The sequence below is a fragment of the Actinobacillus vicugnae genome, from assembly GCF_901687125.1.
Classification (GTDB): Bacteria; Pseudomonadota; Gammaproteobacteria; order Enterobacterales; family Pasteurellaceae; genus Actinobacillus; species Actinobacillus vicugnae.
Genome location: NZ_CABFJY010000049.1, coordinates 57,672 through 99,425 on the forward strand (window position 1 = coordinate 57,672; position 41,754 = coordinate 99,425).

A 41,754-nucleotide genomic window follows, 5' to 3' on the forward strand; every position below is an offset into this window, starting at 1 on the left:
GTGAAGACTGTAATTGATCTTCAGTTGCAGCTTGACCAGAAACAATATTGTTTGGATCAAAAGTTTTATTCGTTAAGCCACCAATAGTACCGTTTGTGCCATCAATTGTTACTGCTTTATCACCAGTACCAACTTTAACCGTATTATTTAAGCCAAATGTAACGTTGTTATCATTTGCAGTTTTGCTGATAACGATATTACCATCTGTGTTATTTAAACTCACTGTTGCATTAGGTTTTACAGTTGAACCATTCGCATGATTTGCCTGTAAGCTCCAACCCGCATTTGCAGTTGCATTAACTTTATTTAACTGATTAACGTTTACCGCATCAGTACCAGCTACACCTTCAGAAACGTTAGTAATAGTATTACCGCCGTTGTTTAAGCCATTGTTAGTTAAGCTAACTTCTGTTTTACCTGGTGCAGCTTTAATGGTTACACCACCATTATTAACCGTAGTGTTGCCTGTGGTTACAGAACCTTTATCGCTAAGATCTAACGTATTGTTTAAATTAACTTTAACTTTACCGTTATCAACCGTGGTATTGATATTTTTATTACCACCAATAACTTCGATCTTATCGCCTAATTGTTTAGTAACATTATTACCATCTTCAGCTTTTAAACCAAAGCCACCATTAACTCTAGTTTCTAAGTTCGTTACATTTTGGTTTGTTGCATATAATTGACTACCGTTAACCGCATCTTTGCTATCAGCTGATAAAGTACCGTTTGCTACGCCTTTAACAACGTTATCGCCCATATTAATGGTTGCGCCTTTATTTACAGTTAAACCATTATTTGCTGTAACATTATCAAAAGTCACATTTTTCTTAGTTGCAATTACAACTGACTTATTATCTGCAATTGATACATTGATATTATCACCAGCCACAAAGTTAGCTACATTGCTTGTTGGAGTAACATTTTTAGCTTTTACACCACCAACTTGTAATTCCCAACCTGCTTGAACCGTAGTATTTAAGCTGTTAATGCTATTTGTGTTGTTCGTTACATTTTGGTTAGTTGCGTATAATTGGCTGCCGTTTACTGCATCTTTGCTATTTGCGTTAACATCACCTGCTGTTACATTAGTGATTTTCTTATCACCAGCGTTAATGCCTTCTTTCGTTACAGAAGGACCACCAGTGATCGTTAAACCATCATTATTAATAGTGGTATCACCCATTTTCACTGAGCCACTATTAGTAAGGTTTAAAGTGTTGTTTAAATTAATCGCAATTTTGCCATCTTTAACAGTGGTATTAATATTGCTATTGCCACCTACAACAGAAACATTTTCACCTAACTTCTTATTAACTACTTTATTATCTTCAGCTTGTAAGCCAAAGCCTTTTGCGATGGTATTTGTATTGTTAGTAATATTTTGCGTGTTATTCGCAATATTATTTGCATTGTTAGTAATATTTTGCGTATTACCTTCAATTTTTTTAGTGTTATTAGCGATATTTTGTGTGTTATTGCTTACTGTATCTTTAAATTTCTGAGCAATATCCACTTGAACACTTGTTCCAGTTACAGTGGTATTTACATAACCTTCTGTACCGATAATATCAAAACGTTTTGTTGTTTGATTTACTTTGATACCGTCAGCTTGGTGGTTTACATCAGCACCAACAGTAAATTCTTGCATTGCAGAATCAGCTTTTTTCAATGATTCTTTTACTTTGTCTGCTAATTTAAATGCAACTTCGCCATTTTTCGCTGTAGTAACGATTTCATCTGTAGTACCAGCAAACTTAATCGGATCACTTAATTTATTCGTGCCATTACCCGTATCACCTGCATAGCTCACATTTGCATTTACTTTTAAGTCGTAAACTTTTGCACCATCGTTAGTAGTAGAATTAGTAATAGTCACTGAACCATCATTAGATGTAACTTGTGTACGACCGTTATCTACATATTTTTTAGTCGTAGCATCGTTATCTGCTGTTGGAGTTCCAACATTAGTTACACGGTTACCACCCATATCAATAGTAGCACCAGGTTTCACAGTGAAATTATTTACCGTAGTACCGCCAGTTACAGCTAAATCGCTTGCATTTACCGTTGTAGCATTAACTTTATCTGATTTAACGTTAGTAAATGTCACATCGTCTTTAGTTGCAATCGTTAAGTTTTGGTCTTGTTGAGTTAATTTAACATTTTTACCTGCGATAAATTTAACAGTTTCACCATTAATTACGTTTGCATTCGAAGTACCAGAAACTTCGCCACCATCTACATTACCTGTAGTTACATTCCAACCTTTATTAATTTCAGTTACAACAGCATAAAGTTGGCTACCATTGATTGCATCAGTTGAGTTTGCTAATACACGACCAGCACCTAAGTCTGTAATTGTACGAACTACTGTGCCTGCACGTTCTTGGTCATTATCATAGCCACTACCAATACTTACTGTACCTTTAGCTTGCTTGCCTGCAAATTCATATTTATGACCATTGATAGTCATATTTGCTTGACCACCAATTTCATCAGCATAAGAATCTGAACCTAACGATACAGAATTCTCAACAGTTACACTTGAATTTGCTCCAATAGCAAGAGAATGATTAGCTTTTGCTTTAGCGTCTTCACCAATTGCCATTGAACGATTATGGGTAGCGGTCGAATTTGTACCAATTGTTACAACTCGATCATGTCCTGCTGTTGCATTTGTACCAAATGCTACTGATTGATTTCCTACAGCAGTAGCATTAAAAGCAAATGCAACAGATTCTTCGCCTTTAGCACTTGCATTATTACCAAAAGCAACTGCCTTATCTTTTACCGCTGTTGCATTATTACCAAAAGCAATTGCTTTTTTAGCTTGGCTAGATGGAGTTGTTTCGTTATTAGATGTAGTAAAAGTACCTGTAGTAGCGTTAGAACCGACAGCAAAAGAATCATCTCCACTTGTTTTTGCACCAGATCCCAATGCCATTGAACGATCACCATTTGTTTGTGTACGATTTACCGCATCATAGCTGGTTCTTCTCGCCTCATAACCATTTGTAGCATCGTAGGTTGTTGGAGATACGCTACCAATAGCAATAGATTGATTACCAAATGCGGTTGCTGAAGACCCCATTGCAAAACTTGAGTTCCCTTTTGCATAAGAAACCGAACCAATCGCTACTGAATAATCACCTGTTGCAGCCGATTGGCGCATCATTGCTAATGAGTTAAAGCCACTTGCACGAGATGAAGTACCTAATGCCATAGCACCAACATCAGTAGCCTGAGATAAAGCACCAAGTGCAACAGATAAGCCACCAGTTGATCTAGAATAGTCACCTATTGCAATACCATTTGAACCACCTTTACCTGTTGTTGCAATTGCATCAGTATGGCAACCGATAGCAATACCATGAACATATTTATTACTATCATATAAGCTACCTGATTCAGCAGATTCTTTGCTAGTAGCATTTTCATAAGATAGACTTCCAGGATTATAATAATTATAGGCACGAGTCCCATCGTCTATTGATGAAGGGTATCTTCCACCAATAACCATTGAAGTATTAGCTTTCGCAGTATCACTTTGCACAGTTCCATTTTCTGCACTGCTAATAGCCACAATCGCATTTGCCTCCATTGGCGCAAATGAACCAATTACAATAGTACTAGCGGCGGCAACTTGAAGAGCGGCAGCAACGGCTACCGCTGCTGTTTTATTAGATAGGTCTTTAACGTCCGAGACAGTAGAGGCTGCTTTGCCTTTACTACGGGCGAGTTCAGACACGACAACAAGCGAATTTGTTACCGTGCTCCAAACCACTTTATAAATGTGGTTCATACAATACTCCTAAAATTTAATAGATTTCATTCCATAATTTCCATAATAATGAAAGCTTATTTTCTATACTTTCATTAAATTTTCTTTTTAATCTTCATGATTACAAAAGAAATCTTATGATTTTATCCCCCATAAGAATAGAGGTATTATATATCTGTTGAATAAAAATACAAATTAAATAAGTGAAGGAAATCTGACCAGAAAGTAACATTTACATTAAAGTAAATTTATTAATAAAAACTTACAATCAAGCTAATAGACAAAACTTTAGCAATCGATTGCTAAAGCAATGAAAATCAACAAGCTACAAACATCTCAAAAGATTAAAGTTTATAAAATCGCCATTAAGGAAAGAAACAAACAATTTTAAATAACACTAATACAACTTATTTTTGGACAAGAAATATCAACATGCACATTATTTAATAATGCATTAAAATTTATTCTTAATTTCACGGAACTTTTATAAAAAAATGAAATCCAATGAAAATTTCAAAGAAAAAGCCATTTATTTTTAATCATGAAAAAATAAAAAAACGGATATTACCTGATTAAAAATCATATAGAATTTGCTTAAAAATCAATGCACGCAAACGATAAAATCAAAAAAATCACCAAATAATGCTTAAATGTTATCACTCCAATCTTCTACTTTAGAAATTTAGAAAAAGAAGCTAACAGAAACTGGATAGCGATAAATAATTAGACTCAAGCGGTCAAATTTCCTCGAAATTTTACAATCTTCCCCTGCCTCTTAAAGGAAAGCGTACTCACGTCTAAAATAGCGCATTTGCAAACGCATCCTACACTCAACAGATTAAACAATATCCTCAGCTTGTACACCCTAACTCTCCCTCTTTAGCAAAGAGAGCTTAGGAGAGATTTGATTATGATAGTGATTAGATACAAGCGGGTTAAATGCCTCAAATCACAGAAAAATAAAAACCCTAACCGAAGTTAGGGTTTTGAAAATATCAAACGTATAACACGCTAAACTAGCTTGCGATAGTAAGCTGTCCTGCGTATAGGATAAAGTAACGTAAGCACAATACACCGATTAAATCGAAGATTGAAACTAAAATAATAAACTTAACATTATGTTTCAAACTATGACTACCGAAGATATTTGCCACTAATGGAATCAGGATACCGATAAACAATACTCCAATCCAGAAGATAGCGCCCCAGAAGCCTGATAACGCATTGTGTAACGCTAATTGTTTATCTGCTCCCCCGAAATGTAAGCCCACAAAGAATGCCACTAATAAACCTAATTCTGTCACCATAATTGGTACTTCGAATTTATGAATAAAGTGAACCTCTTTACTTTCCCCTGATAATTTACCTGCTAGCAAAATCACTAAGAACGTTGCTGCAATACCAGATGATGTACCTGATGCTAAGAATAGCGCAGGCAATACTGGATTATTTAACATTGGGTAGCTGATTAACGCTGAAAGCAAGAAGCCTGTATAAGCGCCAAGCACCGCGGCGAAAACGAATAAGATAAATTCAACCGCTTTTAAGCCTTTGCTTTCAACAATATCAATCCAACCTAATACAAATTTAAATGCGGGTAAGTAGCGGTGTACTAATTCGGCAATCCAATCTTTGAACATAATGGCGATCCAGATGACCAATACAGCCATATATAACTGGAACAGCATTACCCCCATCGACATCACTGAAGTGAAGTTATAGTTAAACATTAACTTCCAGAATGTCCACGGTTTGGTCAAGTGGAAAATTAGTAAAGTTAAACCGATTAAGGTTGGGATTGTGCCTAAAATAGCGGCGCTGCGGATCACCCAGTTTTCGCTATTTTTTGCGATTTTATGACCGCTATTGCGGTAAGCAATCGCTAACTGTACTGCACCTGATGAAATACCTAATAAGAAAAGGTAAATCGCAATGGTGCTATCCCACACTAAATTTGGGGTTTGGAATGGAATATAGTCGTTCATTATCTATGCTCCCCCTTGCCAAATGGAATGTGGTATAAGTTCGGCTCTGTACCTAAAGCCACTTTAGTACGATACACAGGATTTTCACGTACTTTTTTGTACACTTCACTGCTGTGATCATTCATATCACCAAAGGTTAATGCTTTAGTTGGGCAAGCTTCTACACAAGCGGGCTGTTTACCTTCCGCAAGATTGGTATCTCGGCAGAAGTTACATTTGTCCGCTGATTTTTTCTCTGGGTGAATAAAACGTACACGGTATGGGCAAACTGCAATACAGTATTGGCAACCAACACATAAGTCTGAATGCACATCAACAATGCCTGTTTCTGGATCAACAAATGAAGCACCTGTTGGACAAACCGCTACACAAGGTGCATTGGTACAGTGTTGGCAAGATTGACGGAAGAATTCATACTCTACATTTGGGAATTCACCATATGGTTCGCTACGGATAATTTCTAAACGAGAAACGCCTTCAGGTACTTTATTTGTTGTACGGCATGCGTCCATACAAGCAGTACAACCGATACAAGCAGTTTCATCGTGCACCATCGCATAGCGAATTTTTTTCTCTTCTTTCTCAGTAGCAAGAGTTACTGAGGTAGCAAGCCCTGTGCTTGCTACGACAGCGATAGCACCTGCCCCTGAGACGAAGTCTCTACGGGTGCAAGTCATTATTTAGTTTCCTTTGCTTTGAGTGAGTCCATTTCAGGGGTTTTAAATTCGCCTGCATGGATTTTTGTATGACAATCTGTACAAAGTTTAATACGTTGTTTCTCAGGAATGTCTTTCATCGGTTCTTTTTCTGGGTGAAGTTCATGACAGTTGGTACATGAAATTTTTGTTGCATGGGTATCATGCGCCCAGAATTTCTCACGTAATTTTTCTGCGGTGTGGCAAGCTACACACACTTGGTTTTGTTCATTTACAGAACGCTCAAGTGAAGGATTGCTTGCTTTGCCGTGCGGGTTAAAACGCATTACGTCTTTCACACCTTTACGGTGATGCTCAGAAATATTACCGTGACAGCTTACACAAGTAATTTGTTCGCCTGTATTTGGGCTTTTCACATCTTTTTGGAAGTGTTTACCCGCATGGTGAAACGGTTTACCTGTTGCGTTTGCTGATTCGTGACATTGCACACAATATTTATTTGGATCACGACGAGCATCTTCTGCAATAGCTGCATCATCTGCTTGTGCTTTAGTCCAAATTGGCTTAGGCTGTTGTGGCATTTCCGCTTGGGAAGCGGTTGCAATTGCAAAAAAACTTGCAAAAACGACCGCTTGGAGGGCGATTGCTCGCCCTGCTTTTGAGATAATGTTTTTCATAATTTCACCTCAAGCTTCTATTATTTCGCTTCTGCTTTTGGTGCTACAACTGCTTTTGGTTCTTCTACCGCGGGTAATAAACCTTTTTTACGAGCTTCCGCATCCCATTGTGGAACAACGGTACGTAAGAATTCATCTTTTGCAGCTTGATCTTTAGGAATATCTAAACCAATTGCTTTTTGTGCTTTTTCTTTTGTCGAGATATCAGGGATTGCGATTGGAGTTGCAACGCCATGTTTCGTTAATACCACGCCTAATTTCGCACGAGCGTCTGCAGCACGGTCGATACCAGTTGCAATAGTACGTAACATCACATCTGGTGCATGGAAGTGGTTACCATGGCCTGCTGCAGAGTAGTCCCAACGCCATTGAGCGTGACGAATTGCAGTTAAGATGTCTTTCATTTCTTCTTGCGTTGCACCAGCGTCCCAAGCTGCTTTCGCTTCAAAGTGAGCTTTCACTAATTGGTCTTCTAAGCGAATCATAGCTTCTTTCACTTCGTGTTTATACTCTTTCACACGTTTTTGTAAGGTTTCTTTACTTTGTTCGTGGCAAGTTTTACAAGTTGCCTCAAAGTTATCAAATGGGTTACCAATTTTGTGTTCAGTATAAACTTTGCCATCTTTATCTTTTACTTTTGGCATATGGCAGTCGATACAAGTTACGCCGTTTTTACCATGTGTACCTTGTGACCAAACCTCAAAGTCTGGGTGTTGAGTTTTCAACATTGGGGCTTTAGATAACGCATGTGTCCAGTCTGCAAATTGGATCTCATCATAGTATTTTTCGATGCTATCCACATCAACGCCTTTATCCCATGGGAAAGTTACGTCAGTTTTGCCTTTGAAGTAGTATTCAACGTGACAGTTTGCACATACTGCTGCACGCTGACCATGTTTATCTAACTCTTCAAATTTCCAACCTACTGTTTCTAATGCACGTAATACATGTGGGCGAGCAATACGTAATGCAGGTTTGCCTTCCTCAAAATCTTTAGATTTTGTGTCGTGACAGTCTGCACAACCAATTGAGTTTACAATTTCCGCACCGTATTTTGCCCATTTAGGATCAAAATAACCACGTTCGCCTTTTTCTTCAATTAAACGTGCAACATCAGGACCTTTACATGTCCAGCAAGCCATTGGTTGAGGACCGTCATTCTCATCTTTTGGGGCACCTGTACGTAAGATTTCACGAACATCCGTGATCGCATAATAATGACCACGTGGCTTGTTATAGTCTTTAGAAAACGCATAACCAGCCCATAACACAACATAACGAGGGTCTGCTTCTAACGCACTACCACGATCGGTTGATTCAGAAGTGGCTTTCCATGAGTTATATTGAAGTGGGTATTTTTCAGCAAATTTATGGTTTGCTGATTCCACCTCTACGCCTAATTTTTCATGTTTTAAAGCTTTATCAGTTAAAGACGGTGATTTTGCTTCTTCCGCCCATGCTGACGATGATAAACACCCCAACATCGCAATGGTTGCCATTGCTAATTTTTTAGTTAAACGTTTCACGTTGTGTCCCCCACATATTTTATTGATAAAAATGAGAATATTTCTTATTAAAAACAATAAGATAAACATTAGTTTATACGTGCGAGAATAAATGAAAGCGAAAGTTTTTTTCTAGGCAAATCTTAACTTTTATTGAAGTAAATCAACAAAAAAACCACAAATACCTCGTAATGGTTACATAAAAATGATTGTACCTCTTTGGTGTGTAAAATTGGGTAGACATCACATTACTCAGATCTCACTTAATTGACTTTCTGATTTTTGTTATTAATATGCTTAATACCCGACTAAAACAATCAGTTTTATTTAAGGAGCTATTTATGAAAATTGCCGTTTACAGCACAAAAAATTACGACCGAAAATATCTCGAATTAGCTAATCAGCAGTATGGTTTTCAACTAGAGTTTTTTGATTTTATGTTAAGCGAACGCACCGCAAAAATGGCAGAAGGTTGCCAAGCGGTTTGTATTTTTGTAAATGATGATGCAAGTAAGACAGTATTGTGTGAGCTGGCAAAAGTTGGTGTAAAAGTAGTGGCGCTACGTTGCGCAGGTTTCAACAATGTTGATTTAACCGCAGCACAAGAATTAGGGTTGCAAGTTGTACGTGTTCCTGCTTATTCACCCGAAGCGGTGGCTGAACACGCCGTAGCGATGATGTTAAGCCTAAACCGCCGTATCCATCGTGCTTATCAACGTACTCGGGATGCAAATTTCTCATTAGAAGGCTTAATTGGTTTTAATATGTATGGTAAGACCGTCGGTATCATTGGTACTGGCAAGATTGGGCTAGCAACAATGCGAATCCTCAAAGGCTTTGGAATGGAACTCTTAGCCTTTGATCCTTTTAAAAATCCTGCAGCTGAAGAAATCGGTGCGAAGTATGTTGAACTAGACGAACTATATGCTAAATCGCATATTATTAGTTTGCACTGCCCTGCTACACCTGAAAATTACTATTTATTAAATAAACAAGCCTTTGCCAAAATGCGTGATGGCGTGATGATCATCAATACTAGTCGTGGTGCATTAATTGATTCATCTGCCGCAATCGAAGCGTTAAAACAGCAACGAATTGGTGCTTTAGGTATGGATGTGTATGAAAATGAGCGTGATTTATTCTTTGAGGATAAATCAAATGACGTAATTTTAGATGATGTTTTCCGCCGTCTATCTTCTTGTCATAACGTGTTATTTACAGGGCATCAAGCCTTTTTAACCGCAGAAGCTTTAACCAATATATCAGAAGTTACCCTAAGCAATATTCAGCAAATCGCTCAGAATGAATATTGTGCCAATAGTGTGTTAGCTTCTTAGCCCCAACAAGCGGTCAATTTTAACTGCTTTTTTGCAAATTTTACGCCAAATTTGGCCGCTTGTTTTATATATCACTTCAAATTTCTATTCTCTTCTTTTATTTCTATTATTTTTAGTGCTTACGGGTTTAAAAATACTTGAATCTATGTTATCAATAATGCTTTTAATTTTATAAATTAAATTAAATAACAATAAGTATCACAATAAATTAGGACACAACAAAATGAACGGTGCAAATTTAGTCATTGAAAGTCTAAAAGCACAAGGTGTAACCACACTATTTGGTTACCCAGGTGGTGCAATTATGCCTACTTATGATGCGCTTTATGACTCAGGTTTAGATCATTTATTAGTACGCAATGAGCAAGGTGCGGCAATGGCTGCAATTGGTTATGCACGAGCAACGGGAAAAGTGGGGGTTTGTATTGCAACTTCAGGCCCTGGTGCAACCAACCTAATTACAGGCTTAGGTGATGCCGCGTTAGACTCTATTCCTGTTGTAGCAATTACTGGTCAAGTGGCAGCACATTTAATTGGTACCGATGCCTTCCAAGAAGCAGATGTTTTAGGGCTTTCGCTCGCTTGTACTAAACACAGTTTTATCGTTCAAAATGTAGAAGAATTGCCTGAAATTATCGCACGTGCCTTCCAAATTGCACAAAGCGGTCGCCCAGGCCCCGTTTTAGTGGATATTCCTCGTGATGTGCAATTAGCACCAACTTCCGCAAAACCTGTTGTTTATGCTAAACATGAACCAACCGCCCAAGATCCCACCAAACTTGCTGAAGCTAACGCACTGATTGCGCAAGCAAAACGCCCTGTTTTATATGTTGGTGGTGGTGTAGGTATGGCTGGCGGTGTGCAAGCGGTCAGAAATTTCTTAAAAATTACCAATATGCCATCGGTTTCAACCTTAAAAGGGTTAGGCACAATTGAAGCTGATGCGCCACTTTATATGGGGATGATTGGTATGCATGGCACTAAAGCTGCAAACTATACTGTGCAAGAATGTGATTTACTGATTGCTTGTGGGGCACGTTTTGATGACCGTGTAACAGGCAAATTAGATACTTTTGCGCCACATGCCAAAGTGATTCATATTGATATTGATAGCGCAGAAATCAACAAATTACGTAAAGCACAAGTCGCTCTCAAAGGTGATTTGATTGAAGCAGTAAATGCGCTTGCTCAGCCGTTAGCGATTGAGGCTTGGCGTGAAGATGTGAAACGCTTAAAAACCGATTTAGGTTTTAAATATGTTGATAACGCAGGCGAAGGCGATATTAATGCCAAAGCGTTATTAAATACGCTTTCACAACGCAAGCCCAAAAATGCGATTATCACAACCGATGTTGGTCAGCACCAAATGTGGTCGGCACAACATTTACAGCATTTTGCACCAGAAAACTTTATTACCTCAGCAGGCTTTGGCTCAATGGGTTTTGGTCTGCCCGCTGCAGTTGGTGCGGTGAAAGCACGTCCGAATGATCCTGTGATTTTAGTGACAGGCGATGGCTCAATTATGATGAATATTCAAGAGCTCGGCTCAATTAAACGAGGTAATCTGCCGATCAAAATTTTACTACTTGATAATCAGCGCTTAGGTATGGTGCGCCAATGGCAATCATTGTTCTTCCACGGTCGTCATAGTAATACCATTTTAGATGATAACCCTGATTTTGTGCTACTCGCATCTGCCTTCGGCATTGCGGGGGAGCGTATTGAGAAAGCCTGCGAAGTTTCAGATGCACTAGATCGTATGTTAAATGCAAAAGGTGCTTACTTATTGCACGTCTGCATTCCAGAAGAAGACAATGTGTGGCCGTTAGTACCGCCTGGTGCGTGTAATGCGGATATGCTAGATGATGAAGTTTAATCGGTTAGGAGAACAGCATGCAACGTTACGATTTAACAATCCAAGCAAACAAACGCCCTGAAACGCTTGAACGTATTTTACGAGTGATCCGCCACCGTGGATTTGAAGTGCTTAATCTACAAGCGGTTAATTCTGGCGAAGAAATCGCAATTCAATTAACGCTTCAAAGCCAAAGGGATATCTCGTTACTTACTGCGCAACTTGAAAAATTATTTGACGTGTTGGCGTTAAGCTAAACAATCAAAGATAGCGTCAAAGCTAAATACTGTATAAAATAACCTTCTATTTGCCAGAGCAATTTTGTTTTGGCTTATTTAACCAACCATTTATTGATCAATAAGGAAATAAAATGGCAGATTTTAACCAAATCTTAACTCCAGGTGATGTTGATGCAGGTATCATCAACGTTGTAAACGAAATTCCAGAAGGCAGCTGCCACAAAATTGAATGGAACCGTAAATTAGGTGCATTCCAATTAGACCGTGTTGAGCCAGCAATCTTCGCAAAACCAACTAACTACGGTTTCATTCCACAAACCTTAGACGAAGATGGCGATGAATTAGATGTGTTATTAATTACTCGTCAGCCATTAGCAACAGGCGTATTCTTAGAAGCGAAAGTAATCGGTGTGATGAAATTCGTTGATGACGGCGAAGTAGATGACAAAATCGTTTGTGTACCAGCAGATGATCGTGATTCAGGTAACGCTTATAACTCATTAGCAGATTTACCAGCACAATTAATCAAACAAATTGAATTCCACTTCAATAACTACAAAGCACTGAAAAAACCAGGCTCAACCGTTGTTCAACACTGGGGTGATGTCGAAGAAGCGAAAGAAGTTATTCGTGAATCAATTAAACGTTGGGATGAGCAAAAATAATTCTCCCACCTAATAAAAAAGGCAATTCACTCGAATTGCCTTTTTTAATATTGCAAAAATAGCCAAAAATTTAACCGCTTGTTTTAAAGCGGTATGCTAATATATTAAAGTTTATTTATCTATTACAAACACAACTGAAAAAATACTTGGAGAGATTATGCCTATTTTACGTTCTGCAACCTCAACGCAAGGTCGCAATATGGCGGGCGCACGTGCCTTATGGCGTGCAACAGGAATGAAAGAAAACGATTTTGGCAAACCGATTATTGCGGTAGTCAATTCATTTACCCAATTTGTACCAGGTCATGTACATTTACGTGATATGGGTAAACTGGTTGCTGAGCAAATTGAAGCAGCAGGCGGCGTTGCAAAAGAATTTAATACTATTGCTGTGGATGACGGTATTGCAATGGGACACGGCGGTATGCTTTATTCATTACCAAGCCGTGATTTAATTGCAGACTCCGTAGAATATATGGTTAATGCCCACTGCGCAGATGCAATGGTGTGTATTTCAAACTGCGATAAAATTACCCCAGGAATGCTCATGGCAGCAATGCGTTTAAATATTCCTGCGGTATTTGTTTCAGGCGGCCCGATGGAAGCGGGTAAAACGAAATTATCGGATCAATTAATTAAATTAGACTTAGTTGATGCGATGATGAAAAGTGCTGACAAAACCGTATGTGATGATGATGTTGATGCAATCGAAAAATCTGCTTGCCCAACTTGCGGTTCATGCTCTGGTATGTTTACCGCAAACTCAATGAACTGCTTAACTGAAGCGCTTGGTTTATCTTTACCAGGTAACGGCTCAATGCTTGCCACTCACACAGACCGTAAAGAATTATTTTTAACCACAGGTCGCCAAATTGTTGAGCTTTGCAAACGCTATTACGAACAAGATGACGAAAGTGTATTGCCTCGTTCAATTGCCACTAAAGCGGCATTTGAAAATGCAATGAGCTTAGATATTGCGATGGGCGGTTCAACGAATACCGTTCTACACTTATTAGCGGCTGCACAAGAAGCAGAAGTTGATTTTACTATGGCGGATATCGACTGTTTGTCACGTAAAGTACCGTGCTTATCAAAAGTGGCACCGAATACTAATAAATACCATATGGAAGACGTACACCGTGCAGGCGGTATTATGGCAATCTTAGGTGAGCTTGAGCGAGCAAACTTATTACATTCAGACACCCGTACGGTATTAGGTATGAGTCTCGGTGAACAAATCGCAAAATACGATATTATCTTAACCAAAGACGAAGCAGTGCATAAATTCTTCCGTGCAGGCCCTGCGGGGATTCGCACAACCAAAGCCTTCTCACAAGATTGCCGTTGGGACACCGTAGATGACGACCGCCAAAACGGTTGTATCCGCTCAAAAGCTTTTGCATATAGCCAAGACGGCGGTTTAGCAATGCTTACGGGTAATATTGCATTGGATGGCTGTATCGTCAAAACTGCAGGTGTGGATGAATCGATCTTAAAATTCACAGGTGATGCAATTGTATTTGAGAGCCAAGAAGATGCCGTTGCAGGCATTTTAGGCGGTAAAGTGCGTGCAGGTCATGTAGTAATTATTCGTTATGAAGGCCCGAAAGGCGGCCCTGGTATGCAAGAAATGCTTTACCCAACCACTTACTTAAAATCAATCGGTTTAGGTAAAGAATGTGCGCTCTTAACTGACGGCCGCTTCTCTGGTGGCACATCAGGCTTATCGATCGGCCACTGCTCACCTGAAGCTGCTTCAGGCGGTACAATTGGTTTAGTGCGTGATGGCGATAAAATTGCAATTGATATTCCAAATCGCTCAATCCAATTACTAGTTTCAGAAGAAGAATTAACCGCACGCCGTGCGGAGCAAGATGCAAAAGGTTGGAAGCCAGCAAATCGTCAGCGTGAAGTTTCACTTGCATTAAAAATGTTCGGACATTTCGCAACCTCAGCCGATAAAGGTGCGGTGCGTGATAAAACCAAACTATAAAAGCTATTGATAAAAAGCGGTCAATTTTTGCTAGGAAACGGCAAAATAATTTGCAAAAATTTGTGCGAATTTGACCGCTTTTTTAGAGTCTATCCATGTTTGATTTATTTTTATCACTCAACCCTATTCTACAAGCATTTATTGCAGGGTTATTCACTTGGGGCTGTACCGTTTTAGGTGCAGCTTTTGTTTATTTTTTTAAAACGGTAAACCGCAAATTACTCGATGTGATGATGGGCTTTGCTGCAGGTGTGATGATTGCCGCCTCCTTTTGGTCGCTCCTCGCTCCAGCCTTAGAATATGCAGAGCCAAGTTATGGTACATTTGCTTGGTTACCCGTTGCAATTGGCTTTCTCGCAGGAGGCTTTTTCTTACGCCTTATCGATCACTTAGTGCCACATTTACATTTAAGCAAACCTCTCACTGCAGCTGAAGGTATGCCGAAATTTAAAAAGCATTTATCGAAAAGTATGTTGCTGTTTTTGGCAATCACGATTCACAATATTCCTGAAGGGCTTGCACTGGGTGTGACCTTTGGTGCACAAGCTTCGCAAGTTGCTGATCAGCAAGCGATGCTGACTGCTGCATTAGGATTAGCAATTGGTATCGGCTTACAAAATATTCCAGAAGGTTCTTCACTTTCACTCCCTATTCGAGGTGAAGGAAAAAGCCGTAAACAAGCGTTCTTATGGGGCGCAATATCTGCGATTGTCGAACCGATTGCGGCAGTTATTGGGGCGGCATTTGTCCTTTCGATGACAGCAATTTTACCCTATGCCCTCGCCTTTGCGGCTGGTGCGATGATTTTCGTGGTGGTTGAAGAATTGATTCCTGAATCACAAAGTGGAGGAAATACGGATATTGCAACGCTTGGCTTAATGGCTGGATTTGTAATTATGATGGTATTAGATGTCGCTTTAGGCTAAGCTATGCACCCATTTTTAACTTCCAAAAGGAATTTGTATGATTTGGTATAAAGCTTTGTTTTCGTTACAAGGAAGGCTCAACCGCCAAGGCTTTTGGATCGGTTTTGCCATCAACTTTATTTTCTTATTTATTGTTGCAAATTTTTGGCTAAATTCAACCGCTTTTAGCGTACTACATTTGATTCCTTTAGCACTAGCGCTATATAGCTTATCTGCGGTAATTATCAAACGCCTACACGATCGTAATCGTTCAGGCAAAGCGGTTACCATGGCATTTATACCCGTTGTATGCTATGGTGTGTCGCTTTCCGCCCAAGGTACAATGGCATGGCTACTTGGTATTATGATGCCGATGTTTATCGGCACAATCTTGTTGCTTGAATGGGGTGTATTTAAAGGGAACCCACAAGCGAATCAATACGGGGAGAAAGGTTTGAGCTTTCAGCTCAAGTAATTTTGATAGTTTTTTTATTGTTACTTTTCTTTGTTTTGCCAAAGAAAAGTAACCAAAAGAAAGGCAACCCTACTTCACCGCTTATCTTCGCTTAGTTGAAATTTGCTTAACGGAACATTTTAGATTCGCTTCGCTCAAGAAAAATGTTCCTACAAATTGCAACACGCTCAGGCGGTTCAGAAGGAAACCGCTCCAAATAGCCTAATACATACTTTCTTTGGCAACACAAAGAAAGTAGGAAAAAACTAATACATTTAAAAACACAAACCAAAATGATCAAACTAAACTACCATAAAACTCACTTTTTAACTTCTGCACCAGATATTCGTCACTTACCTGAAGATAACGGTGTGGAAATTGCCTTTGCAGGGCGTTCAAATGCGGGCAAATCTACCGCTCTGAATGCACTAACCAATCAAAAAAATTTAGCTCGTACCTCAAAAACACCTGGACGTACCCAGTTAATTAACCTATTTGAAGTTGAGCCGAATTGTAAATTAGTCGATTTACCAGGCTATGGTTATGCAGCGGTTCCTGAACAAATGAAACTCCAATGGCAGAAAGCGCTAGGTGAATACTTACAAAAACGCGAATGTTTACGTGGCGTAGTCATCTTAATGGATATTCGTCATCCGCTGAAAGATCTTGACCAACAAATGATTGAATGGGCTGTTTCTGCACAATTACCCGTTTTATTACTGTTAACCAAAGCGGATAAACTTAGCCAAAGCGCGAGAAGCAAAACGGTAAAAATGGTACGAGAAGCGATTCTCCCATTCCAAGGCGATATTCAAGTAGAAGCTTATTCGGCACTCAATAAAATTGGGATTGATAAACTAGCCGCAAAACTTGACGGCTGGTTTAGCGAAGTTTTTGTAGATGTAGAACAACAAGTATAGTATTTAAAGCTTATCTTCGGATAAGCTTTCTTTTTACAGGGAAAATTATGTTTTACGGTTATGTGATTAACCTTGATCGACACCCGCAACGGCTTATGCGCTTTCTTACGCATCCTGATGCAAAATATTTCGAACGAGTGCCTGCCATTGATAAAAAAGTGTTAGCGCTGTTCAATGCGCCAGAAATGCTCTTTGATATCGAACGGATACAAAACACGATAGCCAGAAATATCACGCTAGGGGAAATTGCTTGCACACTGTCGCATATTCGCTGTTGGCAAAAAATTGCGCAAAATACACACCTTGCACTTAACGATTTTGCGCTGGTTGCGGAAGACGATATTCAGCTAGTGGACAATTTTGATTTCTTTCTCAACAACATTCAGCAAGAGCTGAAAAACCGCCCTCATATAGAAATTGCATTGTTGCATAAATTATCGTTATTTCATGAAGGCTTTTATACGGCAAATGCGGATGAACGGGATTTCCACTTTTTGACGGAACATCACGCATCATTATTTGATAATGACGGTTCTGCACTTTACCTAATCCGTAAAGATCGAGCGATTCAATTGGTTGAACAACTTAAAAGCAGTAAACCTTATTGGCTAGCCGATCATTTTAGTCACTTTTGTCCTACTCAAAATATGATGGTATTAAATCCGTTGCTAGGAAAAATTGCTAACCTGAACGATTCAGATCTTGAGGCAGAACGGGAAATTGCCAGAGCGAATAAGTCAGTATAGAATGCCAAAATAATCTCAAATGAATAAGGAAAATCTTATGTACGATTTAAATGAATTACGCCAAGAAACTGATGAAATCATCGAAAATTTATTAAAAGATGGTTCAGATCCTGAAGCGCTTTATATTATTGAACACCACGTAGCACACCGTGATTTTGATAAGCTCGAAAAATTAGTGGTTGATGCTTATAAGCTTGGCTACGAAATTTCAGAAGCGGAAGAAGTGGAAGAAGAAAACGGTAAAGTGATCTTTGTGTGCGACATCGTCAGCGAAGTAAACTTAAATGCGGATATTATCACCGCCCAACAAAAAGAATTATTACCACTGATTGAAAAAGTTGGTGCGGAATACGAAGGTTGGGGGACTTATTTTGAAGATCCTAACGCACAAGATGATGAGTACGGTGAAGACGGCGAATTTTTTGACGATCAAGATGAAGATTTTGATTTCGACGAAGAAGAAATTACCCGTCACTAATATAAAAACGCCCCATACTTGCGTGTGGGGCATTCTTTTGCGGGCTAAAGCCCTTTTTTTATCCAATAGCGATAAGGTGTTTGTTCCGTTTCGCTTGCCAATAATTTATGATCCATAAATTCGCAGAAGCTTGGAATATCTCGTGTCGTTGCAGGATCATCCGCAATAATTAATAAAACCTCATCTTCTGCCATATTTCGAATGGTTTTACGTGTAAGCATAACAGGCTCTGGGCAACGTAACCCTAATGTATCTAATGTTTGATCTATTTGTATATCCATCATTTTTCTCTATGAAACAATTATTTGCACAACACATTTACAGACTACAACAGCGAGTCCAATCTCTTTTAGAAACGAGTTTTCTCCAAGGATTATGGATTTATTCAGGTGCCGCTAAATACCATTTTTTAGACGACCAAACTGCCCCGTTCAAAATAAACCCACATTTTAACTATTTCTTTCCATTTCCGACAGCAGAAAATTGTTGGTTATTTTTAGATGGCAAAAATAAACCCACCGTTTACTTTTATACACCTGATGATTACTGGCACACTCCGCCCGTTACACCAACCGATGCTTTCTTTGCTGATGAATTTCAGTGGGTGATCATACGAAACAGCGAGCAAATTGCAAAATTTATCCAAAACCCGACCGCTTGTGCCTTTATTGGCGAAGATGAAAACTTAGCAAAATCGCTTGGTTTTGAGCAAATCAATCCGCAAAAACTGCTGAATCAACTGCATTTCGACCGCTCAATTAAAAGTGAATTTGAAATCGAATGTATTTATCAAGCACAGTTCGCAGCGTTAAAAGGACACCAAGCGGCAAAACAAGCTTTTTTTGAAAGCAGAAGTGAATTTGAGATAAATCTCGCTTATCTAAAAGCCAGCCAACAATCAGATCTCAACGTGCCATACGGCAATATTGTGGCAGTCAATCAGCATTCAGCTATTTTACATTACACCCAGCTTGATTTTACTCCAGCATCAAAGCCAAAGAGCTTTCTGATTGATGCTGGTGCTAGCCTGCACGGCTATGCATCTGATATTACGCGCACTTATGCGACTGATCCGCACAGTGAATTTGCCGAACTTATCGCCAAAATGGAGCAATTTAAACAGGCAATAATTGAGCAACTTAGCGTAGGCGTAAATTATTTGAGCTACCACACACAAATGCACCAATGGATTGCTGAAATGCTCGCACAGCATGATTTTGTGCGCCTTGCGCCTGAACAGATTTTTGAAGAGGGCATTTCCAGAGCTTTTTTCCCGCACGGTTTAGGGCATTTGCTTGGACTTCAAGTGCATGATGTCGCTGGCTTTCAGCAAAATCATCGTGGCACACACAAAGCACCACCTGCGGTTTATTCAAGTCTACGTTGTACTCGTGATTTGGCAGAAAATATGGTGCTGACGATTGAACCTGGTTTCTATTTCATTGATATGTTGCTAAATCCATTGCAAAATAGTCCACTTGCACGCCATATTAATTGGCAAAAAATTGCTGAATTTAAGCCATTTGGCGGGATTCGTAGCGAAGATAATATTGTGATGCGTGCAAAAGGTGCGGAGAATTTAACGCAAAAAGCGCAAAAAACGCTCAATTTAGCCTAACCCAAAAGGAACTGTTATGCCATTTTTACTTATTTTGTTCGGAATTTTTCTGTATATCTACTGTGAAATTTCATTGTTAGTTAGCATTGGTTCACATATCGGTATTTTGCCGTTAATGCTATTACTGATTGGAATTTCAGTCCTAGGGCTCTGGTTTGTTAAATTGCGTGGTTTATATGCAATTTATTCGGTTCGAAGCGAGCTAAGCCAAGGTAAAATCCCGACACAGGCAGTGATTAGCTCTCTACTATTTATTTTAGCGGGTATCTTTTTGATTATCCCTGGCTTTTTAAGCGATATTATTGCAATTTTATTAATGCTACCCGTTACTCGCCATATTGTCGAACGTTATCTTCTCAAATTCTTTAAAACGAAAGTTCGTGTTAACCAGTTTGCAAGCGGTCAATTTTCGCAACAAAATAGCAATACGTTTGAAGCCGAATTTGAGCGAAAACAAGATCAAGATAAGTGGATTAAATGATGTTGTTTAAACCCCAATTTAATCAAAAAAATCAGCGTGCTTCTGCAACAAACAGAAGCCATTTGCAAAAAAATGCCAAAAAACGACCGCTTAAACCTCAGCTTTCGTTTGCAGATACGATTGTGGTGCTGTTTAACAAGCCATTTGATGTACTGACGCAATTCACCGACGAACAAGGGCGACAAACGCTGAAGGACTTTATTCCTATTCCGCATATTTATCCTGTTGGACGTCTTGATCGTGATAGTGAGGGGCTATTGTTACTCACCAATAATGGCGAAATTCAACACCGTTTAGCGAACCCCAAATTTGAAAAGCAAAAAACCTATTTAGCACAGCTAGAAGGGATTCCAGCCCTAGAAGATTTACGGAAATTAGAAAAAGGAGTTGAACTCAAAGACGGTTTAACCAAACCTGCGAAAGCTCGCGCGATTAGTGCGCCAAATTACCAATGGCATACAGCGCCTAAAATTCGTGAGCGAAAAACCATTCCAACCAGTTGGATTGAGCTAAAAATTCATGAAGGAAGAAACCGCCAAGTGCGCCGCATGACCGCACATATTGGCTTTCCAACTTTACGTTTAATTCGAGTGGGTTTGGGGCAATTTCAGCTTGGCGAGTTAGCCAGTGGTGAATATCGTATTTTAACAGAAACAGAAAAACATCAGCTATTTCAACAACTTGGTTTAGTCATCTAAGAGAGGAGCAGCTATGAGCGCTTATTGGATTTTAGTTCATCAATTTAATCTCGCACTACACAATGATGAAATCCCATTTGGAAAAGCGGAACAATTGGGCTTAACTGCATTCCCTAAATTACACATTGGTAGCTACCAAAATTTGCCTGTTTTTCTGATTCAATTAGATGATCAAGCGGTCAAAAATTTACCAAATTTTAGCATAGTCAATCTGCGTTCACAGATTGCCCGCCCTGCTGAATTGGTGCATTTGTTACATCGAGCAGTGTCTCTCAACCATTTTATCAATACCCATAAATTTTGTGGCAGATGCGCTTCATCGACCGAACTAGCACCAAACGAAATTGCAGTACATTGTCCGCATTGCGAACTGCGTAGTTATCCTACAATCAGTCCTTCAATCATTGTTGCAGTACGCCGTGGACGTCAAATTTTGCTGGCAAATCATCTACGCCACAAAGGCACGATTTACACCACGCTCGCAGGTTTTGTTGAGGCTGGCGAACCAATTGAACAAACGGTAGAACGTGAAGTATGGGAAGAAAGCGGTTTAAAAATCAAAAATATTCGCTATTTTGGTAGCCAACCGTGGGCATTCCCAAATTCACTAATGCTCGGCTTTCTTGCCGATTATGCAAGCGGTGAGATTTCGCTTCAAGAGGAAGAAATTTTTGATGCGAAATGGTTTGATTGTGATGAAGTACTTCCCGAATTACCACCAGAAGGCACTATCGCATTAGAATTGATTAGAGAGACGTTAAAAATTTGCAAGAAAAGTGAATAAGGTCTTGCAAGCGGTTAAAATTTGATAAATTTTTGCAACTCAAGCAGAACTTAATATTGTTCGAGCTATCTTAGCCCAATATGTGACTGAATATGAGGTTTGGGGATTTGGCGCTCGTATAACGGAGAAATTGAAGCCTTTAGAAAAATCATGCTAAAGCATTACTTTATTCTAAAAAATAGGGAGAACAATCTTCTCCCTATTTTAATTAGCTAAATAATTTACCTAATACGCCTTTTGCTGCTTGCGCTAATAAGTCGTTAGTATTTAGGTTGTTTAGGTCTGGTAATTGACCGTTTGGTGTTAAAGTATCAACGATTTTTGGTAAAAACTCCGCTAATAAATCACCCGCATCTTTCTCTTCTACGCCCGCTTCTTGTGCCGCAGCTTGAAGATTTTCTTGACCAAATACATTTGCGATTTGCTCGCCAGAAACTGGGGCATTTTCTTCGTCTGCACTGATCCATGTTTTTAACAAGTCGCCTAATCCACCTTGTTGCAATTTTGCAATTAAACCTTCCACGCCACCTTGAGATTGTAGCAATGCTTGAATTAATTGAAATGCTGTTGATTGATTGCCATTACCGCTGCTTAATACAGATGATGCGATAGAGCCTAAAATGTTTCCTAGCATAGGTTTACTCCGAGAAATGTGCCTAAGCACGTTTTATTTACAGGCTTTGTTAGCCTAGATAATTAAGCGGTCTGATTTGCAAAATTTTTTGCAATTTAGACCGCTTGTTTGTGCCGCCTCTAAGCAAGAATGCGGCGAACTCGTTCCAAATCTTCTGGCGTATCCACTCCCACTTGCGGTGCTTGTTTTGCCAGTTCGATATGAATTTTTTCTCCGTACCATAACGCACGTAATTGTTCTAACGATTCCAACTGCTCTAATTGCGTTGGTTGCCACGCAACATATTGCTTTACAAATCCTGCACGATAAGCGTAGATTCCAATATGGCGTAGGTAATTTTGGCTTGCGACAAAAGCATCATCGCAATCGACAAAATGATCACGCGCAAACGGAATTGGTGCACGAGAAAAATAAAGCGCCATACCGTTTTGATCAGCCAACGCTTTGACGGCGTTCGGGTTAAAAAGTTCTTCTTTGGTTGCTAATTTTACCGCTAACGTCGCCATATTCACGTTACAGCGTCCCAAATTCTCTGCCACTTGCGCCACAATCACAGGCGGAATCAGAGGCTCATCACCTTGCACATTTACGATAATTTCATCATCGGCAATCTGCATTTTTTCAATCACTTCCGCCAAGCGCTCTGTACCTGAATTATGTTGTTCCGAAGTCATACACACTTCCGCACCAAATGCTTTCGCTGTTGCTTCAATTTCTGCGTGGTCGGTTGCAATAATCACTCGAGTGGCACCCGCTTGTTGCGCTTTTTCCCACACGTGTTGAATCATCGGTTTACCCGCAATATCTAACAACGGTTTGCGAGGCAAACGGCTTGAAGCATATCGAGCGGGAATAATCACAGTAAAATTCATAAGGTTTCCTTTATAAAAAACACGGAACATCAACTCAAATTAACATTGCAAAATTCTTAAAAAATTAAACCGCTTGTTTAAATAAAACTGATGTTCCGTAAAAATATTAGGCTTCTAACGCATCTAAGAAACGTTCTGCATCTAATGCAGCCATACAGCCTGTACCTGCTGAAGTGATCGCTTGACGATAATTGTGATCCATTACATCACCTGCGGCAAATACGCCTTCTACGCTGGTTGCAGTTGCATTGCCTTCTAAGCCTGATTTTACTTTGATATAGCCGTTATCTAACTCAAGCTGCCCATCAAAAATCGCAGTGTTTGGCGCATGACCGATCGCCACGAAGAAACCATCTACTTTGATTTCTTCTTTGCTATCGTCTTTAGTTGAAGCTAAACGTACACCTGTTACGCCCATATTATCACCAAGCACTTCCTCTACCGTTCTGTCAGTGTGCAGAATAATTTTGCCTTCTTCGACACGTTTTTGTAAGCGACCTAATAAAATTTTCTCCGCTCGGAAGCTATCACGGCGGTGTACTAAATGCACTTCGCTAGCGATATTCGCAAGATATAGCGCTTCTTCCACAGCCGTATTACCGCCCCCTACAACTGCAACAGGTTTATTACGGTAGAAGAATCCATCACACGTTGCACAAGCCGATACGCCTTTCCCTTTAAATGCTTCTTCTGAAGGCAAACCTAAATATTTTGCTGAAGCACCTGTCGCAATAATTAATGCATCACAAGTAAATGTTTGAATATCGCCTGTTAACGTAAATGGGCGCTTAGATAAATCGACACTGTTGATGTGGTCGAACACGATTTCCGTATTAAACTTTTCCGCATGTTTCAGCATTTTATCCATTAAACCTGTACCAGTGGTATGTTCATATTCACCAGGCCAGTTCTCAATTTCATCGGTTGTAGTTAATTGTCCACCTTGTTGCATACCTGTTACTAATACAGGATTTAAGTTTGCTCGTGCGGCATAAACTGCAGCGGTATATCCAGCAGGGCCTGAACCTAAAATTAAAAGTTTTGCGTGTTTAGCTGTCATTTTTTAATCCTTCTCAATAAATATTGACGACTATTTTAACGTAAATTTGGTTGTAACTCTATTTTCGTTTTCACTCAGTTTTTTTCGCTTTTGTGAACTAGCTAACAGAAATTCGAGCAAGATTTTGCTTAAATTGGGATAAATTTCACTTTTAAAAGGATAGATACCGATGAAAAAACTTATCAATTCAATCGAAACCATCTTACAAGAACAATTAACTGGTTTTGCCAAAGCTCACTCTACTCTTACGCTAAATCTCGAACCAACTTATATACGCCGTGCAGATGCTCCAATTGCAGGAAAAGTGGCGCTGATTTCGGGTGGTGGAAGCGGCCATGAACCAATGCACGCAGGCTTTGTAGGACAAGGAATGCTTGATGGTGCTTGCCCTGGTGCGATTTTCACTTCGCCCACGCCAGATCAAATGTTTGAATGCGGTTTAAGTGTCGATAGCGGTGAAGGCGTGTTGCTCTTAATAAAAAACTATACAGGTGATGTATTAAATTTCGAAACCGCCACAGAGTTACTCGCCGATAGTGGCGTACAAGTTGCGACCGTTTTAATTGATGACGATGTTGCAGTAAAAGACAGCCTTTATACCGCAGGTCGACGTGGTGTCGCAAATACGGTATTAATCGAAAAATTATTAGGCGCTGCTGCAGATAAAAGCTACAACTTAACGCAGCTAGCCGAACTCGGTTATAAATTAAATAATGCGGGGCATTCAATTGGTATTGCGCTTGGTGCTTGTACTGTCCCAGCCGCAGGTAAACCGTCGTTCAATTTAGCTGAAAATGAAATGGAATTTGGGGTAGGAATTCACGGTGAACCTGGTATCGAACGTCGCTCGTTTGAAAATTTAGATCAAACTGTTAAACAGATGTTTGAAACGCTGATTGCACATGGTGATTATGAGCGCACTGTACGCCGTTGGGATAATGACAGCCAACAATGGCATGAAGTATTAGATAAAAAACAAGCCTTACAAAAAGGTGATCGGGTGATTGCATTAGTCAATAATTTAGGGGCAGTGCCACTTTCTGAGTTATATGGCGTTTACAACGTACTAGCGGATTGTTGCGAACAATTTGGCTTAACGATTGAGCGTAATTTAGTTGGTTCATACTGCACTTCATTAGATATGCAAGGCGTCTCAATTACCTTATTGAAAGTAGATGATCACGATCTCGCACTTTGGGATGCACCAGTTAATACGCCTGCATTACGTTGGGGAGTGTAAAATGACAATTTCAAAACAACAAATTCTGCAATGGCTGGCAAACTGTGAAAAAACGATGACAGAACAGCGTGATTTTCTCACTCAATTAGATACCGAAATCGGTGATGGTGATCATGGTTTAAATATGCAACGAGGTTTTAGCAAAGCCTTGGAAAAGGTCGAGACGGTGCATGATAAAGATATTGGCACAATCCTAAAAACCGTTGGTATGACTCTACTTTCGCAAGTCGGTGGTGCGAGTGGTCCACTATACGGCACGTTGTTTATTAAAGGTGCTACCGTTGTAAATGATAAAGAGCAACTCAGTTTTACGGAATTATTAGATTTTTTCAACGCAGGCGTGGCAGGTATTGTGGCTCGAGGACGAGCCGAACTTAACGATAAAACCATGTGTGATGTGTGGCTACCCCTATTAAGCGAATTAGCGCAAGCTAACCAATCACAACCAGAAGCCGAATTACTCAAACAAGCGGTCAAAAAAGCCGAAAATTTTGCAAACGCCACTGTGCCGATGATTGCGAAAAAAGGGCGAGCAAGCTATTTGGGTGAACGAAGCATTGGGCATGCGGATCCAGGTGCAATGTCGAGTTATTATTTAATCAAAGCCTTAAGCGAAGCGGTTGAATAGGAGTAGAAATGGTTAATCTAGTCATTGTTTCACACAGTAAACAACTTGGAGAGGGGGTGGCAGAGATTGCCCGCCAAATGACACAAGGAGCGTGTCACATTGCAGTTGCAGCAGGGATTGACGATATTGATAATCCGATTGGCACCGATGCAGTAAAAATTATGAATGCAATTGAAGAGGTATTCAGTGAAGATGGCGTTGCGGTTTTTGTCGATCTCGGTAGCGCTATTTTAAGTGCGGAAACCGCAATTGATTTACTTGAGCCAGAAAAAGCAGAAAAAACCGCGATTAGTTACGCGCCGTTAGTAGAAGGCGTTTTTGCGGCGGCAGTGGCTGCGGCAGGAGGTGATGATTTAGCAACGGTATTACAAGAAGCGAATGATGCAGCTACATTAAAATTGCAACAAGCGGTCTAATTTTTCGGATTATTTACCAATAATCAAAAATGAGGTGAGCGATTGGCTCTACCTCATTTTTTGCTTCTAATAAAGTAGGGAATAAAGTTGGCGTCTAAATTTAGCTACAATAGGATCATTACCCAGAGCCGCAAGAATCGCTAAAAATTGACTTTTTAGTTCGCCATTTGCCACATTTAAATCAGATTTAAGCCAATCAAATAATAAACTTAACGCTTCCTCATTTTTATGTGCTTGGTGTAACTGATTGGCTAAACGAATCGCAATTTCAGGCGTTTTTTGATTCGCATAATCCGCTTGTAACTGCTGTAATTCAGGCGATTCATTTGCTTGTTCTAATAAGTCAATTTGCGCTTGCAAACCATTCCAACGGCTATCTCTATCTTGGATTGGAATTTGTTTTAAAATTTCGCGCGCTTCCTCTATTTTCTTCATCACAATAAAAGTTTCAGCATATAGTAGCGCAAAATCACTATTTTTTTTATTGCTCATTTCCCAAGCAGCTTTTAATAAAGGTAGTGCTTCTTCATAGCGCTGATCCTGTAATAATTCCAATGCCTGATTAAATTTAAGATCTTCTTCTTTCGGCAGAATATTTGCTAATCTCACACGCATTTCTTGTTCAGAGATCGTACCTTGAATGACATCAATAGGCTGCCCACCTGCAAATAGATACATGGTTGGCACTACTTGCACTCTAAATTGGCTTGCCAAAGCTTGCTGTTCGTCACAATTTACCGTTGCCAATAAAAATTGCGCAGGATTTTCATCCGCTAAACGGCGTAATAACGCATCCATTTCCAGTGAAGCAGGCTCTCGTGTGGAGATAAAATTAAATACCACAGGCACTTGTGCTGTTGCATTCCATACTTCACTAAAATTGTTTTCAGTAACATTGACAAAATAATTCATACGATTTCCTCTCATGCAAATGAGCCATATTATAGCCTATTTTTAATAAGCCGTTTCAATCGGAAGCCCATTTCGTTCCCAAGCATCAAAACCGCCTTTCACGCTATACACACGCTCAAAACCTTGTTCTACTAAAAATTGTGCAGTATGCATGCTACTCACCCCGTGATAACAAATCACCACCACGGGTTCTTCGTAATCCACTTGATCTAAAAAACGCCCATAGTTTTCATTCGTTAAATGGAACGCATCTTGCGGGTGGCTATAAATATAACGGCGTGTATCACGCACATCGACTAAGGTTGCTCCTTCACTGTTGATTAATTCCCATGCTTGTTGCGGACTAATTTCAATAAATGTATCGCTCATAAATTTATTCTCAAATTTTGTTAGTGAGTTAAAAAATGGCTGAATATATCACAATCTATTTTAAAAAAATAAACGAGAATACCTATTATTACGAGTTGAATTTTTTGCCTTAGTTAGTATAATTACGAACCATTTTCATTATGACAGAATTATCTGTAATTTATATTTAGATCGTCTCCGAGGATTTTATGGAACAAATGCTTGAACTGTTACAAGGTCATGTAGACTACTTAATTTTAGGTTTATTATTATTAATGAGTGTTATATTAGTGTGGAAAATTATTGAGCGTGTACTCTTTTATAAACAGCTTGATGTCACAAAATATGAAACCCTCCAAGATTTAGAAATTGATACAACTCGTAATCTCACCACCATCTCAACTATTGGTGCTAATGCTCCTTATATCGGTTTATTAGGTACCGTATTAGGTATCTTACTTACCTTCTATCATTTAGGTCACTCTGGTGGCGAAATTGATGCAGCATCAATTATGGTTCACCTCTCACTTGCCTTAAAAGCAACAGCAGCTGGTATCTTAGTAGCAATCCCTGCGATGATGTTCTATAGCGGTTTTAATCGTAAAGTAGATGAAAGCAAACTTAAATGGCAAGCTATTCAAGCTCGTAACGCTAATCAATAAGCGGTTCAATTTCTGTTATTTTTTACAAATAGATCAGGTTTCTTATGAAAAAATTTGACGAAATTAATATTATTCCGTTCATCGACATTATGTTGGTGCTATTGGCAATTGTATTGGTGACCGCATCGTTTATTTCTCAAGGGAAAATTCAAGTAAACGTACCGAAAGCAACAACAACCCAAGCGATGAAAGCGGACGAATTAGCAAAACTTCTTACAATCACCGAAAACAACGAGTTTTATTTCAATGATCAGCCGATTACTAAAGAAGCACTCACCAACGAGATTGCAACGTGGGATAAAACACAAAAAGTAGCTTTAAAAGTAGATGGCGCGGTGGCATTTGAAAAATTTGTCGAACTCACTGACGTGCTTTCTGCGAATGAAATAAAAAATGTGGCGATTGTAACAAAAAAAGACACAGCCCAAAAATAGGATACGAGTATGAAGAAAAAACATTCTCGTATTGGTTTAATTGGTTCTGTGCTTATTCATACGGTAATTTTTGCTGGTTTTGCAACCATGGTAAAAACATCTCATTCAGATGGCAAACCTGATGAAGAAGTGATGTCAATGGAATTAGTTGCGGCTTTGCTTGAGCAACCACAGGTGGCAGTAGCTGAAGAAGATCCTATTCAAACGGAACCAGAGCCAGAACAAAAAGAGCCTGAACCAGAACCTGAAGCTGAAGCAATTCCTGAGCCAAAGCCTCAACCAAAACCAAAAGAAAAACCAAAAGAAAAGCCGAAGGAAAAGGAAAAACCAAAACCGAAAGAAAAACCTAAAGAGCAAGAAAAGCCAAAAGAAAAACCGAAAAAAGAGAAACCTAAAGAGAAGCCAATCAAAGCCTTAGAAAAAGGGCCTGAAGCAAAACAAGGTATTGTCGCAAAAGCGATTCCAAATGCAATACAAGGTACACAAATGCGAGCTGGGATTCCAAACGGCAGACCTGATGGCAATCCAAATGGCACTTCTGCAAACGGCTCGACTAATGGTGCGGCTGGTGGAAGCGGTAGTGGTAGCTCGGGTAGCGAAATCGGTGCTTATAAAGCGGCATTACAACGCGCTTTACAACGCCGAGCGAACAACGCCTACCCTGCTCGAGAAAAAATGATGCGTAAAACAGGTATCGTAACTATCGGCTTCAACGTTTCTTCATCGGGCGAACTGACGAATGTAAAAGTATTAAACAGTTCTGGAAATAGTAATTTGGATAACGCAGCGGTAAAAGCGGCACAAGGCACCAAAGTATCGCCACCACCGCTAGGGTTCCCAAGTAGTGTTACCGTTCCTGTGAAATTCTCGATTGAATAAGCCACTAAATAGGCTCCTAAAATGGAGCCTATTTTTTTGCAATAAGCGGTCATTTTTCGAAATGATTTAGCATATGTACAAGAAAGCAAATCTGTTGCAATAATCTAGAAGCGAATTGCATTCGCCTAAACCATTTGTAATGAACATAATAAGGGCGAACACCGTTCTCCTCTACAAACAACACAAGGACAATCGCGACACAAAAACACTATTTTGCAAAAATTAGGCAAATTATAACCGCTTGCCTAAAGTAGGTGGCTTAAGTAAAATAAACTGTATTATTTTTATTATGAAAATTGAGGAAAATGTAATGTTTGGAAAAGGCGGCTTAGGCGGTTTAATGAAACAAGCTCAGCAAATGCAAGAGCGTATGCAAAAAATGCAAGAAGAAATCGCACAACTTGAAGTAACAGGCGAATCTGGCGCGGGCTTAGTTAAAGTTACAATCAATGGTGCACATAACTGCCGTCGTATTGAGATCGATCCTTCATTAATGGAAGATGACAAAGAAATGGTTGAAGATTTAGTTGCTGCAGCATTCAATGATGCCGTTCGCCGTGCAGAAGAAATGCAAAAAGAAAAAATGGCGAGTGTAACTGCAGGTATGCAATTACCACCAGGTATGAAATTCCCATTCTAATTTAGCGATAATGGATAGTTAAAGCTATCCATTATTAATTTTCAATTACCCATTCCTATCTATGCAAATTAGTCCTTTACTCGAAAACCTAATGGAAGCCTTGCGTGCATTACCTGGTGTTGGTCCCAAATCCGCTCAACGTATGGCATACCATTTATTACAACGCAATCGTTCTGGCGGTGTGAATTTATCTAAAGCATTAAATGAAGCGATGACCCATATTGGGCATTGCCGTTCTTGCCGTACTTTTACCGAAGAGGAAGAATGCAATATTTGTAAAAATCCTCGCCGTCAAATGAGCGGTCAACTTTGTGTGGTTGAAATGCCTGAAGATATTCAAGCGATTGAACAAACAGGGCAATTCTCAGGGCGCTATTTCGTATTAATGGGGCATCTTTCACCACTGGATGGAATCGGTCCAAGAGAGATCGGTTTAGATTTATTGCAACAGCGTTTAGGGAATGAGTCTTTTCACGAAGTGATTCTCGCTACCAATCCAACCATTGAAGGCGATGCGACCGCCAATTACATTGCAGAAATGTGTCGTATTCATAACGTGAAAGTCACCCGAATCGCACACGGCATTCCAGTAGGTGGCTCACTTGAAATGGTTGATGGAACGACGCTTTCTCATTCGTTTGCTGGCAGACGAGATATTTTGTTATAAGGCGAAAAGGCTATTTGGATAGCATTAAAAGTCTGATATAATTACTCAAGTATTAATCACTAGAGGTTATCATGGAAACTATCAACACAATTGAAAAAATCAAAAAACAAATTAGCGAAAACCCAATTCTGCTTTATATGAAAGGTTCGCCAAAATTCCCTTCATGTGGATTCTCTGCGCGTGCCGTAGAAGCGGTAATTAACTGCCAAGTGCCATTTGGTTATGTAGATATTTTAACTAACCCAGATATTCGTGCGGAATTACCAAAATTTGCAAACTGGCCAACTTTCCCACAATTATGGGTAGAAGGCGAATTAGTTGGTGGCTGTGATATCGTGTTGGAAATGTTCCAAAAAGGTGAATTACAAACCTTATTAAAAGAAGTTGCAGCAAAACATGCTTAATTCTTTGATAAATAGGGGCTGTTGATGCTTATTTATTATTTGAGCAACAGTACCTAGCTAGCCCAAGCAAATTGCTTGGGCTTTTTTTATAAAAATACGCTTTCAGCTCTTACATTCTTATTCATTTTTGGCTTACAATGTAAAAATTCATTTGTAATAAATAACAATAAGGACACAACAAAATGGCTTTAAAAGATTTAGATTGGGCTAATTTAGGCTTCTCTTACATCAAAACTGAATATCGCTTTATCGCGCACTGGAAAGACGGTAAATGGGATGAAGGTCAATTAACTACCGATAATATACTCCATATTCACGAAGGTTCAACTGCACTTCACTACGGTCAACAATGTTTCGAAGGTTTAAAAGCTTATCGTTGCAAAGACGGTTCAATTAACTTATTCCGCCCTGAAGAAAATGCAAAACGTATGCAAGGCACTGCTCGCCGTTTATTAATGGCTGAAGTACCTACCGAATTATTTGTGCGCGCTTGTAAAGAGGTCGTAAAAGCAAACCAAGATTGGTTAGGCCCTTATGGTTCTGGCGCAACCCTTTACTTACGTCCATTCTTAATTGGTGTTGGCGAAAATATCGGTGTAAAAGCTGCACCTGAATATATTTTCTCGGTATTCTGTTGCCCTGTTGGCGCTTATTTTAAAGGTGGTTTAGCACCGTCTAACTTTATCACAACAAATTACGACCGTGCGGCACCAATGGGAACGGGTGGTGTGAAAGTAGGTGGTAACTACGCAGCGAGTTTATTACCTCACGAATTAGCGGTACAGCAAGGTAGTACAATACGTAAATTTGCTGATGCAATCTACCTAGATCCAAAAACGCATAGCAAAATTGAAGAAGTGGGTGCAGCAAATTTCTTTGGTATTACGAAAGACAATAAATTTATTACCCCAATTTCCGAATCAATCTTACCAAGTATTACTAAATACTCTTTATTACATATCGCAAAAGAGCGTTTAGGTATGGAAACAATTGAAGGCGATGTTTATATCGATCAATTAGATCAATTTGCAGAAGCAGGCGCTTGTGGTACTGCCGCGGTGATTACCCCAGTTGGCGGTATTCAGCATAATGACAACTTCCACGTATTCTATTCAGAAACAGAAGTTGGCCCCGTAACTAAACGTTTATATGCAGAATTAACAGGTATCCAATTTGGTGATGTAGAAGCCCCAGAAGGCTGGATTGTTAAAGTAGAATAACGCTAATTTAACATTAACAAGCGGTCGGATTTTGCAGTTTTTTTGATAAACTGTAGCAGTTACACAAGCTCTTTGGTGCATTTGCTACATAATTTCGAATTTTTTGCAAATTTCTACCGCTTGTTTTATTTCAAAAGTAGGAAGATTATGATTCAACGTATTGATGTGAGTAAACGCTTTTCTGAAGTCGCCATTTACAATGGCGTGGCTTATTTAGCTGGTCAAGTGCCAACAGATGACACACAAGATGCTTATCAACAAACCAAACAAGTCTTGGCTGAAATTGATAAATTTTTAGCAAAAGCGAACACTGACAAAAGCAAAATCTTAATGGCAACTGTCTATCTCGCCAATATGGCTTATTATGATGAAATGAACCGAGCGTGGGACGAATGGGTTGCAGAAAATAATGCTCCACCACGCGTAGCAGTAGAAGCGCGATTAGCAAATCCAAACTGGAAGGTTGAAATTGTAGTAAATGCTGCGGTATAAAAAATGCGTGGTTAGCCACGCATTTTTATTTTAGGAGGTAATATGCGATCACCCTTTTATCGCAATGCGCATATTTTCTTAATTGGAGGAGCAGCTGATCAAGAGCCTTATTATTTTGTTGGCCCACTAAGAAATATCAGCATTGCAGAACGAAAACTCAAAAGAAAAATTCAAGCCTGTCTTGCACATCATGAACAAATCCAGCTTCATACACTGGGTTATAATCATATTTTTCATCTGCGGGATATTGAATTAAACATACTACTCAAAATTCAGCCACAAGATCTTATTTATATTATTGGTCATAGTTTAGGCGGCTGGAATGCAGCACATCTCTCACACCAACTAACCGACAGAGGTTATCGAGTACGTCTGCTTGCGACGCTCGATCCCGTTGGGGAAGGTAAGCTTGTCTGGCTGGGATCAAATATCCATAAACTGCCACAATCTCAACCCAATGCCGATTTCTGGATCAATATTCGTGCCGAAACCCAAGCTACTTATGATTTATCGGATATTGTTGCCCGTCTTGGTCAGCAATGGCATTTAACCAACGAACCCGATCTTAACCAACAGCTCAACATTCACCATGCAAATGTACAACGAATGCTTAGCACAAAGTTACATACAGGCAAATCTATTCTTGATTACCTCATCGAAAGCCTTCAGCAACTGCTTTAGCTCCTTTTTACCTAAAAAAACAAGCGGTCATCTTTCGCTGATTTTCGCAAAAAATGACCGCTTATCTAACATACAATTTAGCTCATTACTCCACCATAAAACAGGCAATTTTGGTACCATCTTGATAGCTTTTCAGCTGAGGCTGTTCCACTTTACATTGTTCAGTTGCTAAACGACAACGGGCATGGAATGCACAACCTTTCGGCGGATTTAATGGACTAGGTAGTTCACCTGTTAATTTAATTCGCTCACGTCGTTGTGCGGGATTCAAACGTGGTGTCGCTGATAATAACGCTTGGGTATAAGGATGACGAGGGTTACTAAAAATCGTTTTAGTATCACCTTGCTCCACCACTCGCCCTAGATACATTACCATCACTTCATCAGCAATATGTTCTACCACTGAAAGATCGTGAGAAATAAACACATAAGACAGCCCAAGATCTTGTTGCAAATCCATCATCAAATTCAGTACTTGCGCCCGAACGGATACATCCAATGCCGAAACAGGCTCATCTGCCACCACAATATCAGGGTTGAGCATCAAGCCTCTGGCAATCGCAATTCGCTGACGTTGCCCACCTGAAAACATATGTGGATAGCGGTCGTAAAATTCTGGTCTTAAGCCGACTTTTCCCATCATTTCCAGCACTTTTGCTTTACGTTCTGCCGCCGACAAATCAGTATTGATTAAAAGCGGTTCTTCTAAAATACTACCTACTTTTTTACGAGGATTCAGTGAACTATAAGGGTTTTGAAACACAATCTGAATTTTTTTACGGCGTAATGCTGTTGTTTGTTTGTCATTTACCAAAAAATTCTGCCCTTGATAGAACAGTTCACCTTCACTTGGGCTTTCAATCATTGTGAGCATTCGCCCCAGTGTGGATTTTCCACAACCAGACTCGCCTACCACTGCCAGCGTTTTGCCACGTTCCAACTGGAATGAAACACCATCTACTGCTTTAACCGTCTTCGGCTTAGCAAACAGACCTTGCTTCACGGGATAGTATTTTTTCAGATTTTTCGCATCAAGAAGCGGTGCGTTTTGTTCATTTTTTTGCAAATCAGTCATTTCGCTTCTCCGTTATTGCTTGATTGTTGGCTTACCATTTTCATCTAATGGGAAATGGCATTTCACTTGGCGTCCATTTAATACTTGTAAAGCAGGCTCATACTCACGGCATTTATCCGTTGCATATGGACAACGTGGGTTGAGCAAACAGCCTTGCGGTCGGTCATATTTGCCAGGCACCACGCCAGACAGCGATTGCAAACGGGATTTACCTTCGGCAAATTCCGGCAAGGCTTTTAACAATGCTTGGGTATAAGGATGAAGCGGGGCTTTAAAAATCAATTCCGCTTTGCCTTCTTCTACTACCTGCCCTGCATACATAACGATAATGCGATGAGCTGATTCTGCTACTAACGCTAAATCGTGCGTAATCAAAATTAACGCCATATTTTCTTTGCGTTGTAGCTCAAGTAATAAATCAATAATTTGCGCTTGAATAGTTACGTCTAATGCGGTGGTTGGTTCATCCGCAATTAATAATTTGGGATTACACGCAATCGCCATCGCAATCATCACTCGCTGGCTCATACCGCCCGAGAGTTGATGTGGATACACTTCCAAACGAGATTTAGGATCGGGAATCCCCACCATGGTCAGTAATTCAATCGCACGTTCACGACGTTCCGCTTTTGAACCGCCTTGATGTACTTTCAGCGCTTCCATAATTTGAAAGCCAACCGTATAGCTTGGATTTAGGCTAGTCATCGCATCTTGGAAAATCATCGAAACATCTGCACCTACGATTTTCTGTTTTTCTTTCGGTTTTAACGCCAATAAATTATTACCGTTAAATTCAAGTGAATTGGCAGTAACTCGTCCAGGAAAATCAATTAAGCCCATAATGGCCAGTGAGCTTACCGATTTCCCTGAGCCTGATTCACCCACGATACCTAATACTTCGCCTTCATTGATCGTATAGCTCACACGATCAACCGCTTTAAATGGCGCTTTCTCATCACCAAAATGTACAGAAAGCTGATCTACCGTTAATAAAGCCATCTTGCTCTCCTATTGTTTAAGTTTTGGATCGAGCGCATCACGTAAGCCATCGCCCATTAAATTAAATGCTAATACTAGTGATAAAATCGCTAGCCCTGGAATAGTTACCAACCAGTTTGCTGATTGCATAAAACCACGAGATTCCGCCAACATCGTACCCAGTTCTGGTGTTGGCGGTTGTGCGCCAATACCTAAGAAACCGAGTGCCGCAAGTTCTAAAATCGCATTAGAAATCCCCATCGTCATTTGCACGATAAGAGGAGCAAGACAGTTAGGTAAAATTACAATAAACATTAAACGTAATACACCAGCACCAGCCACTCGGCTTGCGACCACATAATCACGATTTTTCTCACTCATTACGGAGGCTCGGGTTAAGCGCACATAGCTCGGAATCGAAACGATCGCAATTGCAATTGCGGCATTAATCAGTGAGGGGCCTAAAATCGTTACCACGCCAATAGTGAGGAGTAGGCTCGGAATCGCTAACATAATATCCACAAAACGCATAATCACAATATCGATCACACCACCGTAATAGCCCGCAAGCAAACCTAAAATCACACCGAATACGCAGGATAGCACAACGATGACCACGCCAATAAATACGGATAAGCGTGCGCCATAGATAATACGAGACAGTATATCTCGTCCAATATCATCCGTACCTAATAGATAAGTAGCATTGCCACCTTCAACCCACACAGGGGGTAATAGCAATGCATTACGATTTTGCTCGATCGGGTCAAAAGGGGCGACCCAAGCTGCAAATACTGTTGCAAAAAAGACAATTGCAATAAAGGCAAGCCCGATAACTGCACCACGATTTTGGCAAAAGTAATACCAAAACTCTTGTAATGGCGTTTTCGGAACAGGTGCCGAAAGGGTTGTTGAAGACATTATGTATCTCACTCCATTCAATAAATTTGCAAAATTTTGAGAAAATTTGACCGCTTGTTAAAGTCCAAGCTTGCTAATGGCGGATTCTCGGATTCACCACACCGTAAATTAAATCTACGGTTAAATTCACTAGAATAATAATCGTCGCAATAATTAACACCGAGCCTTGTAAGACGGGATAATCACGTGCGTTAATTGCATCAATAATCCACTTACCGATACCTGGCCAAGAGAAAATATTTTCGGTTAATACTGCACCTGAAAGTAATTGCCCCACAATAAGTCCCACAACCGTTACTACAGGAATCAACGCATTACGTAGTGCGTGTACAATCACGATACGCATAGTATTTAGACCTTTTGCCTTTGCGGTACGAATATAGTCTTCGCCCAATACTTCAAGCATAGAAGAGCGAGTCATACGAGTGACCACCGCCAGTGGAATTGTCCCTAACACAATTGAAGGTAGAATCAATGATTTAATCGCCGCAATAAATGCACCAGGTTCATCCGAAACCCAAGTGTCGTACAGCATAAACCCTGTTTCGGCTTCGATCCAATATTCGGAAGGCAAACGCCCAGAAGCGGGTAAACCGAGTGGGGTGGAAATATAAAGAATTAAAATTAAGCCCCACCAGAAAATTGGCATTGAGTAACCTGTTAAAGATAACGTGGTTACTGTGTGTGAAATCCACGAATCTTTTTTCACAGCAGCAATCACACCGAGAGCAATACCAAAAATCAATGACCACAGCAATGCAAAAAATGCTAATTCCACCGTTGCGGGAAACAGCGTGAAAAACTCTTTTAATACAGGCGCATTATTACGAAATGAATTGCCAAGATCCCCTTGAAATACCCCTTTGATATAATTCAGATATTGTTCATGTAACGGTAAATCTAAGCCAAGTTGTGCCATCATCTGCGCATGAACAACGGGATCTAAACCTCGCTCGCCCATACGGATTTCGATTGGATCCCCAGGAATTAAATGTACTAAGGCAAAAGTAATTAAAGTTATCGCAATAAAAGTTGGGATAACCATAAAAAGACGTTTAAGAATAAATGAAAACATTAGGTGTACTCGTTATTTGTCCCACGAAAAATATGAAAAACACGGCGTAAGCGGTCAAATTTAGCCAATTTTTTACAAATGGCTAATAACTTTCAGCCGTGTTTTCAATGGTTAATCAAAAATTTATTTAGTTTCTAAATCAACACCGTAGAAATTATGTAAGCTAAATGGGCTAATCTCATAACCTTTTACTTCCTTACGAACTGGGAAATAAGTGGTTGAGTGAGCAATGGTTACCCATGGCGCTTGCTCTTTGAAAAGCACTTGAGCTTGCTTATAAAGCTCAGTGCGCTTTGCTTTATCCGTTGTTTGAACTGCATCAGTCATTAACTTATCAAAATCTTTATGACAGAATTTTGCATAGTTAGAACCTTGTTTTACCGCCGTACAACTTAATAGGGTATTTAAGAAATTATCTGGATCGCCATTGTCACCGTTCCAGCCCATCATACCAGTGGTGTGTTCACCGTTACGCATACGATTGAGGTATTCACCCCATTCATAACTCACAATTTTGGCATTTACGCCCACTTTTTTCCAATCTTCTTGGATAAGCTCCGCCATACGACGTGCATTTGGGTTATATGGACGAGAAACTGGCATCGCCCATACTTCTGTATCGAAACCATTCTCAAACCCAGCTTCTTTCAACAATGCTTTGGCTTTTTCAGGATTATAGTCATAATCTTTCACCTCATCATTATAACTCCACATTGTTGGTGGAATTGGATTTTTCGCTTTTTCGCCAGAACCTTGATATACCGACTGAATAATCGCATCTTTATTAATCGCATAACTTAACGCTTGGCGAACTTTTACATTATCAAACGGCTTTTTCTGCGTATTAAAATGCAAGTAACCTACATTTAAACCAGGTTTGGTCATTAAATGAATGTTTGGATCTTTTTTCAGCGCTTCTAAATCGGCAGGATTTGGGTAAGGAGCCGCATGACATTCACCTTTTTGTAACTTCGCCATACGAACGGAAGCATCTGGCGTAATCGTAAAAACTAAGCGATCAATCGCAGGCTTACCCGCCCAATATTGCTCAAATCCTTTATAACGAACTTGTGAATCTTTTTGATAATCCACAAATTGGAACGGCCCTGTACCAATCGGATTTTGGTCTAATTTTTCTGGCTTGCCCTCTTGTAACAAGCGTTCTGCATATTCCGCAGAAAAAATCGAAGCGAAATCCATCGCAATATTGGCTAAGAACGGTGCATTCGGCACTTTTAGGTTAATTTTGACCGTATAATCATCCACTTTTTCAATATTATTGATGATGTTGCCCATATCCATTCCGATAAAGTATTCGTAGTTTCCACCCGAAACTTTATGATATGGATGATTTGGATCTAATTGACGATTGAAAGAGAATAAAACGTCATCAGCGTTAAAATCACGAGTTGGTTTAAATTCTTTATTTGAATGAAATTTCACTCCTCTACGTAAATAGAACGTATAACTTTTGCCATCTTCAGATACATCCCACTTCTCCGCTAACGCTGGCACTACATTAGTTGCCCCTTTTTCAAAATCAACTAAGCGATTAAAAATAGCTTGGCTGGTAGCATCCAGCGTACCACCGTCTGTCGCAAATTGCGGATTAAGATAAGTAGGAGAAGATTCTAAACAATAAACGAAGGTTTTAGGCGCAGCTAAAGCAGAACTTGAGACTGCAATAGCAAGCGAAAGTAGAGAGAGTGTTGTGAATTTTTGCATGGGGTACTCCAATGTTGTGCTTGTTTTTATTTTTATGAATTCTTCGAATATACAAGTTTTTCAATGAAGTTCAATACTTTTTCAATAAAAAGCGGTCTAAATTGAGCGAAAACTTGCAATTTTTCCGCAAAATTAGACCGCTTATAATATTTATTATAATCTATTGGGAAGTTTCTAACTCCACCCTATAAAAATTATGCGATAGAAATGGGCTGACGGTATAACCTTTTACCTCTTTACGCATTGGAAAATAAGTGGTCGAATGTGCAATCGGAAGCCATGGAGTCTGCTGTTTGAAAATAACTTGTGCTTGTTTATACAACAGCTCTCTCTTTACTTTATCCGATTCTTGTGCTGCCTGTGTGACTAGCTCATTATAAGCAGGATCACAAAAATGTGCATAATTTGAACCTTGTTTCACCGCATTACAACTTAATAGGGTATTTAAGAAGTTATCAGGATCTCCATTATCCCCCGTCCAGCCCATCATTCCCGTTGAATGCTCTCCTTGTTCCATACGTTTGAGATATTCCCCCCATTCGAAACTTACAATTTTTGCCGTAACACCAATTTGCTTCCAATCTTCTTGAACCATTTCAGCCATACGACGAGCATTTGGATTATACGGGCGAGAAACTGGCATTGCCCATAATTCCGTTTCAAAGCCATTTTCCAATCCTGCCTCTTTCAATAAGGCTTTTGCTTTTTCAGGATTGTATTCGTAGTCCTGAATCGCATCATTATAGCCCCAAATTGTTGGTGGCATCGGATTTTTAGCAATAGAACCAGTCCCTTGATAAACGGAGTCTAAAATTGCTTGCTTGTTGACTGCATAATTAAGTGCTTGACGAACTTTTTGATTATCTAATGGCTTTTTATCTAAATTAAACGTGATATAACCAACATTAAGTCCAGATTTCTCAAGTACTTGCAAATTAGGATCCGATTTCATTTGAGCAATATCTGCAGGATTCGGATAAGGCATTGCATGACACTCATTTTTCTGTAGTTTCGCATAACGAACCGTTGTATCTGGCGTAACACTAAACACTAAGCGGTCTAATTTTGATCTACCTTGCCAATAATCATCAAACGCTTTAAAACGAACATAAGCATCTTTCTGTAGCCCTACAAATTCAAATGGACCTGTACCAATCGGTGCTGTGTCTACTTTCTCTGGGGTTCCCGCTTTTAACATTTGATCCGCATATTCCGCAGACGAAATAGAAGCGAAATCCATCGCAAGATTGGCAAGAAACGGCGCATTTGGCACTTTTAAATGAAAACGCACCACATAGGTATCCACTTTCTCGACTTTTTCAATAATATTCGGCATATCCATACCTAAGAAAAACTCGTAATTTCCACCCGAAATATTATGAAAATAGTTATATTTATTTAATTGGCGATTAAATACGAATAGTACATCATCAGCATTAAAAGTTCGAGAAGGTGTAAACGCTTTATTGTGATGAAATTTAACGCCCTTACGTAAATAAAAAGTATAAGTTTTACCATCCGCTGAAATATCCCATTTTTCAGCTAATGAGGGAATAAGATTAGTCGTACCTGGTTCAAAATCAACTAAACGATTATATAGCGCCTGCGCCACATCTAATGTCGCACCATCTGTACCAATTTGTGGATTTAAAAAAGTAGGAGAAGATTCAATACAATAAGTAAACGTTTGTTGAGTCGCTAATACGGCACTAGGAAAAAGCGCTAAAGCAAGCGCTGATAAAGAAACAATTTTTCGCATGCAATATCCTGATGTTGTGTATAAATTATTTATTTGAATAATTCACATATTATCAGCCCTATTGCATATTGCAATGCCCATATACTACAAAGGGAAAAATACTGATTTTAGCTATGCAAGCGAATTTGTGAGGAAGGTTTAAAGCTAAGCAATGATTTGTTATTTAAGACAGATGGAGTTGATAGCAAGCGGTCGGATTCGCTTAACTTTTTGCAGTTTGAGCCTGATTGTTGGTTTAGCGTCTTAAAC

The 41,754-nt window shown here is 39.6% G+C and carries 43 protein-coding genes (1 of these 43 cut by a window edge); 26 read left to right on the top strand and 17 right to left on the bottom strand.

The genetic code is table 11. The features are described 5' to 3' along the window. From F8M47_RS11395 to nrfA, 5 genes are all read right to left on the bottom strand, one after another. Positions 1 to 3,808: the 5' end (the start) of a YadA-like family protein gene (locus F8M47_RS11395; RefSeq protein WP_150540198.1), read on the bottom strand. 7,919 nt of this gene lie to the left of the window's left edge; only the first 3,808 of its 11,727 coding nucleotides appear in the window; it begins with the start codon at positions 3,806 to 3,808; its stop codon lies beyond the left edge, outside the window. A 995-nt stretch (positions 3,809 to 4,803) separates the two neighbouring features. Next, positions 4,804 to 5,772, bottom strand: a complete 969-nt coding sequence (gene nrfD / locus F8M47_RS11400; protein WP_150540199.1) for a cytochrome c nitrite reductase subunit NrfD — start codon at positions 5,770 to 5,772, stop codon at positions 4,804 to 4,806. After that, complete coding sequence (gene nrfC / locus F8M47_RS11405; protein WP_150540200.1) at positions 5,772 to 6,449, bottom strand: cytochrome c nitrite reductase Fe-S protein; 678 nt, start codon at positions 6,447 to 6,449, stop codon at positions 5,772 to 5,774. The genes nrfD and nrfC overlap by 1 nt, the downstream gene beginning before the upstream one ends. Beyond that, positions 6,449 to 7,105, bottom strand: a complete 657-nt coding sequence (gene nrfB / locus F8M47_RS11410) for a cytochrome c nitrite reductase pentaheme subunit (RefSeq protein WP_150540201.1) — start codon at positions 7,103 to 7,105, stop codon at positions 6,449 to 6,451. Before nrfB ends, nrfC begins: the two co-directional genes overlap by 1 nt. 20 nt (positions 7,106 to 7,125) lie before the next feature. After that, the gene (gene nrfA / locus F8M47_RS11415; RefSeq protein ID WP_150540202.1) at positions 7,126 to 8,631 is read right to left on the bottom strand and encodes an ammonia-forming nitrite reductase cytochrome c552 subunit; all 1,506 of its coding nucleotides are present in this window, start codon (positions 8,629 to 8,631) and stop codon (positions 7,126 to 7,128) included. A gap of 320 nt (positions 8,632 to 8,951) precedes the next feature. Here nrfA and F8M47_RS11420 point away from each other — a divergent pair, with 320 nt between their 5' ends. The 10 genes from F8M47_RS11420 to rraB all read left to right on the top strand — a co-directional run bounded on the left by F8M47_RS11420 (position 8,952) and on the right by rraB (position 18,202). Further along, positions 8,952 to 9,947, top strand: coding sequence for a 2-hydroxyacid dehydrogenase (locus F8M47_RS11420; protein ID WP_150540203.1), 996 nt, complete (start codon positions 8,952 to 8,954; stop codon positions 9,945 to 9,947). A 223-nt stretch (positions 9,948 to 10,170) separates the two neighbouring features. Beyond that, positions 10,171 to 11,823, top strand: a complete 1,653-nt coding sequence (ilvG, locus tag F8M47_RS11425; protein ID WP_150540204.1) for an acetolactate synthase 2 catalytic subunit — start codon at positions 10,171 to 10,173, stop codon at positions 11,821 to 11,823. Between the two features lie 17 nt (positions 11,824 to 11,840). After that, complete coding sequence (gene ilvM / locus F8M47_RS11430; RefSeq protein WP_150540205.1) at positions 11,841 to 12,059, top strand: acetolactate synthase 2 small subunit; 219 nt, start codon at positions 11,841 to 11,843, stop codon at positions 12,057 to 12,059. Positions 12,060 to 12,172: 113 nt separating this feature from the next. After that, positions 12,173 to 12,706: an inorganic diphosphatase gene (locus tag F8M47_RS11435; RefSeq protein WP_005624233.1), complete on the top strand. Its 534-nt coding sequence runs from the start codon at positions 12,173 to 12,175 to the stop codon at positions 12,704 to 12,706. Positions 12,707 to 12,863: 157 nt separating this feature from the next. Beyond that, a complete protein-coding gene (gene ilvD, locus F8M47_RS11440; protein ID WP_150540206.1) occupies positions 12,864 to 14,699 on the top strand; it encodes a dihydroxy-acid dehydratase in 1,836 nt (611 codons plus the stop codon). Between the two features lie 95 nt (positions 14,700 to 14,794). After that, positions 14,795 to 15,625 (top strand): ZIP family metal transporter, encoded by an 831-nt coding sequence (locus F8M47_RS11445; protein ID WP_150540207.1) that lies wholly within the window; start codon positions 14,795 to 14,797, stop codon positions 15,623 to 15,625. A gap of 37 nt (positions 15,626 to 15,662) precedes the next feature. After that, complete coding sequence (locus F8M47_RS11450; protein WP_150540208.1) at positions 15,663 to 16,079, top strand: DUF805 domain-containing protein; 417 nt, start codon at positions 15,663 to 15,665, stop codon at positions 16,077 to 16,079. Positions 16,080 to 16,351: 272 nt separating this feature from the next. Further along, entirely contained in the window at positions 16,352 to 16,978 is a 627-nt protein-coding gene (gene yihA, locus F8M47_RS11455) for a ribosome biogenesis GTP-binding protein YihA/YsxC (RefSeq protein WP_150540209.1), read from the top strand. Between the two features lie 47 nt (positions 16,979 to 17,025). Further along, entirely contained in the window at positions 17,026 to 17,724 is a 699-nt protein-coding gene (locus tag F8M47_RS11460) for a glycosyltransferase family 25 protein (protein WP_150540210.1), read from the top strand. A 37-nt stretch (positions 17,725 to 17,761) separates the two neighbouring features. Next, entirely contained in the window at positions 17,762 to 18,202 is a 441-nt protein-coding gene (rraB, locus tag F8M47_RS11465) for a ribonuclease E inhibitor RraB (protein ID WP_150540211.1), read from the top strand. A gap of 44 nt (positions 18,203 to 18,246) precedes the next feature. On the opposite strand, the gene tusA is transcribed toward rraB, so the two are convergent. After that, entirely contained in the window at positions 18,247 to 18,486 is a 240-nt protein-coding gene (tusA, locus tag F8M47_RS11470; protein WP_150540212.1) for a sulfurtransferase TusA, read from the bottom strand. A gap of 8 nt (positions 18,487 to 18,494) precedes the next feature. Here tusA and pepQ point away from each other — a divergent pair, with 8 nt between their 5' ends. Genes pepQ through nudC form a run of 4 tightly spaced genes read left to right on the top strand, consistent with a single transcriptional unit; the run spans position 18,495 to position 21,783 of the window. Beyond that, positions 18,495 to 19,820 carry a Xaa-Pro dipeptidase gene (gene pepQ, locus F8M47_RS11475; RefSeq protein WP_150540213.1) on the top strand — a complete coding sequence of 442 codons (1,326 nt, stop codon included), beginning with the start codon at positions 18,495 to 18,497 and terminating at the stop codon, positions 19,818 to 19,820. 16 nt (positions 19,821 to 19,836) lie between these two features. Beyond that, positions 19,837 to 20,301 carry an FxsA family protein gene (locus F8M47_RS11480; RefSeq protein WP_150540214.1) on the top strand — a complete coding sequence of 155 codons (465 nt, stop codon included), beginning with the start codon at positions 19,837 to 19,839 and terminating at the stop codon, positions 20,299 to 20,301. After that, positions 20,301 to 20,999, top strand: a complete 699-nt coding sequence (locus F8M47_RS11485; RefSeq protein WP_150540238.1) for a pseudouridine synthase — start codon at positions 20,301 to 20,303, stop codon at positions 20,997 to 20,999. Before F8M47_RS11480 ends, F8M47_RS11485 begins: the two co-directional genes overlap by 1 nt. A gap of 13 nt (positions 21,000 to 21,012) precedes the next feature. After that, complete coding sequence (nudC, locus tag F8M47_RS11490; RefSeq protein WP_150540215.1) at positions 21,013 to 21,783, top strand: NAD(+) diphosphatase; 771 nt, start codon at positions 21,013 to 21,015, stop codon at positions 21,781 to 21,783. A 208-nt stretch (positions 21,784 to 21,991) separates the two neighbouring features. Here nudC and F8M47_RS11495 read toward each other — a convergent pair whose 3' ends face one another. From F8M47_RS11495 to trxB, 3 genes are all read right to left on the bottom strand, one after another. After that, complete coding sequence (locus F8M47_RS11495; RefSeq protein ID WP_150540216.1) at positions 21,992 to 22,417, bottom strand: YidB family protein; 426 nt, start codon at positions 22,415 to 22,417, stop codon at positions 21,992 to 21,994. Between the two features lie 119 nt (positions 22,418 to 22,536). After that, the gene (gene kdsB / locus F8M47_RS11500) at positions 22,537 to 23,289 is read right to left on the bottom strand and encodes a 3-deoxy-manno-octulosonate cytidylyltransferase (RefSeq protein ID WP_150540217.1); all 753 of its coding nucleotides are present in this window, start codon (positions 23,287 to 23,289) and stop codon (positions 22,537 to 22,539) included. A gap of 106 nt (positions 23,290 to 23,395) precedes the next feature. Then, positions 23,396 to 24,349 carry a thioredoxin-disulfide reductase gene (gene trxB / locus F8M47_RS11505; protein WP_150540218.1) on the bottom strand — a complete coding sequence of 318 codons (954 nt, stop codon included), beginning with the start codon at positions 24,347 to 24,349 and terminating at the stop codon, positions 23,396 to 23,398. Between the two features lie 169 nt (positions 24,350 to 24,518). Between trxB and dhaK the strand changes: the two genes are divergently transcribed. The 3 genes from dhaK to dhaM are packed head-to-tail and all read left to right on the top strand — an operon-like array spanning position 24,519 to position 26,633. After that, on the top strand, positions 24,519 to 25,589 hold the full coding sequence (dhaK, locus tag F8M47_RS11510; RefSeq protein WP_150540219.1) for a dihydroxyacetone kinase subunit DhaK: 1,071 nt from the start codon (positions 24,519 to 24,521) through the stop codon (positions 25,587 to 25,589). A 1-nt stretch (position 25,590) separates the two neighbouring features. After that, entirely contained in the window at positions 25,591 to 26,217 is a 627-nt protein-coding gene (gene dhaL, locus F8M47_RS11515) for a dihydroxyacetone kinase subunit DhaL (RefSeq protein WP_150540220.1), read from the top strand. An 8-nt stretch (positions 26,218 to 26,225) separates the two neighbouring features. After that, the gene (dhaM, locus tag F8M47_RS11520) at positions 26,226 to 26,633 is read left to right on the top strand and encodes a dihydroxyacetone kinase phosphoryl donor subunit DhaM (protein WP_150540221.1); all 408 of its coding nucleotides are present in this window, start codon (positions 26,226 to 26,228) and stop codon (positions 26,631 to 26,633) included. 66 nt (positions 26,634 to 26,699) lie between these two features. On the opposite strand, the gene F8M47_RS11525 is transcribed toward dhaM, so the two are convergent. Beyond that, positions 26,700 to 27,545, bottom strand: a complete 846-nt coding sequence (locus F8M47_RS11525) for a co-chaperone YbbN (RefSeq protein WP_150540222.1) — start codon at positions 27,543 to 27,545, stop codon at positions 26,700 to 26,702. 42 nt (positions 27,546 to 27,587) lie between these two features. Then, a complete protein-coding gene (glpE, locus tag F8M47_RS11530) occupies positions 27,588 to 27,914 on the bottom strand; it encodes a thiosulfate sulfurtransferase GlpE (RefSeq protein ID WP_150540223.1) in 327 nt (108 codons plus the stop codon). 188 nt (positions 27,915 to 28,102) lie between these two features. Between glpE and exbB the strand changes: the two genes are divergently transcribed. From exbB to F8M47_RS11575, 9 genes are all read left to right on the top strand, one after another. Continuing rightward, positions 28,103 to 28,555, top strand: a complete 453-nt coding sequence (gene exbB, locus F8M47_RS11535; protein ID WP_150540224.1) for a TonB-system energizer ExbB — start codon at positions 28,103 to 28,105, stop codon at positions 28,553 to 28,555. A 44-nt stretch (positions 28,556 to 28,599) separates the two neighbouring features. After that, a complete protein-coding gene (gene exbD, locus F8M47_RS11540) occupies positions 28,600 to 28,989 on the top strand; it encodes a TonB system transport protein ExbD (RefSeq protein WP_150540225.1) in 390 nt (129 codons plus the stop codon). Between the two features lie 9 nt (positions 28,990 to 28,998). After that, the gene (locus F8M47_RS11545; RefSeq protein ID WP_150540226.1) at positions 28,999 to 29,868 is read left to right on the top strand and encodes an energy transducer TonB family protein; all 870 of its coding nucleotides are present in this window, start codon (positions 28,999 to 29,001) and stop codon (positions 29,866 to 29,868) included. 310 nt (positions 29,869 to 30,178) lie between these two features. Next, positions 30,179 to 30,508: a YbaB/EbfC family nucleoid-associated protein gene (locus F8M47_RS11550; RefSeq protein ID WP_005600053.1), complete on the top strand. Its 330-nt coding sequence runs from the start codon at positions 30,179 to 30,181 to the stop codon at positions 30,506 to 30,508. Between the two features lie 61 nt (positions 30,509 to 30,569). Further along, positions 30,570 to 31,175: a recombination mediator RecR gene (gene recR, locus F8M47_RS11555; RefSeq protein WP_150540227.1), complete on the top strand. Its 606-nt coding sequence runs from the start codon at positions 30,570 to 30,572 to the stop codon at positions 31,173 to 31,175. An 80-nt stretch (positions 31,176 to 31,255) separates the two neighbouring features. Next, positions 31,256 to 31,579 (top strand): Grx4 family monothiol glutaredoxin, encoded by a 324-nt coding sequence (gene grxD / locus F8M47_RS11560; RefSeq protein ID WP_150540239.1) that lies wholly within the window; start codon positions 31,256 to 31,258, stop codon positions 31,577 to 31,579. 182 nt (positions 31,580 to 31,761) lie between these two features. Continuing rightward, a complete protein-coding gene (locus F8M47_RS11565) occupies positions 31,762 to 32,799 on the top strand; it encodes a branched-chain amino acid aminotransferase (RefSeq protein WP_150540228.1) in 1,038 nt (345 codons plus the stop codon). Between the two features lie 147 nt (positions 32,800 to 32,946). Then, complete coding sequence (locus F8M47_RS11570; protein WP_150540229.1) at positions 32,947 to 33,291, top strand: RidA family protein; 345 nt, start codon at positions 32,947 to 32,949, stop codon at positions 33,289 to 33,291. A 42-nt stretch (positions 33,292 to 33,333) separates the two neighbouring features. Continuing rightward, on the top strand, positions 33,334 to 33,972 hold the full coding sequence (locus F8M47_RS11575; RefSeq protein ID WP_150540230.1) for a hydrolase: 639 nt from the start codon (positions 33,334 to 33,336) through the stop codon (positions 33,970 to 33,972). 85 nt (positions 33,973 to 34,057) lie between these two features. Here F8M47_RS11575 and F8M47_RS11580 read toward each other — a convergent pair whose 3' ends face one another. The 6 genes from F8M47_RS11580 to F8M47_RS11605 form a co-directional block, all read right to left on the bottom strand. Further along, positions 34,058 to 35,047, bottom strand: a complete 990-nt coding sequence (locus F8M47_RS11580) for a peptide ABC transporter ATP-binding protein (RefSeq protein WP_150540231.1) — start codon at positions 35,045 to 35,047, stop codon at positions 34,058 to 34,060. 12 nt (positions 35,048 to 35,059) lie between these two features. Next, a complete protein-coding gene (gene dppD / locus F8M47_RS11585; RefSeq protein WP_150540232.1) occupies positions 35,060 to 36,046 on the bottom strand; it encodes a dipeptide ABC transporter ATP-binding protein in 987 nt (328 codons plus the stop codon). A 9-nt stretch (positions 36,047 to 36,055) separates the two neighbouring features. Then, positions 36,056 to 36,946: an ABC transporter permease subunit gene (locus tag F8M47_RS11590; protein WP_150540233.1), complete on the bottom strand. Its 891-nt coding sequence runs from the start codon at positions 36,944 to 36,946 to the stop codon at positions 36,056 to 36,058. Between the two features lie 73 nt (positions 36,947 to 37,019). Next, on the bottom strand, positions 37,020 to 38,021 hold the full coding sequence (locus tag F8M47_RS11595; protein WP_150540234.1) for an ABC transporter permease subunit: 1,002 nt from the start codon (positions 38,019 to 38,021) through the stop codon (positions 37,020 to 37,022). A 123-nt stretch (positions 38,022 to 38,144) separates the two neighbouring features. After that, complete coding sequence (locus tag F8M47_RS11600) at positions 38,145 to 39,746, bottom strand: ABC transporter substrate-binding protein (protein WP_150540235.1); 1,602 nt, start codon at positions 39,744 to 39,746, stop codon at positions 38,145 to 38,147. 160 nt (positions 39,747 to 39,906) lie between these two features. Then, positions 39,907 to 41,505, bottom strand: coding sequence for an ABC transporter substrate-binding protein (locus F8M47_RS11605; RefSeq protein ID WP_150540236.1), 1,599 nt, complete (start codon positions 41,503 to 41,505; stop codon positions 39,907 to 39,909). Between the last annotated feature and the right edge of the window lie 249 nt (positions 41,506 to 41,754).

Coding starts and splice junctions, on each gene's coding strand:
- nrfD (WP_150540199.1), bottom strand. CDS start 5,772: ATGAACGACTATATTCCATTCCAAACCCCAAATTTAGTGTGGGATAGC.
- nrfC (WP_150540200.1), bottom strand. CDS start 6,449: ATGACTTGCACCCGTAGAGACTTCGTCTCAGGGGCAGGTGCTATCGCT.
- nrfB (WP_150540201.1), bottom strand. CDS start 7,105: ATGAAAAACATTATCTCAAAAGCAGGGCGAGCAATCGCCCTCCAAGCG.
- F8M47_RS11420 (WP_150540203.1), top strand. CDS start 8,952: ATGAAAATTGCCGTTTACAGCACAAAAAATTACGACCGAAAATATCTC.
- ilvG (WP_150540204.1), top strand. CDS start 10,171: ATGAACGGTGCAAATTTAGTCATTGAAAGTCTAAAAGCACAAGGTGTA.
- ilvM (WP_150540205.1), top strand. CDS start 11,841: ATGCAACGTTACGATTTAACAATCCAAGCAAACAAACGCCCTGAAACG.
- F8M47_RS11435 (WP_005624233.1), top strand. CDS start 12,173: ATGGCAGATTTTAACCAAATCTTAACTCCAGGTGATGTTGATGCAGGT.
- ilvD (WP_150540206.1), top strand. CDS start 12,864: ATGCCTATTTTACGTTCTGCAACCTCAACGCAAGGTCGCAATATGGCG.
- F8M47_RS11445 (WP_150540207.1), top strand. CDS start 14,795: ATGTTTGATTTATTTTTATCACTCAACCCTATTCTACAAGCATTTATT.
- F8M47_RS11450 (WP_150540208.1), top strand. CDS start 15,663: ATGATTTGGTATAAAGCTTTGTTTTCGTTACAAGGAAGGCTCAACCGC.
- yihA (WP_150540209.1), top strand. CDS start 16,352: ATGATCAAACTAAACTACCATAAAACTCACTTTTTAACTTCTGCACCA.
- F8M47_RS11460 (WP_150540210.1), top strand. CDS start 17,026: ATGTTTTACGGTTATGTGATTAACCTTGATCGACACCCGCAACGGCTT.
- rraB (WP_150540211.1), top strand. CDS start 17,762: ATGTACGATTTAAATGAATTACGCCAAGAAACTGATGAAATCATCGAA.
- tusA (WP_150540212.1), bottom strand. CDS start 18,486: ATGATGGATATACAAATAGATCAAACATTAGATACATTAGGGTTACGT.
- pepQ (WP_150540213.1), top strand. CDS start 18,495: ATGAAACAATTATTTGCACAACACATTTACAGACTACAACAGCGAGTC.
- F8M47_RS11480 (WP_150540214.1), top strand. CDS start 19,837: ATGCCATTTTTACTTATTTTGTTCGGAATTTTTCTGTATATCTACTGT.
- F8M47_RS11485 (WP_150540238.1), top strand. CDS start 20,301: ATGTTGTTTAAACCCCAATTTAATCAAAAAAATCAGCGTGCTTCTGCA.
- nudC (WP_150540215.1), top strand. CDS start 21,013: ATGAGCGCTTATTGGATTTTAGTTCATCAATTTAATCTCGCACTACAC.
- F8M47_RS11495 (WP_150540216.1), bottom strand. CDS start 22,417: ATGCTAGGAAACATTTTAGGCTCTATCGCATCATCTGTATTAAGCAGC.
- kdsB (WP_150540217.1), bottom strand. CDS start 23,289: ATGAATTTTACTGTGATTATTCCCGCTCGATATGCTTCAAGCCGTTTG.
- trxB (WP_150540218.1), bottom strand. CDS start 24,349: ATGACAGCTAAACACGCAAAACTTTTAATTTTAGGTTCAGGCCCTGCT.
- dhaK (WP_150540219.1), top strand. CDS start 24,519: ATGAAAAAACTTATCAATTCAATCGAAACCATCTTACAAGAACAATTA.
- dhaL (WP_150540220.1), top strand. CDS start 25,591: ATGACAATTTCAAAACAACAAATTCTGCAATGGCTGGCAAACTGTGAA.
- dhaM (WP_150540221.1), top strand. CDS start 26,226: ATGGTTAATCTAGTCATTGTTTCACACAGTAAACAACTTGGAGAGGGG.
- F8M47_RS11525 (WP_150540222.1), bottom strand. CDS start 27,545: ATGAATTATTTTGTCAATGTTACTGAAAACAATTTTAGTGAAGTATGG.
- glpE (WP_150540223.1), bottom strand. CDS start 27,914: ATGAGCGATACATTTATTGAAATTAGTCCGCAACAAGCATGGGAATTA.
- exbB (WP_150540224.1), top strand. CDS start 28,103: ATGGAACAAATGCTTGAACTGTTACAAGGTCATGTAGACTACTTAATT.
- exbD (WP_150540225.1), top strand. CDS start 28,600: ATGAAAAAATTTGACGAAATTAATATTATTCCGTTCATCGACATTATG.
- F8M47_RS11545 (WP_150540226.1), top strand. CDS start 28,999: ATGAAGAAAAAACATTCTCGTATTGGTTTAATTGGTTCTGTGCTTATT.
- F8M47_RS11550 (WP_005600053.1), top strand. CDS start 30,179: ATGTTTGGAAAAGGCGGCTTAGGCGGTTTAATGAAACAAGCTCAGCAA.
- recR (WP_150540227.1), top strand. CDS start 30,570: ATGCAAATTAGTCCTTTACTCGAAAACCTAATGGAAGCCTTGCGTGCA.
- F8M47_RS11565 (WP_150540228.1), top strand. CDS start 31,762: ATGGCTTTAAAAGATTTAGATTGGGCTAATTTAGGCTTCTCTTACATC.
- F8M47_RS11570 (WP_150540229.1), top strand. CDS start 32,947: ATGATTCAACGTATTGATGTGAGTAAACGCTTTTCTGAAGTCGCCATT.
- F8M47_RS11575 (WP_150540230.1), top strand. CDS start 33,334: ATGCGATCACCCTTTTATCGCAATGCGCATATTTTCTTAATTGGAGGA.
- F8M47_RS11580 (WP_150540231.1), bottom strand. CDS start 35,047: ATGACTGATTTGCAAAAAAATGAACAAAACGCACCGCTTCTTGATGCG.
- dppD (WP_150540232.1), bottom strand. CDS start 36,046: ATGGCTTTATTAACGGTAGATCAGCTTTCTGTACATTTTGGTGATGAG.
- F8M47_RS11590 (WP_150540233.1), bottom strand. CDS start 36,946: ATGTCTTCAACAACCCTTTCGGCACCTGTTCCGAAAACGCCATTACAA.
- F8M47_RS11595 (WP_150540234.1), bottom strand. CDS start 38,021: ATGTTTTCATTTATTCTTAAACGTCTTTTTATGGTTATCCCAACTTTT.
- F8M47_RS11600 (WP_150540235.1), bottom strand. CDS start 39,746: ATGCAAAAATTCACAACACTCTCTCTACTTTCGCTTGCTATTGCAGTC.
- F8M47_RS11605 (WP_150540236.1), bottom strand. CDS start 41,505: ATGCGAAAAATTGTTTCTTTATCAGCGCTTGCTTTAGCGCTTTTTCCT.